The sequence below is a fragment of the Flavobacterium movens genome (assembly GCF_039581425.1).
GTDB classification, from domain to species: domain Bacteria; phylum Bacteroidota; class Bacteroidia; order Flavobacteriales; family Flavobacteriaceae; genus Flavobacterium; species Flavobacterium luteolum.
The window spans coordinates 115,343-173,013 of sequence record NZ_JBCPXY010000010.1 but is presented as its reverse complement, the minus strand read 5'-3'; the positions used below and the strand labels follow the sequence as shown (position 1 = coordinate 173,013).

Here is a 57,671-nt window from a genome sequence, read left to right as displayed (position 1 = left end):
ACAGCACAATTTTCTTCAAAGATCCATATTTTAATGATGCTAATAATCCATTAGTATTAGGAACAACATACGATGATAAATTTGGAGATACAGAAAAACCAGTATATCGTAAATTTATTCCAAGCACACAGGAAAAAATGGATCAGGAATTTACAGCAATTAATATTCCTTTAATGCGATATTCAAATGTATTGTTGATGCAGGCTGAAGCTTTAAATGAATTGGGTCGTCCAGCAGAAGCGATTCCGTATATCAATAAAGTTCGCGCTAGAGCAGATATGCCAGCAATGACAGGAACAAGTGGTGCTGAGGTAAAAGCGCAAATCGAACACGAAAGAATTTTAGAATTCCCTCTTGAAAATTTCCGTTTTTACGATTTACGCCGTTGGGGAAAAACAAAACAAGCTCTTGATGCAGTTGGACGCACAGGTTTCGACGCAGCAAAGAATAACTTTTACCCAATTCCATTGACAGAATTGCAAACGAATTAATTCTCTCAAAATGATTTAAATATTTAAAAAGAATAGCCTATATTTCTTGGCTATTCTTTTTATCTAAAGATATTGGTCTGCTCAGTAAAATGGGTTGACCTATAGCTATATAACAACACAACACAAAAAATGACACAACATGAGCAAAAAGAAAATACTTTTTATTCTTTCATCCCTCTTTCTAATACAATCAGGTTGGTCTCAAAAAAGCTTTCCAAACTTAGAATTTGCTAAAAATAGCATTAATTATAAAGGAAATCCGACAAACGCAACCGACAGAAAACCATTGGCGTTCTCTGATAAAGGAGCTTGGTTTGCATTTGGATTTTTAGAAGGTTCAAATGTTCAAGCAGGATTTTCAGGACCTTTTTTGATGACAGAACAAAACGGAGTTTGGATAAGTCCATCATTTGTTTCGCTTGAGCTAAAAGACGAAAACAAGCAAGATATCATCAACTGGAAAAATTCATTGGTTGCGCAAAACAGTTTCAATAGCCATTTAGAACAGCAGTTTAAAAATGAGAAATTAGAAGTAAAACAGCAATTGGTGTTTTTATCAGGCCATTCGGCTTTGCAAAAAACAAGCATTACAAATAAAAGCACAAAATCAATCACTATTTTTCCTTCTTATAATGCGTCTCTTTTTTTAGATGATTTACAATTGTCTAATGAAAAAAACACTTTAAAAATTGTTTCTACAAAAAGCACTGCTGTAGGATATATTCAGTTTTTAAAATCAAATCCTGAATTTGAAATTACCAAACAGGGATTCAAAGCACAGACAGAAAAATTGGTTTTAAAACCAAATGAAACCAAAGAAATTATTGTTTCTCAAAGTTTTATTTTTCCACAGTATTCTTGGAAAACAGAAAATGAAACAATACAAAAAACGGTATTTACTACACTGTTAAACAACACACAAAAAGAAAAAGAAAAACTATTGGCAGAGTTAATTGCCAAAAAGAAAAACATTTACAAAGATCAAATCTATTCAGATTTTGCAGCAAAATTGGTGCTGACTTTACAAAACAACACGAGAATTGCTGCTGAAGGATTAAAACACGGAGGTCTTTTCCCGAGTTATAATTACGAGTGGTTTCACGGTTTTTGGGCTTGGGACAGCTGGAAACATGCCGTTGCAGTAGCTAATTATGATACCGAATTAGCCAAAAATCAAATGCGTGCTTTGTTCGATTATCAGGATCCAAATGGTTTTATTCCAGATTGTATTTACAGAAATAATCTTCTTGAAGAAAACAATTACAGAAATACAAAAGCACCACTTGCAGCTTGGGCAATCTGGAAGATTTATGAAAAAACGAAAGATGCTGATTTCATAAAAGAGTTTTATCCAAAGCTTAAATTATATCACAATTGGTGGTACAAAGAACGCGATCATGATCAGGATGGTTTATGCGAATTTGGCTCAACAGATGGCACTGTAATCGCCGCAAAATGGGAAAGCGGAATGGATAATGCTGTTCGTTTTGATGATAGCAAAATCTTGAAAAACGGCGAAAAAGCGTATTCGTTAGATCAGGAAAGTGTTGATTTAAATTCGTTTTTATTTGCAGAGAAAAATTATCTCAGCAAAATGGCGACAGTTTTAAAATTAAGTGAAGAAGCAAAAAAATGGATAGACGAAAGTGATGCATTAAAGCAGAAAATTCAAAAGCAATTTTGGGATGAAGCGACAGGCTGGTTTTATGACACGACAATTGACGGCAAAACATTGATAAAAGCGATGGGATGCGAAGGATATTGTCCGATTTGGGCAGAAGTTGCTACTGCAGAACAAGTCAAATCTGCAAAAAACAATATGATTGATCCAGCTAGCCTGAACACTTTTGTGCCTTTGCCAACATTGGCAGCAAATCATCCGAAATTTAAGCCTGATAACGGATATTGGAGAGGACCAATTTGGCTTGATCAAAGTTATTTTGGCATCAACGGATTAGAAAAATACGGTTACACAAAAGAAGCAAATGAACTGGCGCATAAACTGATGCATAATGCCGAAGGTGCTTTGGATAAAGGCACTACCATAAGAGAAAACTATCAGCCATTAAACGGAAAAGGATTAGAAGCGTTTAACTTCAGCTGGTCGGCTTCACATTATTTAATGCTACTTTTAGAAGATAAATAGTAAAAGCCAAGATTTAAACACATAGAAACATAGATCAATAGATTTATAATTGGAACGTTAAAAGGCGGTTTCACTTTTCTAAGTAAACATAGCTATGTGTTAGAAACTAGTTTCTTTCATTTATCTTTTTTAGAAATAAAACAATGTCTCTATGTGTTTAATTTAAATTAATAAATAACAACAACTAACTATGTTTAACCACAATATATCTTTCACAAAAATAATAGCAGCAGGCTTGTTTATTGCAGGCTGCGATTCAACGCCTGTTTTTGCTCAAAATAAGAAAAACTCAGTTGCAGAAAATAAAGATCCGCAGCGATTTTTCTCCAAACCTGATTTAATGCAGATTGGAGTTTATTATTATCCTGAGCAATGGCCAAGAGAACAATGGGAACGTGATTTAAAAAACATTAAAAAACTAGGTTTTGAGTTTACGCACTTTGCTGAATTTGCGTGGACTTTTATGGAACCAGAAGAAGGAAAATACGATTTCAAATGGTTGGATGATGCATTGGCAATTGCTGAGAAACAAGGTTTGAAAGTAATCATGTGCACACCAACGCCAACGCCACCAGCATGGATGGGAGAAAAATATCCTGAAATTTATTTGGTTGATGCAAGCGGACGAAGAAGAGAACATGGTAACAGAGCCAATCAATCTGTGTCAAATGAAAAATACAGAGAATTTGTAGCTAAAATTGTTACCGAATTAGGAAAAAGATACGGTAATAATAAAAACGTTATAGGCTGGCAGGTTGATAACGAACCAGGAGCGCCAGACGATTTTAGTCCATCGGCACAAAAAGGATTTCAGAAATGGTTGAAAGCGAAGTATGGAACAATCGAAAAATTAAATGCGGAATGGGTTACGAGTTTTTGGAGCATCAGATACAATAATTTTGAACAGATTGCGATACCAAATGCAGAGATTTATTTTGAAGATAAATTAAGTCCGCATGCTATTTTAGATTTTAAAAGATTTACAGCAGATTCTCAAGCAGAATATTTGAATCTGCAGGCAGAAGTGCTTCGAAAGTATATCGATCCTAAACAATGGATTACTACAAATTATACCAACGTTGTTTACGGCGCTGATCCGAGAAGAACAGATAAAATGGATTTTGCGACCTATACCATGTATCCTGTAAGCGGAAGAAATCAATTAGGAGGACAAAATTTCAGAATGGGACATCCTAATAAAATTTCGGAAGCCAATGATTATTACAGGTCTATAAATGGTGTTACTGGAGTAATGGAAATGCAGCCAGGACAAGTAAATTGGGCAAGCATTAATCCGCAATTATTGCCAGGAACTGTCCACATGTGGATTTCTCAGGCTTTTGGCGGAGGCTGTTCTTTTACTTGTACGTATAGATATAGACATCCGCTTGGAAGCAGCGAAATGTATCACGATGGAATTGTTGGAACTGATGGCGTGACTTTAACTACTGGAGGAAAAGAGTTTGTTCAATCAATCGAAGACATGAAACTGCTTCGTAAAGAATACAATCCGAAAGCAGTTATTCCGCAAGAAATTGCAAAAAGGAAAACAGGATTTTTGTGGAGTCATGAGAATCTATGGGATCTAGAAAATCAGAAACAAACAGAATTCTGGAGTACTTGGAGACATAGAAATAGCTATACTTCAGCAGTAAAATCAACGGGTGCACCAATGGATTTTATTACAGAAGAAAGCGATTTTTCGGCTTATCCGTTTATTGTTGCTCCAGCGTATCAATTAGTTGATCAGAAACTGGTAGACAAATGGACGAAATATGTTGAAAATGGCGGAAATTTAATTCTTTCATGCCGTACAGGACAGAAAGATAAAAATGGTCATTTCTTCGAAGCAAATTGGAGCGGACCAATTGTACCTTTAATCGGTGCAGATGTTGAGTTTTTTGATATGTTGGTTGAAGATGTAAACGGAACCATAACTGCAGGAAACAATACCTATAAGTGGAGTGTTTGGGCTGATGTTTTAAATCCGAAACAAGGAACTGAAGTTTTAGCTTCTTATGCCGATCAGTTTTACAAAGGCAAAGCGGCTGCGATTACGAGAAAATTAGGAAAAGGAACCGTTACTTATATTGGAGCTGAAAGTAAAGATGGGAATCTGGAGAGACAAGTGGTAAGAACGGTATATGAACGTGCAAAAGTTGCTATTCAAGATTTGCCAAAAGGGGTTTATGTAGAATGGCGTGATGGTTTTTATGTGGGTGTAAATTATACAAATGAAACGATAAACTTGCCAATTCCTGCTGGAAGTAAAATATTAGTTGGAAAAAATCCATTAGAACCAGCTCAAGCTGTTATTTGGAAATAGAATAGAATAAAGTTTGCCACGAATTGCACGAATTTACACGAATTAAGAGAAAACATTTAAAAAAATTAGTGAAAATTGGTGTAATTCGTGGCTAAAAAAAAAAGAAAAAACAATTTAATTGAATACAATGACTTTTTCAGAAACAGTTATTCAGGACTTAGTAAAAGAACATTACGGTTTAAATGTAACCGTAAAAGCATTAAATGGATATGATGAATTGAATTTTCTTTTATCTGATGATAAGAATGAAAAGTACATTCTAAAAGTATCAAATGAGAGCCATTCATTTCCATTTTTAGAAGCGCAGGCTGCCATTATGAGGCATCTTGCCAAAAGTGATATTTCTGATTGTTTTCAGCATTTCTGTCTAAATACAAAAGGAGAGGAGCTGACTCAGATTATAACAGATTCGCAAATCTATTATATTCGAATTCTCAACTTTCTGGAAGGCATTTTTTGGGTGGATGAAAAGAACAAAAACAGTCAACTGCATTACAATTTAGGTTCGTTTTTAGGTAATATGGATGCTGACCTGGCGAATTTTTCTCATCCGGCAATGCATCGCAATTATACGTGGGATATTAGCCACGCAAGCGAAGCTGGAGATAATTTAAAGTATATTTTAAATCACGAAAGAAGACGTATAGCTGGATATTTTTTATTGCAGTTTGATACAGAAGTATTACCGCAGTTGCACCGACTGAGACACGCTTATATTCACAATGACGCCAACGATTACAATGTTTTGGTAAAAGACAATCGCATTAGCGGATTGATCGATTTTGGAGACATGGTATATACCGCTTTAATCAACAATCTAGCGATTGCTTGTGTTTATGCGATGCTTGATGAAGAAGATCCGTTGGCTGTAGCAACAGAAATTGTCAAAGGATATCATAATTCGTATGCGCTTACCGAACAAGAATTAGATCTATTGTATTATCTCATTGCAGGAAGACTTTGCATCAGTGTGACACAATCTGCTTATAATGCATCGTTGGATAGTGACAATGAACATCATTTTGTTACTGAAAAACCAGCTTGGGATTTGTTGTACAAACTGATAAAAATAAACCCTATAAAAGCACAAGATGAATTTAGAAAAGCTTGCGGTTTTGATGGATTAATAAATAATGATGATTATTCGGAACTTCTTGAAATTAGAAAACAAAAAATAGGAAGAAATTTAAGCATTGGCTATAAAGACAAACTAAAAATTGTAAAAGGAGCTTTGCAATATTTATACGATGACAAAGGAAGAACTTTTGTTGACTGTGTAAATAATCCTTCGCATGTTGGACATTGCCATCCAGTTGTGGTTAGAAAAATGCAGAATCAAATAGCGACTTTGAATACGAATACAAGATACTTAAATGATGCTATAACCGATTATGCAGAGAAACTGACAGCAACTTTACCCGAAAAACTAAGTGTCTGCTATTTTGTAAATTCAGGAAGTGAGGCCAATGATTTGGCCATTCGTATGAGCCGTCATTTTACCAAACAAAAAGATATTATTGTACTCGATCATGCTTATCACGGAACTTCGACTGTAGCGATGGAAATGAGTCCGTATAAATTTGACAGCAAAGGCGGTTCTGGACAAATGCCTTGGATTCATAAAGCAATTAACCCAGATTTGTATCGCGGGCCTTATAAATACGGTGATGTAGAAGCTGGAGAAAAATATGCAGCAGATGTACAGCGAATTATCGAAGATTTAAAAAAAGAAGATAAAGCACCTGCCGTTTTTATTTGCGAAACCTTATTAGGAGTTGGCGGTCAAATTCCGTTGCCAGAAAACTACTTAAAGAATGTCTACGAATCTGTTCGTGCAGCAGGAGGAGTTTGTATTGCAGATGAAGTTCAGGTTGGATTTGGAAGAATTGGAGATCATTTCTGGGGATTCGAATTGCAAAATGTAGTGCCAGATATTGTTGTCTTAGGAAAACCAATTGGAAACGGGCATCCACTTGCTGCTGTAATTGTAACCGAGGAGATTGCTGAATCTTTCAATAATGGCTTGGAATACTTCAATACTTTTGGAGGAAATCCTGTTTCAATGACAACAGGATTGGCAGTTTTAGATGTTATTCAAGAAGAAGAAATGCAAAAGCATGCTCTAGAGACTGGAAATTACTTGATGGATGGATTAAAAGGTTTAATGGCTAAATATCCTATCATTAGTGATGTTCGCGGGCATGGTTTGTTTATTGGTGCAGAAATGGTAAAAGACAGAATTACCATGGAACCTGCGATTCCTGAGATTGATATTGTAGTTGAAAAACTGAAAGCCAAAGGTTATTTGTTAAGTACAGACGGACCTCTGCATAATGTTTTAAAAATAAAACCGCCAATGCCATTTAATAAACAAAATGCTGATGAAATGGTTGAGTTGCTAGATATTGCATTAAGCGAATTATAAAACCTTTCCATTAAAATAAAAAGTCTTTCGTTGCAATAGACGGAAGCTTTCATTAGTTCTACACAACGATTTAAGCAAACCAAAATTAGCGACAGCTTTTCTCTTTTATCATTTTTGGTAGAAGTGGATTTGTATACAATAAAGCAAAAAAATGAATGATAATAAACTTGTCAATTTAGAAAAGCAATTAGAAGGAAAATTATTTTACGATCATACCATGCGTCTGCTGTACGCAACAGACGCAAGCGCTTACAAAGAAATGCCTTTGGCTGTAGCTGTTCCGAAAACTAAAGAAGATATCCAAAAAATTATTGCTTTTGCAAAAGAAAACAACAGCAGTATCATTCCTCGTGCCGCTGGAACTTCACTTGCAGGGCAAGTCGTTGGAAACGGAATTGTGGTTGATATTTCGCAAGAATTTACCAAAATTATTTCGGTAAATCAGGAAGAAAAATCGGTTTGGGTAGAACCAGGAGTTATTCGTGATGAACTGAATCTTCATTTAAAACCGTATAAACTTTTTTTTGGTCCAGAGACTTCAACCAGTAATCGCTGCATGATTGGCGGAATGGTGGGAAATAATGCCTGTGGAGCAAGATCTGTTGTTTATGGATCAACCCGCGAACATGTGCTCGAAATACAAGGTTTTTTAGCAGATGGAAACGAAGTTGTTTTTGGTTCTCTGACTAATTCCGAATTTGAAGATAAATGCAATGGGATTAATGTTGTAAGTCCGCTAGAACAGGCTATTTATGTTCAAGCTAAAGAAATACTATCATCTGAACATAACCGAAATTTATTTGAAGCCAATTTTCCTAAAAAATCAATTCCGAGAAGAAATACAGGATATGCGCTAGATTTATTATCAGACAGCAGTCCGTTTGATGATTCTGCTGAAAAGTTCAATTTCTGTAAACTAATTGCAGGATCTGAGGGAACATTATTTTTTTCTACAGCAATCAAACTAAATTTGGTTGATGCCTTAAAACCTTATTCGGCTTTGGTTTGTGTGCATTTTGAAAGTATTCATGAATCTTTAAAAGCCAATATTGAAGCACTGAAGTTTAATCCGGATAGTGTAGAATTAATTGACCATTATATTCTGGAATGCACGAAAGAAAATATTGAACAAAGCAAGAATCGCTTTTTTGTAAATGGTGATCCTCAAGCTATTTTGGCGGTAGAATTTTTGAGAGATTCACAAGAAGAAATTGACAGCATTGCCAGAGGAATGGAAGCTTTAATGCGTTCTAAAAACCTTGGTTATCATTTCCCGATTGTTTATGGCGAAGACACCAATAAAGTCTGGGCATTAAGAAAAGCAGGATTAGGTTTATTGTCTAATATTCCGGGTGATGCCAAAGCAGTTGCTGTAATAGAAGATACAGCAGTTGACGTAAATGATCTGCCTGATTTTATTGAAGATTTTAATGCCATTTTAAAAGAGAGAAATCTGAACTGTGTGCATTATGCGCATGCTGCTACGGGTGAATTGCATTTGCGTCCGATCATAGATTTAAAAACTCATGAAGGAAAAGCACTTTTTAGAACTATTGCAACCGACATTGCGCATTTGGTCAAAAAGTACAAAGGCTCGTTGAGCGGAGAACATGGTGACGGAAGACTACGCGGAGAATTTATTCCGCTCATGCTGGGAAATGAAATTTATGAGTTATTTGTTCAGATAAAAAAAGTTTGGGATCCTTGGGGTGTTTTTAATCCTGGGAAAATCGTGAATACGCCTCCTATGGATACAAGTCTGCGATATACAGCAGGGCAGGAGACACCAATGCCTGAAACATATTTCGATTTCTCAGAACACAACGGAATTCTTCGCGCAGCAGAAATGTGTAACGGATCTGGCGATTGCAGAAAAACAGAAAAAAGCGGTGGTACAATGTGTCCGAGTTATATGGCTACTCGAGATGAAAAACATACCACTCGAGCACGTGCAAATATGCTCAGAGAAACCATTACAAACTCATCAAAAACCAATAAGTTTGATGATGAAAATCTGTTGGAGGTTTTGGATTTATGTTTAAGCTGTAAAGGCTGTAAGTCGGAATGTCCTTCTAATGTGGATATGGCAAAATTGAAAGCCGAAACTCTACAGCAGTATCATGATAAAAATGGAGTAAAATTTAGATCTAAACTAATTGGAAATACGCCAAAAATTAATCAGCTGTTTGCCTCAGCTCCGTGGCTGTATAATTTATCTGCTAAAGGAATTATTGGAAATTGGATTAAAAAAGGAACTGGTTTTGCCACAGAAAGACAATTGCCTTTAATGCACAAGATTACTTTTGCAAAATGGATAAAAAACTACAGTCAAATAGGGAATTTTGCAAATGGAAAGGTGTATTTGTATAATGACGAATTCCTAAATTATTATGATGTTGAAATAGGGCAGACGGCGGTAAAACTTTTGAATAAATTAGGGTATAAAGTTTTAGTTCCTAGAATTGGAATAAGCGGAAGAACCTATCTTTCTAAAGGAATGTTGAAAGAAGCGCGAGAGATTGCAGAACAGAATATTAGAATTTTTGAAACCGAAATTCCAAACGATGGTATTTTAATCGGAATTGAGCCTTCGGCAATACTTTCATTTCGTGATGAATATCCTGATTTGTGTCGTGGTGATTTGAAAGTAAAAGCAAAAAAAGTAGCAACTAAAACTTTTCTGATTGAAGAATTCTTGGCTAAAGAGTTGGATGCAGGAAAAATTACGTCAGATAGCTTTACAGACCAAAGAGAAAGAGTTCGTATGCATGGACATTGTTTTCAGAAAAGCTTATCGTCTTTAGTGCCACTTAAAAAGATACTTTCACTGCCTAAGAATTATACTGTTTTAAATATTCCAAGTGGCTGTTGCGGTATGGCAGGTTCTTTCGGTTATGAAAAAGAACATTATGATATTTCGATGAAAATTGGAGAACTGGTTTTGTTCCCTACAATTAGGGCAGAAGAAATCGCCTCTTTAATTTCTGCTTCAGGAACTAGTTGTAGACATCAAATTGCTGATGGTACAGGAAGAAAAGCGCAACATCCGGTTGAAATATTATTTGAGGCTTTGAAATAAATATCGTTGTGGATATTCGTTGTGTAGACGCACTGCGGTGCGTCTCTACAGATATACTTTGTGTATAAATTAATCTGTTTATATCTGCTAAATCTGTGAGATAAAAAAACTATATGTAGAATTATCTCTCGCAGATCTCGCAGATTTTGCAGATTTTTTTTTAAATCTGCGTGAAAACAAACTATTCTCAAAAAAAACAAACCTCCAAGTATATTTTGGAGGTTTGCATCAAAAAACAATAATTCAAAAAAAATTATAACTTAATATTTATCGTAGAACCATCTTTTATGACCTTATTCATTAAAAGTTTCTTACCGTCAGTTATTTTTAATTTTAGGTTTTTACCAGCTCTTTCGACTGTAATGTCAAAATCGTGTTCAAAGGCATAAATCTGTTTTAATTTCATAGTATTCCAAGATTTTGGAAGACGAGGTGTAAGATCAAAACTACGCAAACCTGTCGGACGAATACCAAATAATCCCTCTGTAAAAATTCGGCAATATAAACCGCTTTCAGCCGAAAGATGACGCTGATCGCCTTCTGGATAGGCTTCTACAGGATACGGAACGTGATCTCCCAATAAGCGTCGATCAGAATAGTAATGCAAGAAATCAAGCGCTTTATCTGTTTCGCCTGCAGCAAGAACTCCTCTTAAAGCATACAAAGTAGAGCGATCCCAGAATATTTTATCTCCAGCGACACTTGCAAGACCATCTTTTGTCCATAATCTAGGAGAAAATAATGCATCTATAGTTCCGTCTTTTCGATCATAAATGCCCATGGTAAGCGGTGTACAGATCCACGCTCTTAAAACATCATTTTCTTTGTAATATTTGTAGGTATCAAAGCCTTCAACTTTAGCTCCAAAGTATTTTTCAATAGCTGTTCTTAATTTTTCAGCTTCAGCTTTATATGCTTTCAGCTGTGTTTCGTTTTTCCCTAAAACCTTACCTAGATAAACAGCAGAATTTAAAGCATCATAATACAAAGAAGAAGTATTAAGATTGGCTTTTCCTGCCGGGAGACGCCCTTCAAGTTCATCAGAATCTGAAGCAACTACGCCATCAGCATTTATTTTTCTGTGACAGTATTCTAAGCACCATTCAATTAATGGCCACAATTGTTTTGCTTCGTCTGTATTTCCTCTAGAAAGCGCGTAACGAGCAGCTCCGTAAGCAATCATAGCGCCATCTCCGCGATCTCCCGCGCCTGCCCAAATATCTGTTCCTTCAGCAACAATAGAACTCGGAATCGCTTTATAATCCTTGTTCATAAATTTGGCAAATTGAAGGTAAGCATTTAAAGATGCTTGATTTCCATATTCATATCCTAAATAAGGGAAAAATGGACCAATATATTCCGCTTGATCATTTGCCCAAATGGCGGCATAATATGATTCTCCACCAGGACCGTGCATTGGACCTCCTTTGGTTTCAAAAATACTTTCTGCCGCTCTGATTTTCGCGAAAGCAAATTCGGTATTCAAAACCTGATCTGGTGTTTCCAAAATCAATTTGCTCCATATTTCGCGAATCAATTCTAAACGTTTGTTTTTTTCTTCTTCAGCATTTACAGCAGGAACTGTTTCGTTTGTTTTAACGCCTGAATAGATAACAGAAAAGCTTACAGTTTCATTTGGTTTAAGATTAAAACTTCCATTATTAATAAGATCAGCATGTAAAGTGTAACTGCCTTTAGTTCCTTTAGCTGGATCTGTGGTATAAACCGCATTCGATTTTGGAATTTCTACAATACAGTTTTTATCAGAACTGTTTTTAAGGGTATAAATTTCATTATAAACCGATAAAGCTGTAGAAGGAAAAAATTGTCTGGTAAGCTCAAGATTGTCTGTTTTACTTTTAACTAATAATGTTCCGTTAAGAGTCAGCGAGATTGTTTTTTCTGCTGGAATTGGTTTGTAATTTACGGTAACAAGATCAAAAGCATCCTGCGCAAACTGACGTGTTAAACTGGCATGGGTATTATTCGGAATGGTTCTCAGCATTGGCCAAACCAAACTGCGTGTAGCATGAAAAGAACCATCCGCTGCGACGCCATATCTCAGAACGCACGAGATTCTTTTACCGCTCATTTCGATATGATCATCATGTGGAATTGTGTTGTTTATTTGCCAAGAAATAGAACCATCAGTATTAATTTGCCAACGTTGGTCGTTTTGTGAAAATCCCGTATTTGTAATAAAGCAGAATGCCATAAGGACAAATAAGATAGATTTAAGTTTTTTTCTAGAAGATATCTTCATAGCATTTGTTTTTTTAATTGTTATCCAATGTATTAGTAGTACGCTGGATGAGTTGTTTTTTAGCGACAAGCTGCCGTTATTTTTTGTCCAGGATTCACACGAATTGTAATAGCAGTGTAGGGATTTCCCTTGTTATCCTTTTCATGAATTACGGCAGCTTTTTTATCATTTATAAAAATAGAATTATAATTTCCAGTAAACATAGCTTTCCATTCTATAAAATTTTCGCCTTTGTTGTGTAGTGTTGTTGTTTGGTTTTTGTGTTTTACAGCTAATGTTGTCTGTAGCACAGGTAAATTGTCGACCTCAGAAACGCTATCTTTTTTTCCTCGATTTACTGTTGTTATTATTTTTTTTGATGCATCTGGCTCTATTCCCATACAGCCATGAATGATGCCTTCAATTACGCCGTATGAAACTTCTGGATATTCTCTTCTTTTGGTTTCAGGGGCGGTTAAGTGTAAAATGTATTCGTAGGCTTTATCTTCATAGCCATATTTATACAATAGAAAAGGAAGATAAGAGGCATTTTCTACATTGCTTTTTGCAGAAATAATGTTCTTAATTGTTTTTTCGGTTCTGTCTGCATTTGTTAAAGCATCGAACCATAATAAAAATAGTTCGCCAAAATCTTTACTGAATTTGCCGTCAGCAGTGTAAATTACATTATAAGCCGAAGCATTTTGATCCCACCAGATTTGTTCTATCTGCTCTTGATATTGTATTGCTTTTTTCTCAAAGAAAGCTGCTTTTTCAAATTGCCCTTTTTCTTTTAAAATAGAAGAATAGGTAAGCAAACCACGATAAATTGCTGCAACCAGATCGATCCCCATTTTTAGACCAGAAATGCCTTCAGAATAGGAAGCCAGTCCTCGACATTTATGAAAATCGTCTTTAATATTGAATGGAGCAGGAGAGTTTACAAATTCTGGTCTTGTAAATAATGATTCCGATTCGAGATTCCAGCGTTTTATATATGCTGTCGAAGATTTTTCAAAGAAATTCTCAAACTCAGGATTTTTGATATAATCTTCATCTCCAGTCCATAAATACAATCTCCAGCAAGCAAATATAACATCAAAATTGCTGTTAAGATTGTACCAGAATTCTTTGTCGTTTCTGTAATCTTCAGGAGCAGGTTTTCCATATTTATTGATTTCCCAATAAGAGCACCAGTCTTTATTTTCTGAAATGTTTTTAGCAAATAGCGAAAGCATATTTTTATTTTCGTTACTCAATCCAAGAATTTCTGCGCCAATGCTCTGATGCGATACGTCTCGCATGCAAAATGCAGATCTAGAAGGCAGAGCCGCTTCATACCATGGTCCAACAGGATCATTAGAATTTCCTTTATAGCTCAAGGCCATATTTTTGGCACGCTCAAAAGCAAGCTGAAGTGCAGAATCTGAAGATTTGAAAGTAACGGTTTCTTGACTAAATGCATTCAAAAAGAAACAGCAATGAGCCAGTAAAACTAAAAAGTGATTTTTCATAGAGCTATTTTCGATTTGGATTTTGGTTTGAATACATTTTAAAAGCAAACCCATCCCCCTAGATGGGTTTGCTTAATTGGTTATAGTTAATTATAACCAGGGTTCTGGGGTAAACCTGTTCTGTTAATTTCATCTCTTGGAATAGGAAGCAAATAATGTTGTGGTTTGAAAATCCTTTCCTGAACTTTGGAGTAGGTGTAAGTTTTAGAACCGTCACTGTTCTTAGTAATAATTACTCCCATTAATGGTTTGTTTTCAGTTTCTTCGGCTATTTTCCAACGTCGTACGTCATAGTAGCGGAATCCTTCAAGACATAATTCAACTTGTCTTTCGTTACGGATTTTGTTCTCTAAAGCTGTTCCTGTTAAACCAGTTAACGGATTTGTTATTCCTGCGCGCTGTCTTAATAAATTAAGGTATTGAATTGCAGTTCCTTCATGCCCCAATTTAAATTCTGATTCAGCATAGTTCAGATATATTTCTCCTAAACGAGAAATAATCCAAGCTTTATTAGTTTGCGTTTCATTATTGTAATTGTACGTTGTATCGCAATATTTACGGAAAGTATAACGAGTTTTACTAGCATTCCAAGTATCCCAACCTTGAGGAGAATCTAAACCTCCTTCGTAGAATTCAGCTTTATTTGAACTTCCTGCATCATAACGATCTTGAAAGAATTCAGGTTTTCCGTAAGCACGTCCGTCGTATACAATATTTTTATAAAAACGCGGATCTCTATTTACATAAGGTTTTTGAGGATCGTAACCTGATGTCGGATCTGTAATGTCTTTTCCGTCAGCTGTTCCGTAAGCATCAATATGGCTTTGGCTTGGCGCAAAATTGGCCCATCCGTGAAAACCACTCGGAGAATTAAACATTTCTACACCATTAAATGCGCTCCATTGCGGATCTTTACTAGACAAACGAGAGAAGATAACTTCTGAATTGTTGGTAGTAAAAAGATCTTCATATTTTTTATCGTAAAGCGAATATATATTTAAATCCATAACCGCTTTTGCAGCGTCTGATGCTTTTTTCCATTTTGCCAAATCATTAGAAGGATTCCATTGCGGACTTGCGGCATAAAGCAATGTTCTTGATTTGATAGCAAGTGCAGCCCCTTTTGTAACTCTTCCAAGATCTGTAGCTGTTAGGGGAAGTAATTCGGCAGCTTTGTCTAATTCTCCCACAATAAAGTCAACGCATTGATCATAAGAACTGCGGTCTACTTTAAAATCACTATTTAACTCAAAAGGTTTAGTAACAAGAGGAACCCCACCGTAATCACTAGTTAATTTGAAGTATGCATAAGCTCTTAAGAAAAGCACTTCGCCTTTTAATCTGTTTCTCCAAGCTTCATCTCCAGGTACATTATCAATTCGAGACAAAAAGATATTGCAATTTTGAATAGTAGCATAAGTAGGTTTCCAAGTATTGAAATCTCCTGCGTTGTCTGGAGTAAGAGCACCAGAATTAAGATTCCACACGTCATAATCGTTAAAATTATTAAAGGCTTCATCACATGCAGTAGATAAGATCCAGCTTCGATTTGTTTTGTCGTTCCAGTTGTGCTGAGTGCTTGGTAATACCGTATATAAGTTATTAGCGAAAGCTTCTGTAAGTTTTAAGTCGTTCCATACATTTTCATCTGTATAAGAATCCAGTGGCGCTTTATCTAAAGGATCTTCGCTACAGGATGTTACCGCAGCAATAGTAATAAAGAGAGCAGCAGCAATAACCGCTTTCTTTTTTATATTAAATAGTTTATTGATTTTATAATTTTTCATGTCTTGATCTTTTTACCTTGTTATAATTCAATGCTTACACCGATTCTGTAGATACGGGTTTGTGGATAAATTACGCCCGTTTTATTGTTTGTTTCAGGGTCTAAATTGTATTGTTTCATGTGGTCAATAGAAAACAAATTAGTTCCTCCAGCATAAAATCTCGTATTTAATATTCCGAATCTAGACAAGACTTTTTCTGGTAATGTATAGGAAACTTCTAAAGATTTTAATCTGAAGAATGACGCGTCTTTTAACCAAAAGTCAGCTTCAATATTGTTTCTCGGATCAGAATCATTGAATGCAACAGGGTATTTAGAATTTGGATTATCTGCTGTGTATCTGTCGTCGTACAACCATCTTGGAGGCGCTACAATAGCTCCTTGAGCTTGTGGAAGTATTACTTGTTTTGCTTTTGCCTGTCCTGTCCAAAGCATATCTATAGAAAAACCTTTGTATTCAGCTCTCATAGGAATACCATAAGCAATTTTTGGTGTTGCAGATTCTGGAATTCTTACTTTATCATTAGAAGTGATGTTTCCGTCACCGTCAGTATCTTTTACCCAAAGATCACCTGGTTTTGCTCCTTCAAAATGAGGAGAACCGTCAACTTCTGCCTGAGTACGGTAAATTCCGTTTGTTTGGTATACTAGCCAAGAATCGATTGCTCTTCCAGTTGATTTTTGCCACGCCGGAATGTTTGCTGCTTCATCGCGAAATAATACTTCACTTTGTGCATAAGTAAAGTTAAAACCAACACTATATTTAAAACTATTGATATGATCTGCATAATTAACAGACCAGTCAGTTCCTCTGTTTACCGTTTTTCCGATGTTTTCTTTTGGAAGAGATAATCCTGTGTACAAAGGCACAGAAGCATTTCTCGCTGCTAAAATATCAGATCTTTTATTGCTGAAATAGTCAAAAGTTGCCGTTAATTTATTGCCGAAGAACCCAAAATCAAATCCGATGTTTTTAGAATCTTGAATTTCCCACGTAATATTTGGGTTCGGAGTAGAAGAAAGATATATACTATTGTTTAACGTATAATCTGATCCAAAATAGCTGTAAAGCTGCTGATCTGTTGTTAGCTGATATCTTGTTAAGAAAAGATATTGGTTAAGATAATCTACACCATTAATAGTTTCTCTCAAATCGTCATTCCCCATTCTTCCCCAAGAAGCTCTTATTTTAAGCTGGTCAATTAATTTGATGTTATTTTTGAAGAAAGGCTCTTCAGAGATTTTCCAACCAGCACTAATAGCAGGGAACATACCCCAACGAGTTGAAGAAGGGAAGTTGAATGATCCATTATAGCGAGCAGTAACTTCTGCAAAATATTTATCGTCAAAATTGTAAGCAACTCTTCCAAGGAAACTTTCACGTCCGTCTTGATATGCGCCACCTGTAGCATTTTGCCCTTTAGTGCTTCCAGTAAAAATCTGATCCAATTGATCGCTCAATAAATCTCTTCTATAAGCATACGTTTGAGTTTTGTCCATTGTAGTCTGCTCATATCCAACAAAAGCATTTACCGCGTGTTTATTGAATTTACGATCGTAGGCAAGTTTTGCGAAATATGTATTTTGATTCGCAATTCGCTCTTCTTGCATAACGCTTGTTATGCTCGTGCTGTTTTTTACGTTATTATAACTGTCATTGGTTTTGTCGTAAGAATAAGCATCCCACGGTTTTGTGAATTTCTTTTCACTGCGAACATTATAGTCAAATGCTGCATATCCGCTAAGTGATAATCCCTCAGTTATTCTTGGCAATTTTAATTCAAATCCAATTTTTGGATTTACAATTAAGTTTACCACGTGATCATAACCTGCCGCTGGTGAAGACATTAAAATTGGGTTTCTACCATTTGTAATACCCGATGATGGCGAGCCGTTTTTCCAATAAGCAGGAATAAAAGGATACATACTAACCGTTTCGTGCATGATACTTCCAATGCTTACTGCTGGGTAGTTTCTGTCTTCTTTACGAGTAGCAATGTCTAAGTTTACCTTAAAGTTCGAAGTGATATTAACATCAATGTTTGATCTTAAATTGAACTGTCTGTATCTCTCGTCACTGTACCTAAGGTTACTTTCCTGATTTAAGTATTGTCCAGAAAAGAAATATTTAACCTGTTCATTACCGCCATTTACAGAAAGTGAAAGGTTAGCTTGTGGAGCATCTTTTCTATAAACCTGCTTCATCCAGTCTGTACTGGTGTAATTTGGATCATTTCCAGCTTTGTATTTGTCAATTTCTGCCTGAGTATAAGGAAGCGTTGTCCCTTTATGAGCATTCAGTTCGTTATAATACGTCATGTATTCCCACGAATTAACTCTTTCGCCCATTCTGGTTAACTGCTGAATACCATAAGATCCGTCAACTTTGATTGTTGGAGCACCAACTTTTCCTCTTTTGGTAGTTACCAGAATAACCCCATTTGCAGAACGAACTCCATAAATAGCTGCCGATGCATCTTTTAGAACCGTTACAGATTCAATATCATCAGGGTTTATCCTGTTCAAATCACGATCAGGAATTCCATCCACAACTACAAGCGGACTTGTCCCTCCTCCAAAAGAGTTAAAACCTCTAATTAAAAGAGTAGAGCTGTCATCACCAGGCCTTCCAGAACGGTTACTGGCAATTACTCCAGACATGCGTCCGGCAATTCCGTTAGATACGTTTGCAGATGCATTTTGAGTTAAAACACCTCCTTTAATCGATGCAATTGCTCCCGTTGTAGAAGCTTTTTTCTGCGTTCCATATCCAACGACAACAACTTCATTTAAGGTTTGATTCTGCTCTACAAGCTGAATGCTTACTGCGTCGTCTGCACGAACTTCTTTTGTTAAAAATCCAGTATAAGAAAAAACAAGAATGCTGTTGGAGTCTGGAACTTCGATAGTAAAATTACCGTCAAAGTCTGTTACAGCTGTAATTTTTGTTCCTTTTACCAGAATGTTTACACCAGGAAGCGGTTCTCCTTGTGAGCCAGTTACTTTTCCCTTTATTAGTTTTTCTATGGCAAAAGATGTGCTTTTGCTGTTTGTCAGAGCTAAATTAGTAGTCAGTTTGTTATAGAATTTACTCTCTTTTAACTCTGCTGCAAAAGAAGTTTGTAAAGTAAGTGCCAGTAAGGCTCCTGATGTTAGTTTGGTTATCTTCCATTTTTCAGAAGAGAGCCAATCTTTTGTTGGTTTTTGTTTGGTTAATAAAATCATGTTTTGTTGGTTTTTGTTGGTTAGTACTTTATTCTCTCGTAGTCCGTTTTTTATCTATTTTTCATTTTGGAGAAACAAAATGCCTTGAGCTCCTGCAGATTGTTTGTGAAAAAAGAGATAAATGTGAAATCCAAATGTATAAATGTTTCTAAGTCAACACATACCAGTACCTACCAGTTTTTTGCGATATTTGTAAAAAACACGATTTATTTACGATAATATTAAAAGTAAAGTGGGTAATATATGCATAAAATACAAATCAAGGTTATTTGAATAAATAGCTATATATTCTTGTTTTTTGCAGATTATTCTACTCTTGTTTATTTGCGGATTCTTTTTTTTGAATAAGAGGAATGAATGGGTGTGATAGAATGATGGTTTTAATTTTTAAAAGTGGTTAATATAGTATCAGAATTTTCTTTTTGGAATAATTTTGAATTTTTTAAATAGTTTTATTTTTTTAACCATACCAGTCGGTAATTTTAAGCTAATATGTAGGACTAAGCTTGTAAATGTTTTGTCCTGTTTTACGATTAAGAACCTTTTTTAGGTAATAAAATATCATAATCGGTAAAAAAATGTATAAAAATTATCAAAAGTCTATTTTTGAAATATTTTGCTTTTAATATTAAGAAAGCAACGCATTAAAACGCAATAATTGGATTTAATTATATTTTGCTATTTTTGGACTTCATTTCTTCATAATTTAAAAATGGTCTACCAGAGCTCAAAACCATTTTTATTATGAATTATACCAACTATGTTCCTCTATAGGTATAATTAAATGAATTTTTTCTCGTGGTTTGATTGATAAATGTGATGTACGGAGTTTCGATAGAATTTCAATTATAATCTGAAAAAGATTGTTTTTGGCTTCTTTTTAGAAATCCTCAAAAACGAATATTCACTATTGTTAATTAAAATTTTTATGAAAAAAGCACTATTTCTATTAGTTCTGACCACTCTCTTTTGGAAGGCTAATGCACAAAATGATCCCATCGCTATTGAAACCCAGAATACGGCATTAATCTTAAAAGTGGCAAAAAACGGATTGCTTTATCAATCTTATTTAGGTGCAAAACTAGAAGTTTCGGCATATAATGTACTTTCTAAAGAAACAGAAAGAACATTTGTTATAAACGACGGAAATCCGTTGCTTAATTTAAGACATCAAGCGTATCCAACTTACGGAACCGATAATTTATTTGAATCGGCTATCCGTATGACACATAATGACGGAAACCCTGCTTTGGAGTTAGTGTACGTAAGCCATCAGACAACAAAAATAGATGGCAATACTACTGAAACTAGTGTAAAAATGAAAGATCCAGTTTATCCTGTAGAAGTGACTTTACATTATAAAGCTTTCTATAAAGAAAATGTTATTGAGCAATGGACTGAAATTGTACACCGCGAAAAGAAACCGGTAACGTTGTACAACTATGCTTCGTCTATGCTGCATTTTGATGCGGATAAATATTGGCTGAGTCAGTTTCATGGCGATTGGGCTAAAGAAGTTAGAATGCAAGAAAGCGAATTAACCAGTGGAGCCAAAGTAATTGATTCTAAATTGGGAGTACGAACTAATATGTACCAGACGCCAGTTTTCTTTTTAGCATTAAACGACAAAGCCAAAGAAGATAGTGGCGAGCTTGTTGCGGGAACAATCGCTTGGTCGGGAAATTTTAAATTTACTTTTGAGCTTGACAATAAAAATTCGTTAAGAATTAGTTCTGGAATTAATCCGTTTGCTTCAGAATACAGTCTTCAGCCTGACGAAGTTTTTACGACTCCTTCTTTTATTTATACTTTTTCAAACAAAGGAAAAGGGCTGGCGAGCAGGAATTTACATTCTTGGGCAAAAAACTATGGTGTGAAAGATGGCGACAAACCTCGTTTGACTTTACTGAACAATTGGGAAACTACCTTTTTTAATTTCGATGAAAAGAAACTGACAGAAATGTTTGAAGACTCTAAAACATTGGGTGTCGATATGTTTTTATTAGACGACGGATGGTTTGGAAATAAATACCCGAGAAGCGGTGATAAATCTGGCTTGGGAGATTGGCAGGCAACAAAAACAAAACTGCCAAATGGTCTTGGTTTTTTAATGCAGCAGGCAGAGAAAACTGGAGTGAAATTCGGAATTTGGATTGAACCCGAAATGGTTAATCCGAAAAGCGAATTGTATGAAAAGCATCCAGATTGGGTTTTAAAATTGCCAAATAGAGAGGAGAGTTATTACAGAACACAATTGGTTTTGGATTTATCGAATCCTAAAGTGCAGGATTTTGTGTTTAAAACGGTGGATGATATTATGCAGACAAACGGCGGAGTGGCATTTTTTAAATGGGATTGCAACCGAATGATGACTAATGCGTATTCTACTTATTTAAAGAATCAGCAATCTCACTTATTTATTGAATATACTAGAGGTTTATATAAAGTTTTAGAAAGGATTAAAACAAAATATCCGCATTTACCAATGATGCTTTGCGCAGGAGGCGGAGGAAGAACAGATTATGCTTTCTTAAAATATTTCACAGAATTTTGGGCTAGTGATAATACCGATCCTTACAATAGAGTATTTATTCAATGGGGATATTCGCAGTTTTTTCCAGCTTTTACGATTTGCAATCACGTAACATCATGGGGAAATCAGTCTATTAAATTCAAAACAGACGTTGCCATGATGGGTAAATTAGGTTTTGATATTAATGTAAAAGAACTGAAAGAAAAAGAATTAAAATATACTCAGGATGCAGTTGCCAATTATAAAAGATTAAGCCCTGTAATATGGCATGGCGACATGTACAGAATTGTTTCTCCTTATGAAGACAGTCGCGCTGTATTAATGTATGTTGACGAATCAAAAAACAAAGCTGTTTTATTTTCGTATACGCTTCATCCGCTTTATGATCCGCAATATAATTTGGTTCGTTTTCAAGGTTTAGACTCCAATAAAACGTATAAAGTAGAAGAAATTAATTTAATGCCTGAGGCAAAGCAAACACTGCAAGAATCTGGAGCATCTTTTACAGGAGATTATTTAATGAATGTCGGATTAAGAGTTTCTTCTTCAAAAGTTGAATCGAGTGTAGTGCTTGAAATTACAGCAGTATCTGGGAAATAAAAAGTTATTCTATACAATAAAACAGCTGTTTAATATCGTTTAAAACAACGAGATTAAACAGCTGATTTATTTTTAGCCCAAAGGAATATCTGTAGAGACGCACAGCAGTGCGTCTACACAAAGTATATCCGCAATATATTAGACGCAATGCAGTGCGTCTCTACGTTTTTTTTCTTTCACAGATTTTAAAATCCTTTTAATCTAAATAATCTGTGGCTAAAAAACTTTGCGGTTTGGCAACTTTGCGAGCATTTATCTCCCGCAGATTTAGCAGATTGTGGAGATTTTTCTACATCTGTTTTAATCATTATAAATCTGTGCGAAACATTTGTGCTTATGAATTACAAGTTCAGTTTTCTATATTGCAAAGGCGAAAGCTGTTTTAATTCCTTAAACTTTCGGTTAAAATTGGAAATATTATTGAACCCGCATAATTCGGCAATTTCCAAAACAGAGAGTTCTTCATTATTAGATAATAACTTTGCGGCTCTCTCAATACGTACTTCAATTAGAAATTGAAAAAATGACTTGTTGGTCCGGACCTTAAAATACCGGCAAAAGGCATTTTTTGTCATACTCGCAATAGAAGCAATTTCATCAAGTGTGATGTTTTTATGAAAATTGGTCATGACATATTCAAATACAATCTGCATTCTTTTCCCTTCGTTATCAGTAATTTTCTTTTGATACAAATAATTAGATAGTGGAGTCGTGTCTGATGTAGATAGCCATTTTAGAATATCTAGAAATAATATAAAACGAGTATAGCTATCGGCTTTTTTCAGCTTCTTGAAATATTTGACAACCTTTTTTGGTGCGTTATGGATTATAAATCCGTTTTTACTGCTTTCTAAAATCGGATGGATATTTCTAAAAGTTGACAATTCAAAAAAATCTTTTCCGAACGAATTGAAGGTGAAAAATAAAGTACGCATTACAGAAATCACATTTTCCTGAACATCGCTTCTAAACACATGTGGCAAATTGCTTCCAATTACTAATATATCACCTTCACGGTATTGCGAAATAGTATCGCCGGCAAAAACGGCTCCTTCTCCTTTTTCTATAAAACTAATTTGAATTTCTTCATGCTGATGCAATTTATCATAAAATGAAACTTCGATATCTTCTTGATATATAAGGGGATCTTCTCCAGATTTTGGAATTTTGAATGGGAAAACTTTCATATAGTGGTTAGTTAGTTATAATCAAATATATTGCATTTGAATAAAAAAATGATGCTATAATGTTCTATTTTTTAAGTTTTGGTGCTATAGAGGGTAATATAGTATCGTTTTGTGGTAATTTTTAAAGGGTGCGCTCTATTGTTTCTAGATAATTTTGGCCTTAATAAAAAATTAAAATTATGAGTATTCAATGGAATGGCGTTATGCCAGCGGTAACTACAAAGTTTACTGCAGATGACAAATTAGACTTCAATATGTTTGAAGTTAATATGAAGGCACAATTAAATGCTGGAGTTTCAGGAATTATTTTAGGAGGCACTTTAGGTGAAGCCAGCACACTTTTAGAAGAAGAAAAAAGAGAATTAGTAAAACATACTGTTGCACTAACAGAAAATAAAGTGCCTGTAATTATGAACATTGCAGAGCAGTCTACAAAAAATGCAATTTTAGCGGCAAATAAAGCTGAACAAGATGGAGCAAAAGGATTGATGATGCTTCCTCCAATGCGTTACAAAGCATCTGATTTTGAAACAGTAACTTTTTATAGTGAAGTGGCAAAAAATACTTCACTTCCTATTATGGTTTACAACAATCCGATTGACTATAAAATTGAAGTGACATTAGATATGTTTGAAGAGTTGTTAAAATATGATAACATTCAAGCAGTAAAAGAATCAACTAGAGATATTTCTAATGTTACTAGAATGATCAACCGTTTTGGAGATCGTCTAAAAATATTATCTGGAGTTGATACGCTAGCATTAGAAAGTCTATTTATGGGTTCTGATGGATGGGTTTCTGGATTGGTTTGTGCTTTTCCTGAAGAAACAGTGGCAATTTACAAATTAGCAAAAGCGGGAAGATTTGATGAAGCTTTGAAAATTTACAGATGGTTCTTGCCTTTATTAGAATTGGATATTAATGCATTTTTGGTTCAGAATATCAAATTAGCAGAAGTTGCAACAGGAATTGGTTCAGAATATGTTCGTGCGCCAAGATTGCCATTGCAAGGGGCAGAAAGAGAAAGAGTTTTGGCAATTATTGCTGAAGGACTACGTACGAGACCAACTTTACCAGACTATAAAAATTTATAATAGCATATTAAAGATTGGCTTAGCTTTTTAGTTTTCAGTCTCGGTTCTCAGCTTTCAGTCGCAGTCTCAGTTTTTCAGTTCCCATTTACAGTCAGGGTTTTCGGTAGCTGTGTTTACTGGGGCTGCGACTGAAACTTGAGACTAAAACCGTAGCTGAAAACTAAAATTGCTCTTAATTCATTTATAAGAAAAAAAACATGATTACAGGAAAAAATTATATAGGAAGCCAGCTAAAAGCAGGTGGTACAAAAATACTAAAAACGTTTAATCCGCTATTGAATACAGAAAATCCATGGGTTTTTACTGAGGCAACTCAAGATGAAATTGAGGAAGCAGTTGCGTTAGCCAATCAAGCATTTGCGAGTTATAAAAATTATTCGGGTATAGAGAAAGCTAAATTTTTGAACGCTATTGCTGATGAAATTTTAGCATTAGGAGACGATCTTTTAGTTCAGTACTGCACCGAATCGGGTTATCCAAGAGGCAGAGCAGAAGGAGAACGTGGAAGAACAATCGGACAGTTAAAAGCTTTTGCCGACATGCTTACAGAAGGAAGCTGGGTACAAGCTACAATAGATACTGCAATAACCGACAGACAGCCTGCGCCAAAAGAAGACTTACGCAAAATGTTAGTGCCTTTAGGACCAATTGTGGTTTTTGGATCAAGTAATTTTCCTTTTGCATTCTCTACAAGCGGAGGAGATACGGCTTCAGCTTTGGCTGCAGGTTGTCCTGTTATTGTAAAAAGCCATTCTATGCATATAGGAACGGGCGAAATGGTTGCTTCTGCAATTATTAAAGCAGCTCAGAAAACCAATATGCCAGAAGGTGTTTTTTCTAACCTTATTGGTGACGGAAGAACGCTTGGAACAAGTTTGGTAAAACATCCATTGGTAAAAGGAGTAGGTTTTACGGGAAGCATTAAAGGCGGACGTGCTCTGTGCGATTTAGCTGCACAGCGTCCAGAGCCAATTCCAGTATTTGCCGAAATGGGAAGCATAAATCCAGTAGTACTTTTACCAAACGCATTGAAAAAAAACAGCCAAAAATGGGCGACAGCCTATGCAGGTTCTATCACTTTAGGAGCTGGGCAATTTTGCACGAATCCTGGTTTATTGCTAGCTTTAAAAGGAGAAGAATTAAATGAGTTTACAGAAAATCTAGATCAAGCAATCGAAAAAATTACGCCAGGCTGTATGCTTCATCCTTCTATTTATGCTGATTTTAATAACGGAATTGCAAAAATAGAAGAACAGAATGGAGTTTCAAGAATAGCTCAATTTAAAGGCGAGACAACACCAAATCACGGCGCTTCAACTGTTTTGAAAGTTGATGGGAAAGAATTTTTAAAGAATGCAGCATTACATAATGAAGTTTTTGGTCCTTTTTCAATTTTAATTGAATGCGAAAATGAAGCTGAATTAATAGAAGTAATTTCGAAGTTGGAAGGACAGCTAACAGGAACAATTATAAGTGAGGAGAACGAAATTGACACCCACAAAGGAATAATTGGCGCTTTACAGAATCGTGTAGGTCGCTTAATATACAATGGTGTACCTACAGGAGTAGAAGTTTGCGCTTCTATGCTTCATGGCGGACCTTATCCAGCATCTTCAGATTCACGTTACACAGCAGTTGGAATAGACGCAGTTTACAGATGGGTGCGTCCAGTAAGTTTTCAGAATTGGCCAGACCATTTACTGCCAGCTGAATTACAAAATGAGAATCCGTTGCAAATTGTTCGTACAGTAAATAATAAACTAACACTATCTCAAATATAAAATGGTAAAGAAAACTTTTTTTTGCGTAGATGCTCATACGTGCGGGAATCCGGTTCGGGTTGTTGCTGGTGGCGGACCAAATCTACAAGGTAATTCGATGAGCGAAAAACGGCAGCATTTCTTAAAAGAATATGACTGGATTCGTAAAGGCTTAATGTTTGAACCAAGAGGACATGACATGATGAGTGGCAGTATTTTGTATCCGCCAAGCAATCCTGAGAATGATTTTGGAATTCTGTTTATAGAAACTTCTGGATGTCTGCCAATGTGCGGACACGGAACAATTGGAACTATTACAATTGCTGTCGAAGAAGGTTTGGTGACGCCGAAGGTTCCTGGAATTATTAAAATGGAAGCGCCTGCAGGTTTAGTGCATATCGAATATCAGCAAACAGGCAAAAAAGTAGATTGGGTACGTTTGACCAACGTTAAATCTTATCTAGCTGCAGAAGGTCTTACTATTGATTGTCCAGAATTGGGCGAAATTGTTTTTGATGTGGCTTACGGAGGAAATTACTATGCCATTGTAGATCCGCAAAAGAATTTTTCGGATGTTCAGGATTTTACAGCAAGTAAAATTATTCAATACAGTCAGGAAGTTCGCAATAAGATTAATGAAAAATACCCAGATTATTTTATTCATCCTGAAAACAATACCATTAGAGACGTAACGCATATGTTGTGGACAGGATCGCCTATTGATCCAGTATCATCTGGCAGAAATGCGGTTTTCTATGGTGATAAAGCAATCGATCGTTCGCCGTGCGGAACAGGAACATCGGCTAGAATGGCACAATTGCACGCTAAAGGGAAATTGAAAAAAGGAGAAGAGTTTATTCATGAAAGTTATATTGGAAGTAAGTTTATTGGAAAAGTTGTGGAAGAAACTTCTATTGGAGATATTCCAGCTATTGTGCCAAGCATACAAGGCTGGGCAAAAGTGTACGGATACAATAATATTATAATTGATGAAAGCGACGATCCGTATGCATTTGGATTTCAGGTTATTTAAAAATCAGTTTATAATATAATTAAGTTGCTGGTTAAATTAAATTATTGTTTTTTGAATAGTCTCTAGTTTTAACTAAGGGATTTTAGAAATTGTAAATAAGATGGACTTTAGCCAAATTAACATGGTTGTTGTTTAAGCTAAAACCATCTTTTACAATTTTGATTATCTCTATCGTCGTTAAATTAAGAGATTTTTGCATTCAGATTGGAGCTGAGAATTAAATAATAATATTCAGATATAGCCCGTGGTTGAAACCACGGGTATATATAGATTGTTTTTTGATTACATACCCGTGGTTTCAACCACGGGCTATGTTTAAAAATGGATGTAAAAAAAATCTAAGTAAAGACGAATGCAATTGATTTTAACTCAATGAAACATATAATTTGATCCAACAGATTTAAAATATAATTAGCAGTTCAAAGAACTCTTAACGAAATAAAATTTATGAAAAAAGTTGCTGTTATTGGCGGTGGAATTATTGGCTTATGTTCTGCCTATTATCTTGCAAAGGAAGGTTACGAGGTGAGCGTATTTGATGAATCGGATATGAACAATGGCTGTTCATACGGAAACGCAGGTATGATTGTACCATCTCACATTATTCCGCTAGCACAACCCGGTATGATTGCTCAAGGAATAAAATGGATGTTTGATAGCCGTAGTCCGTTTTATGTAAAACCACGTTTAAGTAAAGATTTGATAAACTGGGGAATGCAGTTTTATAAACATGCCAATTTGCGCCATGTAGAAAATGCAATGCCTGCTTTACGAGATCTTTCGTTATTAAGTAAAGAATTATATCAAGATTTTGCCAAAGAGAATAATTCTTTCTTCTATGAAGAAAAAGGACTTTTAATGCTTTACAAAAGTGATAAAGTAGGAGAAGAAATGCATCACGAAGGAAAAGAAGCAGAACGTTTGGGACTTGAAGTAGATTATCTGTCAAAAGCAGAAGTTGCACTTTTAGAAAAAGGAACTAATACCAATGTAATTGGAGGAGTTCATTATAAAAGTGACGCCCATTTATATCCGCAAAAATTTATGTCTTTCATAAAGGAAGAATTGGCTCGTTTAAAAGTTGAAATCCATTCTCAAACCAGTGTGAGAGATTTTGTTTTAGAAGGAAATAAAATTGAAAAAATTGTTACTGATAAAGGACTTTTTAGAACTGATGAAGTGGTTTTGGCATCAGGATCTTGGAGCCCTTTTCTGGCTAAAAAACTAAATGTTTCAATTTCTATTTTACCTGGAAAAGGATACAGTTTTACATTAAAAGATAAATCCCAAAAACCGAGCATTCCATCTATTTTATGTGAAGGAAAAGTAGCCGTAACTCCAATGGCAAATGATATTAGATTTGGAGGAACTATGGAAATAACACACGCCAAAGACAACAAAATAAATGCAAACCGACTTCAGGGAATTATAAACAGCATTAATGATTTCTATCCTGATATGAAAGTAGAAATGCCAAAAACAGAAGATACTTGGTTTGGCTTTAGGCCATGTACGCCATCAGGAATGCCTATTATTACTAGAGACAAAAAAGTTGTAAATTTGACCTTAGCAACAGGACATGCCATGATGGGATTAAGTCTCGCACCGGCAACAGGGAAAATTATAACAGAGATTATTTCTGGTAAACCGACTTCTGTAGCTATTGACAGATTCCAAATATAAAATATGAGATACAATGCGATTCCGGTTTCTTTGTTTATTGAAAACCGAAAAAGATTTACCGAAAAAATGCTGCCAAATAGTTTGGCTATTTTGACTTCAAACGACGTAATGCCTAATAACGCAGATGATGTTATGGGGTTTTCACAAAACAATGATTTGTTTTACTTGTCTGGAATTGATCAGGATGAAACCATTTTGGTGCTTTATCCTGATGCTTTTAAAGAAGAAAACAGAGTTATACTTTTTGTAAAAGAAGCAAATGAACATACGCTTCTTTGGGATGGTAATTTTTTGACTAAAGAACAAGCAACAGCTGTTTCCGGAATCCAGAATATCAAATGGCTTCACGAATTTGAAAAGACTTTGCAGCTTTTTGCTTTTGAAGCTGACATTATTTACTTAGGTCATAATGAGCATATCAAAAGGGTAACTGCCGAAATTGAAACCAGACAAGATCGAATGATAAAATGGTGCAAAGAAAAATATCCATTGCATCAATATGATCGTGTGGCAAAAATAACTCGCGAATTGCGTCCAATTAAATCGAACGAGGAAGTTGATTTAATAAAAAAAGCAACAGCGCTTAGTGTTGAAGGTTTTCATAGAGTTTTAGACGCAATTCGTCCAAATATAAAAGAATACGAATTGGAAGCCGAATTGTTGTACGCCACCGTAAAAAACGGAGGAACGAGACAGGCATTTAGATCAATTGTGGCATCTGGAGTTAATGCCTGTTCGTTGCACTATAACACCAACGATGATATTTGCAGAGAGAATGAAATGGTTCTTGTTGATTTTGGAAGCTGTTATGCCAACTATAATTCAGATACCACAAGATGTATTCCGGTTAACGGAACTTTTAGTCCGAGACAAGAAGAGGTTTACGAATCTGTTTTGCATTGTTTGAAAGAAGGTTCAAAATTATTGAAGCCTGGAGTTTTATCTAAAGATTATGAACTTCAAATGGCAAAATTAATTGAAACTGAATTGGTGAAACTGGGACTTATTACAGAAGAAGAAATTAAATCTCAAGATCCAGAAAAACCTGCTTACAAGAAATATTTCATGCATGGAACTGCACATCATTTAGGACTTGATGTTCATGATGTTGGTTTGTATTCAAGACCTTTTGAAAAAGGAATGGTGCTTACTTGCGAACCCGGAATTTACATTAGAGAAGAAGGAATAGGATGCCGTTTGGAAAATGATTATTTGATAACAGAAAATGGAAATATCAATCTGAGTGAAGCCATGCCAATAGAAATCGCCGAAATTGAAAATTTAATTAAAAATAAAAAGTAAGATGAAAAAGTATTTGTTGTTTCTTCTGTTCGTATGCACCTCTGTTTTCGCACAGAAGATTGATATTAACAATCTAAATTGGTTGCCAAATTCTCATTCTTTTTGGGTGAATCAAGACAGTAATGTAGTCATTTATGATGTTGATAAATTAGATAAACAAAGCACTATTTTATCGAAAGCGCAATTAGCAGCTGCTGGATTTACTAGCGAAATTGAGCAGTTGGTTTGGAACGATTCAAAAACAAAAGTTTTAGTCTATACTAATTCAAAGAAAGTATGGAGAGACAATACCAGAGGTGATTATTGGTATTTTGATTTGGCTACAGGAAAAGGAAAACAATTGGGCAAAAACTTAGACGCATCATCCTTAATGTTTGCTAAATTTTCTAGCGATAATGAAAATGTTGCCTATGTTTCAAAACACAATATATATGTTGAAAATCTGAATTCTGGAAAAATCACACCAGTAACAACTGATGGCACAGATAAAATTATTAACGGAACTTTTGATTGGGTTTATGAAGAAGAACTAGCAGCGCGTGACGGTTTTAGATGGAGTCCAGACGGAAAAAGTATTGCTTTTTGGAGAGTAGATGCAACGTCTACCAAATTCCATTTCATGATTAATAATACAGATTCGCTGTATCCGACAATTATTCCTGTAGAATATCCAAAAGCAGGAGATAAACCTTCTTCTGTAAAAATCGGAGTAGTAAATATTGATTCTCTTCAAACCAATTGGTTAGATATTCCTGGAGAACCAGATAATAATTATTTGGTTCGAATGAAATGGCTTAGCAATGAGTCTATTATGGTAGTTCAGCTAAATAGAAACCAGAATCAGGTTACGATGTACGATTGTAATGCAAAATCGGGTGCGGCGAGATTGATTTATAAAGAAGAATCAGCTGCATGGATAGATGTATTTGACACTTCTGCTGGTGAATATGATGTTTTTCCTTGCCAGTTTGTAGACAACGGAAAAGCTTTTTTATGGAGCTCGGATGCAGATGGATGGATGCATGTTTATAAAATAAGTCTTGACGGAAAATCAAAAGAGTTAATCACTAAAACTAATTTTGATGCTTATTTTAAAGCCTATAACGAAAAAACAAAAACGATATATTTTATAGCAAGTCCAGAAGATGCGACTCAGCGTTATTTGTATGAAACGAATTTAAGTTCGAAAAAGACAAAAAGAATAACTCCAGCAATTTTTGATGGTACAAACCGATATGTTTTTTCTACAGATGCAGCTTATGCAAGACACACCAATTTTAGCATTTCAAGAGACTACAACCAGAGATTGATTGCTTTGTCGGGGCATCAAAAGATTTATCCAAAAGAAGCAGATGTTTTTGCGGCTCCAAATCGAGATTATTCGATGGAGAAGTTTAAAGTGAAAACAGCAGATGGAGTAGAGATTGATGGAGTAATGGCAAAACCATTAGACTTTAATCCTTCAAAAAAATATCCTGTTTTCTTTTATGTTTATGGAGAACCAATGGCTACAGTGGCTAATGATAGTCCATATTTTAATGGATTCATAAGTGAGTTGATACCAAAAGGATATATCGGAATTGCGATGGATAATAGAGGAACTCCAGCAATGAAAGGAATGCAATGGAGAAAATCAATTTATAAAAATATCGGAATTATCAATACGCGTGATCAAGCAATGGCGGCCAAAGAAGTTTTAAAATGGAACTTCATCGATTCTGATCGTGTAGCAATTCATGGCTGGAGCGGTGGTGGAGCTGTAACTTTAAATCTAATGTTTCAGTATCCAGAGATTTACAAAACAGGCGTTGCCATTGCGGCAGTAACAGATCAGCATTTTTATGATAATATTTATACAGAACGTTATATGGGATTGCCAGATGAAAATCAGGCAGCATATATTCAAGCTTCTCCTGTAACGCATGCTAAAAATCTGAAAGGAAATTTATTGTACATTCACGGAACAGGCGATGATAATGTACATTATAAAAATGCAGAAGTTTTAATTAATGAATTGATCAAATACGATAAAATGTTTGATTTAATGATATATCCAAATCGTTCTCATAGTATTGATGAAGGAGAAGGAACAGAAAAACATCTTACAGATACTTTTATCAGATTTATTGAAAAAAATTGCCCGCCAGGAGCAAAATAAAAAAAACTACATATCATAAAAAGAGAGGAGAATTTCATCAAATTGAAATTCTCCTTTTTTTATGTATTTAGTTCTTTCGGTTTTGAGTTAAGTATTTGATTTTGAAATTTTTTATAAATGGTAATATAGTAAATGTGTAATTGCGAAATTGATATTTATAGGGTAATATAAGCAGGTTTTTCGGTAATATATTATCAGAAAAATTATCTAAAAAGCAAAATATTTGCCACATTAATTATAAAACCATTTTATGAAATTGAAGATTAATTTTAGAAAAATTGCAGTACTCTTTTTTGTACTGTTGACTAAACTGACTTTTGCCCAAGAACGGGTTGTGTCAGGAATTGTTTCAGATGAGAATGGAGTTCCATTGCCAGGTGTTGGAGTACTGGTAAAAGGAACTCAAACAGGTTCTCAGACTGATTTTGATGGGAAATATTCAATAAAAGCTGATGCAAATGCGGTTCTTGTGTTTAGCTTTATTGGAATGCAGACTAAAGAAGTTCCAGCACGCGGCAACAGCATAAACGTAAAAATGACCGCAGGATCTACACAATTGCAAGAAATCGTAGTTACAGCATTGGGACTTAAAAGAGAGAAAAAATCTCTTGGTTATGCAACACAAGAAATAAACGGAGATCAGCTGACAAAAATAAATACAGGTAACGTTTCTAATAATATTTCAGGTAAAATTGCTGGTGTAGAAATTAGACGAAATAATAATATTGGAGGTTCTACCAATGTTGTAATTCGTGGTACTAGTTCGTTAACAGGAAACAATCAGGCATTATGGGTTGTTGATGGAATTATATTGAATAATGACAACACCAATACAGCAGATCAAAAATCAGGTGGAAACAAAGGTGGCTACGATTACGGAAATGCTGCTTCTGATATTAATCCCGACGATATTGAAACCATGAACGTTTTAAAAGGCGCGGCGGCTACAGCATTGTACGGATCAAGAGCGTCAAATGGAGTTATTATCGTGACGCTAAAAAAAGGAAGCAAAACTAAAGGCGGACTAGGATTTGATTTTAGCTCGGGAGTTAATATTGGAGTAGTAGACAAAAAGACTTTACCAGAGTATCAAAAACAATACGGCGGAGGATATGGTGATTTTTATGGCACAGTTGATTTAGGTAGTGGTGTTCATCCTTACACAGCAACCGACGATGCGGCTTGGGGACCAAAATTTGATCCTTCATTGTTAGTTTACAACTGGAATTCGTTCTATCCAGAATTGCCAACTTACGGTAAGGCAACTCCATATACAGCTGTTAAAAATGATCCAAACAGTTTTTATCAAAATAGCTTAACGTATATTAATAGTATATCTTTTTCGGCTGCAAATGATCAAGGAGATTTTAGATTTGGTTATACCAATTACAATCAGCAGCAAGCTATTCTTCCTAATAGCAATAACAGAAAAGACAATTTCAATTTTTCTGGAAGTTATAAAGTTACACCAAAAACGAGAATTTCTACATCAGCAAACTATTTGACATCTGATGCTATTGGAATGAACGAAACAGGATATGGAGATGGAGGAAATAACTATTTAAGCAGTGTTAGACAATGGTATACAACCAATGCAGATTTTAATGATCTTAGAGCGGCTTACGAATTAACAGGCAAAAATACCACATGGAATGTATACGGTCCAACCGATTTAAGAGTTCAGTTTCATGATAACCCATATTTTCAACGTTACAATAATTACAACTCATTAAAAAGAGATCGTTTCTTTGGTAATGTAGTGGTAAAAACAGAAGTTACAAATTGGTTTGATATTATGGGACGTGGTGCTGTAGATTTTTACCATCAATTGCAAGAAGAGCGTATTGCTGTAGGTTCTAAAAGAACACCAAACGGTCTTGGTCAATATTCTAGATATGATAAAAATTTCCGCGAAATCAATTTAGATTTAGCATTAAATTTCAAAACAGGTATTACTGACGGAATCAGTTTTAATGGTATGTTAGGAGGAAACTCTAGACGTTCGGTTAGCAATTCTATCTATGCGTTAACAAATGGAGGATTGGTTGTTCCAGGAATTTATGCCTTAACCAATTCAATTGACGGAATCACAAGTCCAGAAGAACAACAGATAACTCTTGGAACTAATAGTGTTTACGGAATGGCAAGTTTTAATTTTCTTGACACCTATTTCCTTGAAGGAACTTATAGAGTAGATCAATCCTCTACTTTGCCAAAAGACAATAATACCTATTCTTATCCATCCATTACAGCAACTTATATTTTTAGTAATCATATTAAAGCAGATTGGCTGTCATTTGGAAAATTGCGTCTGAATTATGCAGAAACAGGAAACGATGCGCCATTTGCGGTGACTTCTACACTTTATCCTAAAAATTTTAATTTCGGACCTGGTGGAGTTCGTTTTTCTACAGACAATGATAAAAGTAATTCTGATTTGAAAAGTGAGTTGACTAAAGGTGTAGAGGCTGGTCTTGAACTTAAGTTTTTCAAAAACAGATTAGGGGTAGATTTCTCTTACTATAAAACCAATACAACAAATCAGATTCTTTCTATAGAAACTCCAACACAGACAGGGTATACAAGAGCGTGGATCAATGCTGGAAATGTTCAGAACAAAGGATTTGAGGTAACTGTTAACGCAACTCCGATAAAAACTAAAGATTTTTCATGGCAGGCGACAGTAAATTGGTCAACCAATAAAAATGAGGTAATCTCTTTAGGAGGAGCAAGTCAGATTTCATTAGGATCATTCCAAGGAGTAAATTATGTGGCAGAAGTTGGCAAACCAGTAGGACAGCTAGTTGGTTCTGGATATACTTATTTAAACGGAGAAAAAGTAATTCGTTCAAACGGAAGATACTTGCAAACTGCAGGAGCTGTAATTGGTAACGTAGCTCCAGATTGGATTGGTGGTTTTAATAACGTTTTAACGTACAAGAATATCTCTTTCAATTTCTTAATTGATGTTAAAAAAGGCGGGGACGTTTATTCGCTAGATCAGCAATACGGACATGCAACAGGAATTTACGAAAGTACAGTAAGTAAAAATCATAATGGAGTTCCTCAGCGTGAACCAGTTGCTGACGGTGGTGGAGTATTATTAGGTGGTGTAAAACAAGATGGTACGCCAAATGATGTAACGGTAAGCGTAACTGGAGCAGACGGATACTATTTCTACAATTCTATGCCTCAGCAGGAATATGTTTATGATGCATCATATGTAAAACTGCGTGAAGTTGGATTGAGCTACAAACTGCCAAAAAGATTTATAGAAAACACCTTTATTAGTAATATGGTTTTTGCTGTAAACGGAAGCAATCTATGGATCATTCACAAAAACCTGCCTTATGCAGATCCTGAAGCTGGAGCGTCTTCAGGTAATTTACAAGGCTTTCAAACTGGAGTATTGCCAACAACAAAAGAGTACAGTTTTACCATGAAAGTTCAATTCTAAAAAAATAAAGACATGAGAATTATAAAAACAATATTTTTTGCAGGAGCTGTTTTATGTGCAGTAGCTTCATGTGATAACTTAGATGACATGAACAAGAATGAAAAAGCCTATGAAACTGCTCTGCCAAGTGCATTGATGACCAATGCGCAGGTGAATTATGCTTATTTTCTAACGAATGCTTCAGTAAATTCAAATAATTTCAGAGCATATGCACAACATTGGTCAACGGCAACTTATACAGATGAAGCCAATTACAATCAGGCAAAAAGAAACCTGGGGAGTTCGCATGCTGTAACATTATACAGAGATGTATTGCAGGATTTGACCAATGCGCAAAAACAAATTCAGGAAACAAAAGTACTAGGTCCTGTTGAAGAAGCTGTAAAGAAGAATCAACTTGCTATTTTAGAAGTTCAAATTATAATGGCTTATCAAACTCTGGTAGATTTATTTGGAAATGTGGCTTATTCTGAAGCTTTAGATATTAAAAAATTTCCGCTACCTAAGTATGATGACGCTAAAACCATTTATTTTGATTTGGCTGCTCGTTTGGATGTTGCTATTGCATCTTTGAATGATGGAAATGAAAGTTTCGGAAATGCCGATTTAATTTTTCACGGAGATGTGGCAAAATGGAAAACTTTAGCCAACAGCGTAAAATTGAAGATGGGATTGCATCTTGCCGATGTTGATGCAGTAAAAGCAAAAGCAATGGTAGAAAGTGCTTTTAGTTCAGGAGTTATGAGCAAAGAAGCTGATACTGCACTGTTTCAATACTTTTCTTCAAATGTAGATATGAATCCGCTATATAATAGTTTAGTAAGTGAGAATCAAATTAACATTGCAGAAGTTTTTGTTAATGAATTAAATGGAAAAGAAGATCCAAGACGTGATTTTTTCTTTGATCCAAAATCAAAAATAAATGGGGTGTACAAAGGTGCGCCTTATGCACAACAGGTTACTTACGCCAATTATAGCAGTACGGGTGAAAGATTAAGAGAAAAAACAAATCCAGGAGTCATATTCGATTACACCGAAACTTGTTTTTTGCTGGCAGAAGCGGCAAGCCGAGGTTTTAGCGTTGGTGCAGATGCAGCTACATATTATAAAAAAGGAATAGAAGCGAGCATGAAATTTTGGAAAGTTTCTGATGCGAATGCTCAAACTTACTTAGCGCGCCCTGATGTTGCTTTCGCTACAGCAGCAGGAACCGATAAGCAAAAAATTGCTTATCAGCTTTGGATCGCCTATTACAATCGTGGTTTTGAAGCATGGACGGAATATCGCAGACTAGATTATCCAATTTTGGTAGCGCCTCCAACAGCAGTACAAGAAGCTGATGGTAAAGTTCCTGTTAGAAATATTTATTCAACATCTGATAAAACGCTAAATACAGCTAATTATGAAGCAGCTTCAACAGCAATTGGCGGAGATTTAATGACAACAAAGATTTTTTGGGACAAATTTTAATTTTGAGTTAGTTTAATTTGTTTTTTGAGCCAGCACTTTTTTAAGTGCTGGCTTTTTGTTTGTCCTAGTATTTGCAAGGGAAGACTGATGTTTTAATTCTGTGAGGTAAGATTTGTTTTTAATGATTTATTATGTGTATTTTTTTAATATGTGTTTTTTTATGGTTAAAAATGTGATAATTATGTATTAATTCTGAATAAAATACTATCAAAAAAACAGAAGCTTGTGCGGTAATTTTGATTGTTACTAATTAAAAAACCTAAACAAATGAAATTAAAATTACTAATCTGCTTTCTGATTTTCAGTTCAGTGAAAATTAGCGCACAAGGTTTGCCTTGCCGAACAAGCGAAGAAAATGAAAAAATGTATCGGAATAATCCGCATGCACTTCAAGAGAAAAAGAACTTTGATGTTTTTAGTAAAAATTTTGCGGCACAGCGCAAATCTTCAACGGCAAAAGCTGCCGCAGTGACTACTTATACAATTCCAGTAGTATTTCATATTTATGGTGATGTACAAGGAGGAAAAACCGTAACGTACGAAAAAATCGTCAACCATTTGGCTCAGCTTAACGATGATTTTAATGGTCGTAACGCAGATTACCAAACTGTTGAACCTTTTTTTCAATCTCGACGTGGAACTTTAAATATAGAATTTAAATTAGCTAAGAAAGATCCAAACGGAGGTTGTACAACAGGTGTTATTTTTCATCCAACAAAAAATGGCTACGGAAATGGCGGAGGCTACGATGACCAGATCGCTGCTGATGCTTGGGACAATACAAAATATATGAATGTCTATATTCAAAATGATTTGTATAATGACGGAGCTACAAATAATTCAGGTGTGGCTTGGTATCCAAGTTCAGACATGACGGCAAACAATACGGCTCGTGTTGTTTTTAACGGGGCTTATTTATACGATAACTCATATAGTAAAGAATTCTCTGCAACACTGACTCATGAATTTGGTCACTTTTTAAATCTGATTCATACTTTTGAAGGAGGATGCAGCGGCACTGATGAAGTTGCAGATACTCCGGCAGAAGACGGAAATCATACTTTAGGTTGTACTCCAGGAACAAATTGTAGCGGAGATAAAGTAAATTTCGAAAACTACATGGGCTATAATGGCGCACAAGGCTGTTACAAAATGTACACACAAGGTCAGATTGACAGAATGCTGGCTGCTTTAGAACATCCGGCTAGAAAATCGCTTTGGCAGGCACAAAACTTAATCGATACTGGTGTTAATGCAACAGGAAGCACTCTTACTGCATCGGCTGTAGCTTTTAAAGAAGCGATCATAAATGATGGTTCTTTTGATACTTCATCAATAATCAAACTAAACGGAACTAAAACTTTTGCTGTTTCTTCAGGAACTTTAACAGCAGGAACTCATTTTACTCATACTTTTCCAGCAGGAATCACACCTGTACTTACTGTAAACTCCAATAATCAAATCACAGTTACATTAACCGGAAAAGCAACAAATCATGCATTAAGCAACAATGCATCGGGTGGCATTAGTTTTTTACCTGCTGCCTTTACAGGCGGAACAACTGATTTATCTTGTACTTCTTTATACTTCAATTTTAAATTCTCAGATCCGTACGGAATCTTTTTTGTAGACATGGCAGACGTAACTGTTTCGTCAGCATTGACTTGGAAGTATTTTGAAATCGCAAAAGGAGATGATCCTGCATTTGGAGGATGGCGCTATGTTGCGAATGCTTTAAAAATTGAAACGTACGCAAAAAGACTAGTTTGTGAAACAGGCACTAGAAACATCTCGCTTTTAAATGCAAATACTGCTGTTGGCCCAACAAGTAATATGACAGCCCCTGGTGCATATCCAAATCAGTTGGATTTAAGAACGGCTAGTTATACAAATTGGGACGGAAAAACGGGTTATGTAGGATTTGATTATTTAATGGATGGTCTTACTTGTTATGGATGGTTTAAAGTAAAAGTAAACGCTGATGGTGATGGTTATACAATTTTAGAATATGCTTATAATACAAAACCAAATACTCCAATTTATACAGGAATGAGCGATAAAACGGCAACAGTTTTATCTGCAGATACTTTGTATGAAGCTGAAGTAAATGATGGAAGTATTACTTCAAATACAACAATTAGTCTAGCTACAAATAACGGAACATTTACAAAAAGCAGCGGTACTTTTACTGCAGGAACCGACTATACGATTACTGGTGTGCCAGCTGGTTTAACCGCAGTTTTAACTCTGGAAAGCAATACTAAATCAGTTCTTACTTTTACAGGTAAAGCTACTGCGCACAATACTACAGATAATGCAACTGTTATTGTTACTTTTAAAGATGCCGCAATAACTGGAGGAACAAGTACTTTGGATATGGCTTCTAAAACAATCAATCTGAAATTTGATCCGCCTTACGGAGTGTTTTATGTAAACAATCCTGATTATACAGCTAATGCAGCATCGACTTGGCAATATTTTGATTTGGCTATTGGAGACAATACCGAATATGGTGTTTGGCAATATGCAGCTGCCGCTTTGAAAATGGAAACATATGGAAAAAGACTGGTTTCTGAATCTGGAACAAGAAATATATCATTCTTAACACAAGGCACTTCTATTGGAGCTTCCAGTAATTTTGCAGCACCAGGAAATTATCCGAATCAATTAGATTTAAGAACAGCGACATATACAAATTGGGATAATAAAACAGGATATGTTGGTTTTGAATATACAAGCAGAGGTCGTATTTGTTACGGATGGATGCATGTAAAAGTAGAAGCGGGCGGAGTAGGGTATACGGTCTTAGATTTCGCTTATAACACCAAACCAAACGAACCAATCTTAGCAGGGGTGCAAACAGCAAATACAGTATTGGCTCCAACAAATTTAACGGCTTCTGTAACGAATTTAGAAGCGGTTCTTAACTGGACTAATAATGCTACAAATGCTACAAATGTAATTATTGAAAGAGCGGGTTCAGATGATGTTTATGCTGAAATTGCGACATTAGCTAGTACTGCGGTGACTTATACCAATACGGGTTTAACTGCTGATACTACTTATAAATATAGAGCCAGAGCAAAATCAGGTGCTGATTATTCTACTTATTCGAATGTAGCTACTGTAACAATTCCAGCAGCTCCATTATGTGATGCACAAGGAACAAACGGTTATGAATATATAAGTTCTGTAGCAGTAGGAAGTTTTGTAAACGCATCAGGAAAAGAAACTAACGGTTACGCCGATTACACATCGAAAGTGATTACGTTAAATCCGAATGCGAATACAAGCGTTACTTTGACTCCAGGTTTTAGCGGTTCTGCATATACAGAATATTGGGGAGTTTGGATTGATTACAATAAAAACAATCAGTTTGAAGCATCAGAGAGAGTCGTTAATAATGTTTCTTCAAATGCTGCTGTAACAACAAGTTTTACACCTCAATTATTTGCAGGTACAACAAGAATGAGAGTTGTAATGAAATACAATGCTAATCCGTCTTCTACATGCGGAAATCTAGGAGATGGTGAAATCGAAGATTATACAGTTCAAGCAGGAACTTCTGTACCAACAAATCCTGCAACTTTAACAATTCCTGCTAATCTTGGAAATGCAGGAGTATATTCATCAGGATTTTACGCTTCTTGGGCAACATCAACAGATGCTACATCTTATGAAGTGCAGTTAAATACTGCATCAGGTTGGACATCAGCAGGAACTTCTACGACATATTATTTATGGATTCCAAAACAAGGAACTCAAACGGTATATGAATTTAGAGTAAAAGCAAAGAATGGTGACGCTTTTAGCGAATGGAGCGCTTCTCACACAATCGATTTGCAATCTGGAAGTCTAGGTTTGCCTGGCTCAGATGTAAATACTGCAAAAGCATTTACAATGTATCCAAATCCAGCTTCTGATGTGGTAAATTTTACTTTTGAAAATATTGATATCAATAAAGTTAAAGTATCAATTTACGATAGTACAGGACATTTAATTGCTGCAATGCATAATACAACTGTTTATTCTCTTAAATATTTAAATAAAGGAGTTTATATCGTTGTGGCTACAGATGGAAAGTTTGTAGAAAAGAAAAAATTATTAGTTGAATAATAGTTGATTTAGTTAAAATGAATAGGGTTGTCTTTCTGAGACAGCCCTATTTTTTCTGTTTATTAATGATGTAATATTTCGCTCCTCTGGAGCTTTTTCTGGATTCATAAAATTTATAGCTATAAATATTTTGCTCCGCTGGAGCTTTTTAAATAGGTTAAGAGAAACTGTCTCAAAAGCAAAACAAGTTAGAAATAGCATAAATGGAAAATTTATCCGATAGCTACCGGAATAAAAAAGAGGTTATTTTGGCTTTAAGACTGCACTTGCCTCTTTTATTCCGCTCAGAAGCTCGAAATATAGCCCGTGATTTCAACCACGGGAACGCAATGAATTTCCTCCTCCGCATGTCCCCCGTGGTTGAAACCACGGGCTATATTTTAATATAAATGCGTATAAATAAAAACAATTGAGGCTGTCTCGAAAACTTTTGAGACAGCCTCTTGTTTATTAAACGAGAATTATCTTTGAACCTATAATCCAAACGGATTATCAATACTCTGCATTGGTTCGGTAAACCATTTAGGACCTTCAGCGGTCATATAAAAATGATCTTCATGACGAATACCAAATTGTCCTGGCATACAGATCATAGGTTCATTACTAACCACCATTCCTTCTTTTAGAATAGTTTGATTGCCTCTTACCAAATAAGGATATTCATGAATATCTAAACCTGTCCCGTGCCCCACTCGGTGTGGCAAACCTGGAATTTCGTAATCTCCACTCAAACCCGCTTCTGCCAAAACTTTACGCGCAGCATCATCTACAGAGCCACATGTTGCTCCAATTTGCGCAGCATCAAAAGCCGCTTTTTGAGTTGCTTTTTCAAGATTCCATATTTTTCTGTGATCATCATTTGGAGTTCCGTAAACATAAGTTCTAGTAATGTCAGACAAATAGCCTTCTAAACGACATCCAGTATCAATCAGAACAACATCATTTTCTACCAAATTTTGAGGAGCAGTAACTCCATGCGGATATTGCGAATCTTCTCCAAAAAGAACAATACAGAAATAAGAACCAGAAGAAATTCCTGCCTTAATATGTGCTTTATGTATAAAATCGACAACGGTGCTTACTGCGATTCCTGGATATAAAATGCTTGCAGCTGCTTTTTGAACAGTCATAGTTATATCTTTTGCTTTTTGAATAATAGCAATCTCGTTTGCCGATTTATGCATTCGGCATCCTGCTGTTATTGGCTGGGCATTTACAAAACTAAAGTTTGAATTTGTTTTTGAGATTCCATCAATTAGAAAAAAAGCTGCAGATTCATCCAACGCAATATTGCCATCAGAAATATTTTTACTTTTCAGAATACTACCAAATAGTTCAGATGGGCTTTCGTGTTCTTCCCAAAAGTTTAAATTTCCTTCAATTTGCATAAAAGTTTTAAACGTTCCTTCTTCAAATTTTGGAACAATATATTCAACTGTTTCATCCTCAAAAAGTATAGCTCCAACCATACGTTCAGACGGATTCCATTTTGTTCCTGTAAAATAATATAAGTTCGTTCCTGCATTTACATAAAGTGCTTTGCAGTTTTGCTCTTTCATTAAAGCAATCGCTTTTTTGATGCGTTGTTTATACTCTGGAAGTGCGATTGGCACGACATCAAGTGTCATGTTTTGTATTTTTCCTAATTCGATATCTATAGTTGATCCGCCAACTCCAATTGTCATTTTTTTATTTTTTAGTTATTATTTAATATACTGTAATTTATACAAAGTTCAAATTTTCAATAAAATTAAAGGATTATTTCTATTTTGTTCTATGTTGATATAAACAAGATAAAATATTACATTTTAAGGGTAATATAGTATCAGTTTTTGCTTTGTATTGCGCTTACTTTTAAAATTTCAAAATAACAAGATTAAAATGAATCGAAAATCCTTTATTATTACGCTGTTCTTTATTTGTTTGAACTATTTTGCCGTTTCTGCGCAGGAATCTTCGGCAAATCTTCAGCAAAAACTAACTGAATTATTCCCCAAAGCCATTATCACCCGAATTGATAATTTAGAAAATTATACAGAGTCTTATCAATTAATTTTAGACCAACCTTTAGATCATAAACATCCTGAAAAAGGAACTTTTCAACATTATATTTATCTTTCACATTTAGGTTATGACAGACCAACTGTAATTGAAACTCACGGTTACAATACGAATAATATTAAAAGTGAAGTCAGCAGTCTGTTACAAGCAAATCAGGTGGCGGTTGAATATCGTTTTTACGGAAAATCACGACCAAATCCGATTCAATGGGAGTATTTAACCAATGATCAGGCCATTGAAGATTATCATAGCATTGTGACCAAATTGAAGAAAATATACTCAGGAAAATGGATTTCAACTGGAATTAGTAAAGGAGGAGAAACATCTTTAATTTATAAATCAATCTACCCAGAAGATGTTGATGTGGCAATGCCTTACGTAGCGCCACTAATTAATACTTGTGAAGATCCAAGAACTATAACTCATACAAGAATAGTTGGAACAGAAGAATGCAGAACAAAAATAACAGCTTTTCAAAGAGCTGTTTTGCAAAATAGAGAAGCTGTCTTAGAGGTTTTTAAAGACTTTTCAGTTGAGAAAAAAATGCAGTTTACAGAAGTTCCTTTTGCTGAAGCATTAGAATATGCTGTTTTAGAATTCCCTTTTTCGTTTTGGCAGTGGGGTGGAAAATGTGATGAGGTTCCGCCAGTAAACGCTTCTGCAAAAGAGCTTTTTGATTATTTGAATAAAATTGTTGGAGTAGGAACTTACAACGATAAAATGTCGTTTGTCTATTTACCGTCTTATTATCAGCATTTAAGCGAGTTGGGTTATTATGGTTTTGATCTAGAACCTGTCGCCGATTTGTTAACTATTGTTAAAAGCAGTTCTAATGCGCGATTTGCACCTAAGGATGTCGTAATTAAATACAATCCGAAATACATAAAAAAGGTGCGTAAATATGTTGAAAATAAAGGCGATAAAATTTTATATGTCTATGGAGGATACGATACTTGGTTCTCCTGTTCGCCAACTCCAAAATCAGGTGTTGATGCTCTAAAAATGGTACTTCCAGGAGGAAGCCATTCGACTAGAGTCAAAGATTTTCCTGAGAACGACCAGAAATTGATTATGGATACTTTACATAAATGGCTTAATTAAAGGTTGACAGTTAAACTTTTAATTTATTATTGCGATTACATTTCTGATAATTTTTGTCAAATGAGTTTTCATTTGGCAGAAATTATCTTTTTTTATGGCTATTCTTAATAAAATAAAAAAAGAGGAGGTGAAAAGGAATTATATTAACACTAGATGTAGCATTTCAACATTAAATCAGGTATTTTAAACGAAAATTAACATATAATTTTGTTGTTTTCAGATATTTATAATATCTTTAACTTATGATATGGGAATTGTATAAACTTTGTGTATAATTTTGCAACACTAAATTAACAATTACCCCAAATTATGAATATTAACTTAACTGTCTGCCTGATATGAGAGTATTTTTAATGGCACTGCTTTTTTCCTTGAGTTCTTTCACTTCTATAAGTATGTGGGATGAGGATGAAATTTTAAGCGAAGTTGAATTCGCAAGACTTAATGAGCATGTAAATGAAATTAAGGCTTTTACAGCTGCTAATCACAAGTATAGCAACAAAATTGCTTTTCTTGTAGATATGAAGATTAAATCAGGAAAAAATCGTTTTTTTGTTTACGATCTAGAGAATAATCAAATTCTTGATCAAGGTTTAGTTGCCCATGGTAAAGGTTCTGAAACAGGAATAAAAGGAGACATTTTACAATTTAGTAATTCTCCAGAATCTAACTGCACTTCGCTGGGAAGATATTCAGTAGAAAAACCATATAAAGGAATATTTGGAAAAGCTTTCAGACTTGCAGGATTAGACGAAACAAATAGTAATGCCATGAAACGCGCCATCGTATTGCATTCTTATAAAGAGGTTCCATCAGATGAAAAAGAATACTATATAATCAATAGTCACGGTTGCCCAATGGTTAGTCAAGAGTTTTTAGGTAGACTTTCAAAATATATCGAAAGCACAAATTCAAAAATCTTACTTTCTGTATATTATTAAAAAGAAACAGCAAATATAAATTTAAAAGAGAACTTAGGTTCTCTTTTTTTATGTCAAATAGTTGCCAATTTTATTTATTTTTTATTTTCTAAACCATTGCTACTTTCTGAAAATGCTCATTATCAGTAATAAATTAGGATAAACTTAACTTGTATGATAAGGTAGTTAGAAAATACAAGTTGTAAATTAGTAGGATAGTAATCAAAAGTTTATTTTATGAAAGCAGTACGTTTTTTTGGACACAAAGATGTCCGTGTTGTTAATGATATTGAAAGACCGGTTCCTAAAGGTGATGAAGTTTTGTTAAAGATTGGTGGAGCAGGTGTCTGCCATTCAGATTTGCACATTATCGATGAAGGAACAGTGGTTGGAACAGTTTTTACGTTAGGACATGAAAATGCTGGATGGATCGAAGAAATTGGAGAAAATGTCGAAGGGTACAAAAAAGGAGATGCCGTTCTGGTATACGGTCCTTGGGGATGCGGGCATTGTAAACCTTGCCAGCAGTCAAAAGAAAATTATTGTGATCATCAATCGGAGCAAGCGTATGGTGGCGGATTAGGATTAGACGGTGGTATGGCTGAGTATATGCTGGTTCCGTCTTCTAGACTTCTAGTGCCTATATTTGACTTAGATCCTGTTATTGCAGCTCCGTTAACAGATGCTGCACTTACACCTTATTCTGCAATTAAACGTTCGCTTCCTAAATTAATGGCTGACGAATATGTTGTCGTAATTGGTGTTGGCGGATTAGGTCACGTTGCGTTACAGATATTAAGAGAAATAAGCGGAGCCGAAATTATTGCTTGTGATGTTACCGAAGACAAACTTGCTTTTGCAAAAGAACTGGGAGCAGCTTATGCAGTAAATTCTAAAGATGCTGATGCAGCAGAACAAATTCAGAAAATTACAGGAATCAAAAAAGCAAAAGTAGTGCTTGATTTTGTTGGGGCAACTTCTACGATAGATTTAGGAACAAAAGTAGTAAGCCTTGATGGTGATCTTACCATTGTTGGTCTTGGCGGTGGACATTATCAATATAGCATGAACGTTTTGCCTTTTGGTGTAAGCATGACCAATCCGTATTGGGGATCAAGAACAGAACTAATGGAAGTGGTGGGACTTGCGAGACAAAAGAAAATTCATATAGAAATTGAAAAACATAAACTTGACGACGCCAATGAAGTATACGATAGGATGCGACAAGGAAAAATAAAAGGTAGAGCTGTTTTAATACCTTAAAATAATATTTAAAGATTAAAAAATAGGTTTATATTTGCACATCAAATCAAGCAAATGAAAAATATAATTAACATCGCTTTTATTATTATCACAATTATCATTCGATAGTGGTGTAGGGATGTTATATAAATAAATCAAAATATATTATTTAAAACCTCCCCTAATACGGGAGGTTTTTTTGTTTACAGCAATTATGAAAAATTTAGTTCAAAATAGCATTATTATTTCAATTATCATTATTCGTATCACATGACGAGTCAGGATTCTATGGTCTATTCATAAAAGCCTTTCTCAGTCAAATGTGAAAGGCTTTTTTATTTCTCAGTAACTCATTTTAAAAAAAAAACACAAATAAAAAACAATGAAAAACGAATTTACTCTAACTATTTACTCCGAAGATCAAATAAGATTAATAAGCAAATTATCTAGTATGTTTTTAAGGAAACAAATACAAATTTTAAGTCTTAATATGTCTATTTGCGAAATTGATAATATGTACCGACATACCATCGTAGTAAATGCAACGCTAGATCAAATTATTAATCTAACTGCACAGATAGAGAAAATTATCGAAGTTTATAAATGTTATTATCATATAAATGAAGAAATTGTTTTTATGCAGACGGCGTTATTTAAGGTTCCTACAGTTTTATTTATGACAAATGGGGACACGGAACTCATGCTTCGGGAAAATAATTTTAAAATTGCTGAAATACAAAAAGAATATACCATATTACAGGCTACAGGAACGGATGATGAAATAGTATGTTTAACTGAGAAATTAAAGCCATTCGGGTTGATTGAATTTGTAGCAAGCTCGAGAATTGCTCTTGAAAAATCTAATAAAGGGTTTTGTACGGAAATGTAAAGTATAATCGGATTCTGTTTTTTCTTGCAGAAACCTTGCTGTTTTTCTTCAATATTTCTTATTTTTAATAGTCATTACTAAAGCCACTAGAGTATGATTTTAGATACCAAACGTTTATTGTTTTTTTTCTTGCTGAGTTTGACTTTGCTGATAAACACCAATACAGCCAAAGCACAGCTTTTAGGTACTGCAAAGACAACAGAAGAACCAGTTAAGATTCCAGATGATTCGCTTGGAAGAAGAACACCTCAAGGAACTGTCAACGGATTCATTAAAGCGCTTGGTGATCAGAATTATCTGCGTGCGAGTCAGTATCTTGTGTTAAGCAAACGGTCGTATCGTAAAACAGCAGAGAGGATAAGAATAGCAAAGACTTTTCAGCAGCTGTTGGATCAGGGCGGTAATTTCTCACCATCATCAATTTTAAGTAATAAAGAATTAGGGCGAATAGACGATAATCTGGCAACAGGCATAGATTTGGTCGGAAATATATCTACAGACAAAATAAACATACAGCTTTATTTAGAAAATCAGTCAGATGATAGCCAACCTGCTTTATGGCTTTTTTCTGCTGAAACTATAGAAGCAATTCTTGCGGCAGATGTGAGCGGAGAAAAAACTTTTTTAGATAGAGTTTTACCCAGATTCTTAAAAGATAGAAAATTAGGAAATGTCCCAATTGGCCATTGGGGAGTAGTGGTGGTGATGGCGGTAGTTACTTATTTATTGTCGAGACTCCTCATTTTTGTGCTCATTTTTCTGATTCAAAAAGTTTGGAAAAAAGCAGATACTGAAAAAGGAACGGCGATAATAGATGCATTTACGCTTCCAGTTCAAATGTATCTTACGGTTATGTTATTTGTGGCATTGACACAGCGCATGGGAATTTCGATAATAGTTCGCCAGCGTTTTAGCATCATCATAATTACAATCGGAATTATAGCTTTCTTGATCCTGCTGTGGAGAATGACCGATTTCGTGAGCATGTATACTCGAAGCAGAATGAGCAACAGTGGGCGAGCTTCTGCTGTATCTGCGGTATTGTTTTTAAGCCGTACAATGAAAGCGGCAATTGTAGTAATCGGAATAATTGCAATCTTGGGAATTATTGGAGTAGATGTTACAGCTGGGCTTGCGGCACTAGGAATTGGGGGGATCGCATTGGCTCTGGGAGCACAAAAAACAATAGAAAATTTTGTGGGGAGTGTGAGTCTTATTGCAGATCAGCCATTGCGTGTGGGTGATTATTGCCGAATTGACGATATAAAAGGAACCGTAGAAGCAATCGGAATGCGTTCTACAACGCTTCGCACAGCAGCTCGTACGATTGTAACAATTCCGAATGGACAGCTTTCGGCTAGTAAAATAGAAAATTATGCACATCGCGACCGTTTTATATTCAATCCGATTTTTGGTTTTAGAATGGAAACCACTCCAGATCAGATGCGTTATCTGCTTGTCGAGTTAAAGTCTTTGCTGTATGCGCATCCAGCGGTTCTAAATTCACCTCCTATAGTCCGTTTTACTGGAATTACAGCCGATGCTCTGAAAGTTGAAATTACAGCTTATATAGAAGCCATAAACCTAGAAACATCGCAAGAAGTTCAGGAAGATCTTTTATTGAGAATGTTGGATATTATAGAAAAAAGCGGAACTTCTTTGGCTTATCCTTCACAGACCTTATACATGACACGTGATACTCCTTTTTCAAAAGAAAAAGCAGATGAAATCTCTGAAACAGTTCAAAAATGGAAGAAAGACAATGACTTGCAGCTTCCTAAATTTGATCCGAAACGGGTTGAAGAATTAAGAGGAACTATAAAATATCCTGGAGAAGGAAGTTATAATCCTGATGACGAGGAAACTTTGTTGTAAAGAGGAAGCTGTCTCAAAAGGATAGTTCTTTTCTGTAAGCTTCAGGGAAGCGAAATATTTATAGCAAACGTTAAATGTTTACAACATAAAGCTCCGTAGGAGCGACATATTTTTTTGTAATCTAAATATATGTCGCTCCTCTGGAGCTTTTTTTATTTGCTTATTGTATTTCTATAAATATTTTGCCCCGCTGGGGTTTACCGGTAGAGAATTTTTCGTCCAGTAAAACTATCCTTAAAACAGCTGTAATTTAGCTTTTAGGTTCTTTTACAATTTCCAGATTGCCATCATTTTGTTTGACAATTTTCCAATCAGGATTTAAGGTAATCTCATAAAATTCATTTGTAATTTTTTGGCCTTCGATTTTAGCGGGAAGCGGAAAAACAAGATAAGTTCTTCCGTCTTTGTCATAACTTAAAATTCCAGCTTTACCCAATTGGTTTTTCCCTTCAACTGTAGCAAAATTTCCAAAGTTGTTTCCCGATTTATCTCGTCCTTTAATGCTCGAATACACGATTCCTTTATCACTTAAGGTTAGTGTTCCGTTCATATTAAAAGTGCGTCCATAATGTTCAATATCTGTAATCGCTACTTTCAAAGTTGGTTTTTCAAGAAGTAAATCGATATAATAGCCAATGAGTTTTTTCTGCTCTTCTTCTCGTCCAATTTCTTGCTTGCTTATTTCATTAAAATTATTTCTGGATTTGGCCGATTCTAATTCTTTTTTATTGATAGTTATTTTTGATTTTAGAATCATAACTTCATAAATATCAGCAAAATTATAAATGTCATCTAAACTTTTTCTCCAAGTGATATTCAGGTAATCAAAAAGCAATCCATAGGCTGGGCCAGTAGCATAAGGAAAAGGTCTTGTGTATGTTTTGGCTTCTTCTCGCTGGTTGATTTCTTCTATGGCCTTTTCATATTTATTATCATAAGAAGATAAAGCAAAACCAGTATAATTGGCTAAACCTTCCAAGGTTTCTATTTCAAGTTCATCCTTCAGGAATTTTGCATATTGGTTTTGTCTTTCTTTACGAAACAGAACAGCATCTTTCAAATAGCTTTTAACTTCTTCGGATTTCTTTTTTTCGACAACAGCCTTCAAAGCATTTTTCAGTGCCTGATATTCCAATCGCAATAAAATGCGAGCCTTGGTTTCGTCAAGATATTCAATCGGATTTCCGTTGAATTTTCTGGATTTCATTTGAAGTAAATGAAATAGCTCATGAATGATCGTAGCACTTTTATCATCTAGATAATTATTCAGTACTGTCGCATATTCCTTTCCTTCATATTTTTGTGTGGTATTAACAAAAACAAGCGAATTGGGTTCCATAATTTTAGAATACAAAAGGTTTTCTTTTTTGCTATTGGATAATGGAACCAGACTATAAATAGAATTGTCAAAATCGATTACAATAATACTGTCGTTCCAGATTGGTTTTCCCCATAGTTTTCCGTTATCTTTTTCCAAAAGCACTTTTGCTTCCAAAAGTTTTTGCTGTATGCTTTGTCTGTTTTCTAAAGCTTTCTCTATTTCTTGTGCAAAGGTAAATTGCAAGATTGTCAAGAAGATTAGTAATAAAAGATTCTTTTTCATTTCCGATTGATGTTTAAGATTTCGGAAACAAAAGTAGAGTGGGTGAGTTTGAAAATTGGTTATACAGAGGTTGAAATTGGGACTAATCCCAAGGATGATTTTTTAATTTCTTTGCCAATTCATGACGATTTGCAACATCTAATTTTGCGTAAAGATTTCTGATATGCGTTTTTACAGTGCTTAGCGAGATAAAAAGTTCATCGGCAATTTCCTTATTCGATTTATCTTCTAAAATCAATCTGGTAATTTTTTCTTCCTGATTGGTTAAGGTCAGATTTGAAATTTCGGATTTTACTTTTTTAGGTTTAAGAGTTTTTATTTTTCGGAATTGAAAAACGGAAATAAGAACCAAAATGAAAACTAGGATGGCGAGAGCATAATTCAGCTTTTTATGAAACGCATATTTTTGCTGTAGAATAACATTTGAGATTTTCGAAATTTCATCTTGATATTGAATATAATAAGAGGTTTCGCCATAGTAGTTTTTGAGCGAGTTGGATATAGCATCATAAAAAGCTTCATTTTTTTCAAAATCGTTTTTTATATTGAAATCATTTCGCTTAATATCCGAAAAGGCCAACAGTTTAAGCAGTGGGCTTTTAATGTTCTTTTCGCTGTATGCTTTCACTTTCTCAGCAAAATCATTTACTGCCTGCTGCTGCGCTTCTTTGTTTTGTATTTGAGTATTATTTTTCTCTAATTGTTCTTCAAAAGATTTCAGTTTTTTCCATTCCTTATCAGTCAAATTACTGTTTTTAGATTCGCTAAACCAGTTTTTTCCAGATTTAGGAAAGTAAATGGTATCTCTGTTTGAAAAAATGAAATTATGAAAATTGCTTTTCTCATTATCTGCAACCAATTGCAATCCTTTAATCGAGTTGATATTAGAATGGATGCGGTAAAGTTTGTCTTTTTCAGATAATAGCTGTCCTTTAAATTCAAAATAACCAGAACTATCGGTCTGTGTAGAAAAAAGAATCTGATTTTCGGTAATCATCGTTTCTTCATCATATTTCAGCAGACTCAAATAAACGGTTTTGTTTTTCTGTTCTGTGTCAATATAGCCCGAAATCTTGTATTGTCCATAGCAAGTCGAGCAGGAGAAATGTATAAAAATGAGTGAGAATAAAATTTGTATTGTTCTTTCTTTTAGCATTTTAATGAAATAACTGGAAAGTTTATGAGATTAAAAATACAAAAAAGATCAATGTTTAAGAATGTGTTTTTTTTGAAAGTTTATAAGTTCATCTATAGCGTTTATTCGGCTAGACTAAAAATGAGAAATCTCCCCGTCTCAGCACTTAGAAACGGGGAGATAATCAAAAATAAAAAAAAACACATTTTTTAGAACGAGTATCTCAAGCCAAGCTGACCTTGGAATCTTGAAGCTAATTGATCTACAGTATATGGTGCAGAAGTTGGTTTTTGGAACGTGTAAGTTGGATCGCCTGTTGCAACTCCGCCTAAGTTTCCTGATTTTGTTAAACCAAGACTTGCTGTTGAATTATAAGTGTTAGGAACAAAATAACTTCTTCCCCAATCTTTGTTGATAAGGTTTCCGATATTTGCCATACTGAATGAGATTTGGAAAGTTCCAACTTTAGTAACCTGAATTTCATCCATTAATTTTAAATCTGCTTGAATGTTCCAAGGTGTTGTATCTCCATTTCTTTGAGTAAATGTTCCTCTACGGCTTTTTAAGTAATCATTTCCGTTAATGAAAGCTTCGTAATCAGCTACTTGTTGTGCTGCAGTTGCAGAAGGAACTCCCGCAGCGTTTACGCCAATATATTTTGCTGCTTCTGCCGCATCCTTAAAGATGTAAGCTAAGCCTGCTGCTTGTCCAGTTCCAGCAATTGTTGAGTTAACAAATCCCCAAGAAAACGGATTTCCAGATTGTGCATTAAAGTATACATTGGCAGATAAAGTATTGTTTGGTGCTACTTTTACTCCGTAACCTACATTAGAAACAATTCTGTGTTTAATATTAAAGTTAGAAGTTGCCAATTGAGGGTTATTTGGTGACAACGATTGATTCATCTGGAAGTTACTTTCCATAGAGTTACGAATTCCGTTTGTGATATCTCTAGAATCTCCGTAAGTATAAGCAACCATAAAGTTCAAACCAAAATCGTACGATTTAGTGATCATTTCTGTAATACTGTAACGGTATCCTTTATTAGTGTTTGATAACAAATAAGCATTTGAGAAAGCTGAGTTTATGTTTGCAGCATAAATTGGCATTTCATGTTTTGTATCATAAGAGAAATACGTTGGATTATCTGTTTTATTTACTTGTTGGAATTCTAGATCACGAATTACTTTAGTATAAATACCTTCAACAGTAAATTTGTATCCGTCAATTGTTTTGTCAAAAGCCAATGAGTTTCTTAAAACAGCTGGCATTTTAAATTTATTATCAACTAAATCTGCCTGTACTTTTGGCGTAGCATCGTGGTAGCCATTTAAACCTCCAGTTGCTAAAGGATCTCCTGCTGCAGCAACTTGAGCTGGAGTTAAATTGTTTTTATCATAACTTCCGTATCCAACACCATCATTATAGTAAGCATAACCTAACCAAGCAAAAGGAATTCTTCCTGTAAATACTCCAGATCCACCTCTAATAACAAATGTTTTGTCTTCGTCTACATTATAAGTAAATCCAATTCTTGGAGAAACTAAAGCTGTACTGAAGAAGTTATTTTTAATTTGATTTAGGGGAGTATAAGTATACGTTGTTCCGTAATTTGGATCTTCTGGAGAGTTCTGTACTTGTGGGCTCAATTTAGGTTTGTTTGGTAAATCGGTGTAATCTACACGAACACCTGGAACTACTTTCAATTTATTTCCAATTCTTATTTCGTCTTGTGCATAAACGCTGTAAAGGTTTATTTTAAATTTAGCATATGGATCATTAAAGATTTCGTCTCTTGTTGAACCATCAAAAGGATAAGTTCCACGAACACGAGTAGGTAATTTATTGAAGAAATCTGTTAGAGATTTATAAGAAACTCTTCCGTTAAGTGCGTTTACGAAACCGTAGTTGATGTCGTAAAACTCATTGTGAGTACCAAATAATAAAGTATGATTTCCTGTTTTATAAGTAAGGTTGTCTGTAATCTCAGTTGTATTCTGTTTCATGTTGAAAACAGTCGCTTCACGATCATTTCCTAAGAAAATAGTTCCGCCATTATATCCAATTTCTGTTTGAGGAAACATGATATTTGCTGATTTTGGATCACGATAATCTTTTATAGCCGAATAACTTGCAATAAAAGAGTTTGACCATTGACTGTTAAAGTGTGTCTTTAATTCTAGAACAGTACTAATAGCTTGGTTTTTCTGAGTAAAATCCATGCTTGCAAATCTAAAGTTTGCAGCATCACGCTCTAAGTTTGTTGCTTGAGAAATTACAGTATTGTTTCTTAAAGAAAGAGAGTTTTTCTCATTGATTTTCCAATCTATTTTGTTGAAGAATTTCTGGCTCTTAGAGAAGTTATTATAAGAACCATAAGTTCCAGGATCAAATCCGTAGTTTGATTTTACGAATTGCGAAATCTGTTCTGCAGTTGCATTGTCTACTAGAGAAGTTAATTTTCCATTAGAATCTGTTTGTCCTGCATTATAAAAAACTGGATCTGTTCTTTCAGCATATTCCATGTTAGTAAAGAAGAACAATTTGTCTTTTATGATTGGCAATCCCAATCTGAAACCAACTTGGTAATCTCCAAAAGAATTTGGCATTTTTGAGCCATCACCTGCATTGTTTGGTCCTGTAAGAGCAGCATTTCTTCCGTAGCTGTAAATTGATCCGCTAACTGTGTTTGTACCGCTTCTTGTTACAGCATTTACACTTCCTCCTAAAAAGTTTCCTAATTTAATATCGTAAGGAGCAATGTAAACCTGAATATCTTGTATCGCATCTAAACTGATAGAGTTTGAACGTGTGCTGCTTCCTGGCATTCCAGAAGTTCCTGATTGTCCTCCTAAAGATGGACTAAAACCAATCGCATCATTATTTATAGAACCATCAATTGTTACGTTGTTGTATCTAAAGTTGGTACCAGCAAAAGAGTTGTTTGAGCTTTGAGGAACCAATTTTGTAGCATCTTGAATTCCTCTGTTAATTAAAGGAAGCGCATTAACTTGTTTTTCGTTAATACTTGTGCCATTATTTTTAGAAGAAGGTTTAGAACTTGTTATTACAACTTCTTCCAATACATTGTTGTCTGCTTTTGAAAGTGAAATTGCAGGCAGATCATTATCTCCTAAAGCTAAATAAATTTGTGCATTTGAATAATCTTTAGTGTCATTACTTTTTATTTCTAATTCGTAAGGACCGCCGGCATTTAAGTTTTCGAAGCTAAAACGACCCTGCTTATCTGTAGTTGCTCTGTAAGTTGCATTTGTAGGCAGATGTGTTAAGGTAACTTGGGCACCGATAACGGCAGTTGTTCCATCATTGACTTTAGCAGACAAAGATGAAGTTGTAATCTGGGCAAAAATACTTCCTGCTGTAAGGAGCATTAAAGCCGAAAAAAAGAGTTTTAGTTTTGTCATGTTATTTATTAGTTTTTATTCACGACAAATAAAATCTCTTTCTTTCGATTCGATTTAAGGCTTATGTTAACGAAAAATCAAAAAACAATTCTTTGTTAATTTATAATGACGAACATGTTATTGAATGAAAAAACAGCTAGCGCTTTAAAATCAAGGAGTTTGTCTCACATGCCGTAAAACAAGGCATTAGAGGTAGATTTAAACAAGATTAGAGATAGATTAGAGTATTATGTAAATGTTACGAATTAAGAAAAATTGCTTTCAGAGACAGAGAAAATAGTTTGTTTTTTTGATCAAAAATTAAGGGAAAAGAAGTGAGAAAACAGTGCCTTTTTCAAGTTCAGAAGCTACGGTTAAATCAATGTTATGACGCTTAAGAATTTGCATGGTAATAAAGAGCCCTAATCCTTGTCCTTGAATGTGTCGAGTGCGATCACTTCTGAAAAATAGATCAAAAATAGATTTGAGATCTTTCTCGGCAATTCCAGAACCTTGATCGATTACTTTTAAAAGAAGTTTTCCTTGATTTTCAGAAGCAATTATATTTACCTGCAAAGGAAAAGAGAACTTAATAGCATTGTCTATAATATTGTATAAAGCAATAAACAGCAGATGTTTGTTGGCATTTATGGTCAATATATCTTCATTATTGGCAATGGCATCCAAATTGAGCACAACTTTAACTTCGGGATATTCGATTTTTTTCTTCTCCAGTACATTCCATACTATTTCATCTATCCTGACCATTTCCATTTGGTCAGGTTCTGAAAGTTCTAATCCAGACAGAATAAGTAATCCGTCAAGAGTCGATTTCAAATGAAAAGTATCATTTCGAAGTGATTTTAATACTTCGACATATTGTTCGTTCGTTCTAGGATGCTGTAATGAGACATCTATATCGCCGATAATAAAAGTAAGTGGCGTTTTAAGTTCGTGAGAAGCATTTTTTAGAAAATTTTTCTGTATTGTGACACCGCTTTCGAGTCTTTCGAGAAGATAATTGAATGTGGTAATAAGTTCTTTTATTTCATCTTTTCCGCTTGCAGCAGGCATTTCGAGTCTCGAATGCAGATTTTCTGTTGTAATGGAATTTACTTTTGAAATTACATCTTCAAAAGGTCTGAAAGTCTGTCTTGCTAAAAAACTTCCCAGAAGATAATTAAGAGCAATTCCGGCCAGGTAGAAAATAAAAAAGACAATGGCAAATACTTCCAATTGCTGATTCCCGACATCATCAATTCCAGAAACAACAATAATAAAATCACCTTGATTGTCTTTATAGTATAAACCGCTAAATTGCCTTTGATCTCTAGTAAAATGTAATATTCGATCTCGTGAAATTGCGTTTAATTCCCTATCATTTAATTTAAGAGGCAATTCGTCCTTTAAATACAGTTTCTTCGTTTTGGCATTATAAATTCGAATAGACTGATTGGCAATTTTATTGTATTTCGATTCTATTTCTTCATAGCTTACGCTATCAATTTTTTTAATTTCATCTTTCTCAAAATAGAAAAAAGCAGTTATAAGGGCGTTGTCTTCAAGTTTTTCATAATACAAATCTCTTCTATGGCTTTTAAAAAGCAAAAAGGATCCAATTAGAACAAGTCCAAGGATAAAAGCAAATAGGAGTGTAGAATTTATTGCAAGTTTATTCTTGAGATTCATGAGCCTTATTTTTTAGCATATATCCCGTACCTTTTACGGTGTGTATGAGCGGAAAAGGGAAATTCTTATCGACTTTATTCCTAAGATAATTAATGTAAACATCAACTGTGTTAATGCTCATATCA

Annotated in this window: 31 protein-coding genes (2 of these 31 running past the window's edge); 20 read left to right on the top strand and 11 right to left on the bottom strand. The window is 34.9% G+C overall.

The window, feature by feature from the left end; all coding sequences use genetic code 11:
• The 5 genes from AAYQ05_RS17665 to AAYQ05_RS17645 all read left to right on the top strand — a co-directional run.
• Nucleotides 1–491, top strand: the end of a protein-coding gene (locus AAYQ05_RS17665; protein WP_343544707.1) for a RagB/SusD family nutrient uptake outer membrane protein. 1,009 nt of this gene lie to the left of the window's left edge; the window shows 491 of its 1,500 coding nt (coding positions 1,010–1,500); the start codon falls outside the window, past its left edge; its stop codon occupies nucleotides 489–491.
• A gap of 139 nt (nucleotides 492–630) precedes the next feature.
• The gene (locus tag AAYQ05_RS17660; protein ID WP_343544706.1) at nucleotides 631–2,637 is read left to right on the top strand and encodes an MGH1-like glycoside hydrolase domain-containing protein; all 2,007 of its coding nucleotides are present in this window, start codon (nucleotides 631–633) and stop codon (nucleotides 2,635–2,637) included.
• Between the two features lie 190 nt (nucleotides 2,638–2,827).
• Complete coding sequence (locus AAYQ05_RS17655; RefSeq protein WP_343544705.1) at nucleotides 2,828–4,963, top strand: beta-galactosidase; 2,136 nt, start codon at nucleotides 2,828–2,830, stop codon at nucleotides 4,961–4,963.
• Between the two features lie 127 nt (nucleotides 4,964–5,090).
• On the top strand, nucleotides 5,091–7,388 hold the full coding sequence (locus tag AAYQ05_RS17650; protein WP_343544704.1) for an aminotransferase class III-fold pyridoxal phosphate-dependent enzyme: 2,298 nt from the start codon (nucleotides 5,091–5,093) through the stop codon (nucleotides 7,386–7,388).
• 151 nt (nucleotides 7,389–7,539) lie between these two features.
• Nucleotides 7,540–10,467 (top strand): FAD-binding and (Fe-S)-binding domain-containing protein, encoded by a 2,928-nt coding sequence (locus AAYQ05_RS17645; protein WP_343544703.1) that lies wholly within the window; start codon nucleotides 7,540–7,542, stop codon nucleotides 10,465–10,467.
• A 253-nt stretch (nucleotides 10,468–10,720) separates the two neighbouring features.
• Here AAYQ05_RS17645 and AAYQ05_RS17640 read toward each other — a convergent pair whose 3' ends face one another.
• From AAYQ05_RS17640 to AAYQ05_RS17625, 4 genes are all read right to left on the bottom strand, one after another.
• On the bottom strand, nucleotides 10,721–12,730 hold the full coding sequence (locus tag AAYQ05_RS17640) for a hypothetical protein (protein WP_343544702.1): 2,010 nt from the start codon (nucleotides 12,728–12,730) through the stop codon (nucleotides 10,721–10,723).
• Nucleotides 12,731–12,789: 59 nt separating this feature from the next.
• Complete coding sequence (locus AAYQ05_RS17635; RefSeq protein WP_343544701.1) at nucleotides 12,790–14,223, bottom strand: hypothetical protein; 1,434 nt, start codon at nucleotides 14,221–14,223, stop codon at nucleotides 12,790–12,792.
• Nucleotides 14,224–14,309: 86 nt separating this feature from the next.
• Nucleotides 14,310–16,010 (bottom strand): RagB/SusD family nutrient uptake outer membrane protein, encoded by a 1,701-nt coding sequence (locus AAYQ05_RS17630; RefSeq protein ID WP_343544700.1) that lies wholly within the window; start codon nucleotides 16,008–16,010, stop codon nucleotides 14,310–14,312.
• Between the two features lie 20 nt (nucleotides 16,011–16,030).
• Entirely contained in the window at nucleotides 16,031–19,234 is a 3,204-nt protein-coding gene (locus tag AAYQ05_RS17625) for a SusC/RagA family TonB-linked outer membrane protein (protein ID WP_343544699.1), read from the bottom strand.
• A 928-nt stretch (nucleotides 19,235–20,162) separates the two neighbouring features.
• On the opposite strand from AAYQ05_RS17625, the gene AAYQ05_RS17620 reads away from it, so the two are divergent.
• Nucleotides 20,163–22,367, top strand: a complete 2,205-nt coding sequence (locus tag AAYQ05_RS17620; RefSeq protein ID WP_343544698.1) for an alpha-galactosidase — start codon at nucleotides 20,163–20,165, stop codon at nucleotides 22,365–22,367.
• Between the two features lie 341 nt (nucleotides 22,368–22,708).
• Here AAYQ05_RS17620 and AAYQ05_RS17615 read toward each other — a convergent pair whose 3' ends face one another.
• The gene (locus AAYQ05_RS17615; protein ID WP_343544697.1) at nucleotides 22,709–23,554 is read right to left on the bottom strand and encodes an AraC family transcriptional regulator; all 846 of its coding nucleotides are present in this window, start codon (nucleotides 23,552–23,554) and stop codon (nucleotides 22,709–22,711) included.
• 179 nt (nucleotides 23,555–23,733) lie between these two features.
• Here AAYQ05_RS17615 and AAYQ05_RS17610 point away from each other — a divergent pair, with 179 nt between their 5' ends.
• From AAYQ05_RS17610 to AAYQ05_RS17570, 9 genes are all read left to right on the top strand, one after another.
• A complete protein-coding gene (locus AAYQ05_RS17610; protein ID WP_281632828.1) occupies nucleotides 23,734–24,648 on the top strand; it encodes a dihydrodipicolinate synthase family protein in 915 nt (304 codons plus the stop codon).
• Nucleotides 24,649–24,845: 197 nt separating this feature from the next.
• Complete coding sequence (locus AAYQ05_RS17605) at nucleotides 24,846–26,429, top strand: aldehyde dehydrogenase (NADP(+)) (protein ID WP_343544696.1); 1,584 nt, start codon at nucleotides 24,846–24,848, stop codon at nucleotides 26,427–26,429.
• Nucleotide 26,430: 1 nt separating this feature from the next.
• The gene (locus AAYQ05_RS17600; protein ID WP_343544695.1) at nucleotides 26,431–27,441 is read left to right on the top strand and encodes a 4-hydroxyproline epimerase; all 1,011 of its coding nucleotides are present in this window, start codon (nucleotides 26,431–26,433) and stop codon (nucleotides 27,439–27,441) included.
• Between the two features lie 447 nt (nucleotides 27,442–27,888).
• A complete protein-coding gene (locus tag AAYQ05_RS17595; protein WP_343544694.1) occupies nucleotides 27,889–29,124 on the top strand; it encodes an NAD(P)/FAD-dependent oxidoreductase in 1,236 nt (411 codons plus the stop codon).
• Nucleotides 29,125–29,127: 3 nt separating this feature from the next.
• Complete coding sequence (locus tag AAYQ05_RS17590; RefSeq protein WP_343544693.1) at nucleotides 29,128–30,426, top strand: aminopeptidase P N-terminal domain-containing protein; 1,299 nt, start codon at nucleotides 29,128–29,130, stop codon at nucleotides 30,424–30,426.
• 1 nt (nucleotide 30,427) lies between these two features.
• The gene (locus AAYQ05_RS17585) at nucleotides 30,428–32,584 is read left to right on the top strand and encodes a S9 family peptidase (RefSeq protein ID WP_343544692.1); all 2,157 of its coding nucleotides are present in this window, start codon (nucleotides 30,428–30,430) and stop codon (nucleotides 32,582–32,584) included.
• Nucleotides 32,585–32,834: 250 nt separating this feature from the next.
• Nucleotides 32,835–36,041, top strand: a complete 3,207-nt coding sequence (locus tag AAYQ05_RS17580) for a SusC/RagA family TonB-linked outer membrane protein (RefSeq protein WP_343544691.1) — start codon at nucleotides 32,835–32,837, stop codon at nucleotides 36,039–36,041.
• 12 nt (nucleotides 36,042–36,053) lie between these two features.
• Nucleotides 36,054–37,511, top strand: a complete 1,458-nt coding sequence (locus tag AAYQ05_RS17575) for a SusD/RagB family nutrient-binding outer membrane lipoprotein (RefSeq protein WP_343544690.1) — start codon at nucleotides 36,054–36,056, stop codon at nucleotides 37,509–37,511.
• A gap of 267 nt (nucleotides 37,512–37,778) precedes the next feature.
• Nucleotides 37,779–41,627, top strand: a complete 3,849-nt coding sequence (locus AAYQ05_RS17570) for a M43 family zinc metalloprotease (RefSeq protein WP_343544689.1) — start codon at nucleotides 37,779–37,781, stop codon at nucleotides 41,625–41,627.
• Nucleotides 41,628–42,100: 473 nt separating this feature from the next.
• On the opposite strand, the gene AAYQ05_RS17565 is transcribed toward AAYQ05_RS17570, so the two are convergent.
• The gene (locus tag AAYQ05_RS17565; RefSeq protein ID WP_343544688.1) at nucleotides 42,101–43,312 is read right to left on the bottom strand and encodes a M24 family metallopeptidase; all 1,212 of its coding nucleotides are present in this window, start codon (nucleotides 43,310–43,312) and stop codon (nucleotides 42,101–42,103) included.
• Nucleotides 43,313–43,508: 196 nt separating this feature from the next.
• On the opposite strand from AAYQ05_RS17565, the gene AAYQ05_RS17560 reads away from it, so the two are divergent.
• From AAYQ05_RS17560 to AAYQ05_RS17540, 5 genes are all read left to right on the top strand, one after another.
• Nucleotides 43,509–44,789: a S28 family serine protease gene (locus AAYQ05_RS17560; protein WP_343544687.1), complete on the top strand. Its 1,281-nt coding sequence runs from the start codon at nucleotides 43,509–43,511 to the stop codon at nucleotides 44,787–44,789.
• Between the two features lie 338 nt (nucleotides 44,790–45,127).
• The gene (locus tag AAYQ05_RS17555) at nucleotides 45,128–45,730 is read left to right on the top strand and encodes a murein L,D-transpeptidase catalytic domain-containing protein (protein ID WP_281632817.1); all 603 of its coding nucleotides are present in this window, start codon (nucleotides 45,128–45,130) and stop codon (nucleotides 45,728–45,730) included.
• A gap of 216 nt (nucleotides 45,731–45,946) precedes the next feature.
• Nucleotides 45,947–46,972, top strand: coding sequence for an NAD(P)-dependent alcohol dehydrogenase (locus tag AAYQ05_RS17550; protein WP_343544686.1), 1,026 nt, complete (start codon nucleotides 45,947–45,949; stop codon nucleotides 46,970–46,972).
• A 361-nt stretch (nucleotides 46,973–47,333) separates the two neighbouring features.
• Nucleotides 47,334–47,840, top strand: a complete 507-nt coding sequence (locus AAYQ05_RS17545; RefSeq protein ID WP_343544685.1) for an acetolactate synthase small subunit — start codon at nucleotides 47,334–47,336, stop codon at nucleotides 47,838–47,840.
• A 93-nt stretch (nucleotides 47,841–47,933) separates the two neighbouring features.
• The gene (locus AAYQ05_RS17540) at nucleotides 47,934–49,715 is read left to right on the top strand and encodes a mechanosensitive ion channel family protein (protein ID WP_343544684.1); all 1,782 of its coding nucleotides are present in this window, start codon (nucleotides 47,934–47,936) and stop codon (nucleotides 49,713–49,715) included.
• Nucleotides 49,716–49,965: 250 nt separating this feature from the next.
• On the opposite strand, the gene AAYQ05_RS17535 is transcribed toward AAYQ05_RS17540, so the two are convergent.
• From AAYQ05_RS17535 to AAYQ05_RS17515, 5 genes are all read right to left on the bottom strand, one after another.
• The gene (locus AAYQ05_RS17535; protein ID WP_343544683.1) at nucleotides 49,966–51,318 is read right to left on the bottom strand and encodes a hypothetical protein; all 1,353 of its coding nucleotides are present in this window, start codon (nucleotides 51,316–51,318) and stop codon (nucleotides 49,966–49,968) included.
• 82 nt (nucleotides 51,319–51,400) lie between these two features.
• Nucleotides 51,401–52,474, bottom strand: coding sequence for a response regulator transcription factor (locus tag AAYQ05_RS17530; RefSeq protein WP_343544682.1), 1,074 nt, complete (start codon nucleotides 52,472–52,474; stop codon nucleotides 51,401–51,403).
• Between the two features lie 188 nt (nucleotides 52,475–52,662).
• Nucleotides 52,663–55,878, bottom strand: coding sequence for a TonB-dependent receptor (locus AAYQ05_RS17525; RefSeq protein ID WP_343544681.1), 3,216 nt, complete (start codon nucleotides 55,876–55,878; stop codon nucleotides 52,663–52,665).
• A gap of 300 nt (nucleotides 55,879–56,178) precedes the next feature.
• On the bottom strand, nucleotides 56,179–57,546 hold the full coding sequence (locus AAYQ05_RS17520; protein ID WP_343544680.1) for an ATP-binding protein: 1,368 nt from the start codon (nucleotides 57,544–57,546) through the stop codon (nucleotides 56,179–56,181).
• Nucleotides 57,530–57,671, bottom strand: partial view of a response regulator transcription factor gene (locus tag AAYQ05_RS17515; protein WP_343544679.1) — the 3' end only. 557 nt of this gene lie beyond the right edge of the window; 142 of the gene's 699 nt are visible here — the last part of the coding sequence; its start codon lies beyond the right edge, outside the window — the gene reads right to left on this strand; the stop codon is at nucleotides 57,530–57,532. The genes AAYQ05_RS17520 and AAYQ05_RS17515 overlap by 17 nt, the downstream gene beginning before the upstream one ends.

Excerpts from the sequence above, each read along its gene's own strand:
- AAYQ05_RS17660 (WP_343544706.1), top strand. The coding sequence starts at position 631 with ATGAGCAAAAAGAAAATACTTTTTATTCTTTCATCCCTCTTTCTAATA.
- AAYQ05_RS17655 (WP_343544705.1), top strand. The coding sequence starts at position 2,828 with ATGTTTAACCACAATATATCTTTCACAAAAATAATAGCAGCAGGCTTG.
- AAYQ05_RS17650 (WP_343544704.1), top strand. The coding sequence starts at position 5,091 with ATGACTTTTTCAGAAACAGTTATTCAGGACTTAGTAAAAGAACATTAC.
- AAYQ05_RS17645 (WP_343544703.1), top strand. The coding sequence starts at position 7,540 with ATGAATGATAATAAACTTGTCAATTTAGAAAAGCAATTAGAAGGAAAA.
- AAYQ05_RS17640 (WP_343544702.1), bottom strand. The coding sequence starts at position 12,730 with ATGAAGATATCTTCTAGAAAAAAACTTAAATCTATCTTATTTGTCCTT.
- AAYQ05_RS17635 (WP_343544701.1), bottom strand. The coding sequence starts at position 14,223 with ATGAAAAATCACTTTTTAGTTTTACTGGCTCATTGCTGTTTCTTTTTG.
- AAYQ05_RS17630 (WP_343544700.1), bottom strand. The coding sequence starts at position 16,010 with ATGAAAAATTATAAAATCAATAAACTATTTAATATAAAAAAGAAAGCG.
- AAYQ05_RS17625 (WP_343544699.1), bottom strand. The coding sequence starts at position 19,234 with ATGATTTTATTAACCAAACAAAAACCAACAAAAGATTGGCTCTCTTCT.
- AAYQ05_RS17620 (WP_343544698.1), top strand. The coding sequence starts at position 20,163 with ATGAAAAAAGCACTATTTCTATTAGTTCTGACCACTCTCTTTTGGAAG.
- AAYQ05_RS17615 (WP_343544697.1), bottom strand. The coding sequence starts at position 23,554 with ATGAAAGTTTTCCCATTCAAAATTCCAAAATCTGGAGAAGATCCCCTT.
- AAYQ05_RS17610 (WP_281632828.1), top strand. The coding sequence starts at position 23,734 with ATGAGTATTCAATGGAATGGCGTTATGCCAGCGGTAACTACAAAGTTT.
- AAYQ05_RS17605 (WP_343544696.1), top strand. The coding sequence starts at position 24,846 with ATGATTACAGGAAAAAATTATATAGGAAGCCAGCTAAAAGCAGGTGGT.
- AAYQ05_RS17600 (WP_343544695.1), top strand. The coding sequence starts at position 26,431 with ATGGTAAAGAAAACTTTTTTTTGCGTAGATGCTCATACGTGCGGGAAT.
- AAYQ05_RS17595 (WP_343544694.1), top strand. The coding sequence starts at position 27,889 with ATGAAAAAAGTTGCTGTTATTGGCGGTGGAATTATTGGCTTATGTTCT.
- AAYQ05_RS17590 (WP_343544693.1), top strand. The coding sequence starts at position 29,128 with ATGAGATACAATGCGATTCCGGTTTCTTTGTTTATTGAAAACCGAAAA.
- AAYQ05_RS17585 (WP_343544692.1), top strand. The coding sequence starts at position 30,428 with ATGAAAAAGTATTTGTTGTTTCTTCTGTTCGTATGCACCTCTGTTTTC.
- AAYQ05_RS17580 (WP_343544691.1), top strand. The coding sequence starts at position 32,835 with ATGAAATTGAAGATTAATTTTAGAAAAATTGCAGTACTCTTTTTTGTA.
- AAYQ05_RS17575 (WP_343544690.1), top strand. The coding sequence starts at position 36,054 with ATGAGAATTATAAAAACAATATTTTTTGCAGGAGCTGTTTTATGTGCA.
- AAYQ05_RS17570 (WP_343544689.1), top strand. The coding sequence starts at position 37,779 with ATGAAATTAAAATTACTAATCTGCTTTCTGATTTTCAGTTCAGTGAAA.
- AAYQ05_RS17565 (WP_343544688.1), bottom strand. The coding sequence starts at position 43,312 with ATGACAATTGGAGTTGGCGGATCAACTATAGATATCGAATTAGGAAAA.
- AAYQ05_RS17560 (WP_343544687.1), top strand. The coding sequence starts at position 43,509 with ATGAATCGAAAATCCTTTATTATTACGCTGTTCTTTATTTGTTTGAAC.
- AAYQ05_RS17555 (WP_281632817.1), top strand. The coding sequence starts at position 45,128 with ATGAGAGTATTTTTAATGGCACTGCTTTTTTCCTTGAGTTCTTTCACT.
- AAYQ05_RS17550 (WP_343544686.1), top strand. The coding sequence starts at position 45,947 with ATGAAAGCAGTACGTTTTTTTGGACACAAAGATGTCCGTGTTGTTAAT.
- AAYQ05_RS17545 (WP_343544685.1), top strand. The coding sequence starts at position 47,334 with ATGAAAAACGAATTTACTCTAACTATTTACTCCGAAGATCAAATAAGA.
- AAYQ05_RS17540 (WP_343544684.1), top strand. The coding sequence starts at position 47,934 with ATGATTTTAGATACCAAACGTTTATTGTTTTTTTTCTTGCTGAGTTTG.
- AAYQ05_RS17535 (WP_343544683.1), bottom strand. The coding sequence starts at position 51,318 with ATGAAAAAGAATCTTTTATTACTAATCTTCTTGACAATCTTGCAATTT.
- AAYQ05_RS17530 (WP_343544682.1), bottom strand. The coding sequence starts at position 52,474 with ATGCTAAAAGAAAGAACAATACAAATTTTATTCTCACTCATTTTTATA.
- AAYQ05_RS17525 (WP_343544681.1), bottom strand. The coding sequence starts at position 55,878 with ATGACAAAACTAAAACTCTTTTTTTCGGCTTTAATGCTCCTTACAGCA.
- AAYQ05_RS17520 (WP_343544680.1), bottom strand. The coding sequence starts at position 57,546 with ATGAATCTCAAGAATAAACTTGCAATAAATTCTACACTCCTATTTGCT.